General features: G+C 73.7%; 57 protein-coding genes. 21 read left to right on the forward strand and 36 right to left on the reverse strand.

Features of this window, described 5'->3' with window-relative positions:
* Positions 1–50 precede the first annotated feature (50 nt).
* From UXQ13_RS09765 to UXQ13_RS09825, 14 genes are all read right to left on the reverse strand, one after another.
* Positions 51–743, reverse strand: a complete 693-nt coding sequence (locus UXQ13_RS09765) for a response regulator (RefSeq protein ID WP_225235839.1) — start codon at positions 741–743, stop codon at positions 51–53.
* A complete protein-coding gene (locus tag UXQ13_RS09770) occupies positions 740–2,368 on the reverse strand; it encodes a sensor histidine kinase (protein WP_225235840.1) in 1,629 nt (542 codons plus the stop codon). Before UXQ13_RS09770 ends, UXQ13_RS09765 begins: the two co-directional genes overlap by 4 nt.
* 115 nt (positions 2,369–2,483) lie before the next feature.
* Positions 2,484–3,746 carry an ABC transporter substrate-binding protein gene (locus UXQ13_RS09775; RefSeq protein ID WP_225235841.1) on the reverse strand — a complete coding sequence of 421 codons (1,263 nt, stop codon included), beginning with the start codon at positions 3,744–3,746 and terminating at the stop codon, positions 2,484–2,486.
* Between the two features lie 20 nt (positions 3,747–3,766).
* Entirely contained in the window at positions 3,767–4,882 is a 1,116-nt protein-coding gene (locus UXQ13_RS09780; RefSeq protein WP_225235842.1) for a branched-chain amino acid ABC transporter permease, read from the reverse strand.
* On the reverse strand, positions 4,882–5,763 hold the full coding sequence (locus tag UXQ13_RS09785) for a branched-chain amino acid ABC transporter permease (protein ID WP_225235843.1): 882 nt from the start codon (positions 5,761–5,763) through the stop codon (positions 4,882–4,884). The genes UXQ13_RS09780 and UXQ13_RS09785 overlap by 1 nt, the downstream gene beginning before the upstream one ends.
* Complete coding sequence (locus UXQ13_RS09790; RefSeq protein WP_225235844.1) at positions 5,764–6,474, reverse strand: ABC transporter ATP-binding protein; 711 nt, start codon at positions 6,472–6,474, stop codon at positions 5,764–5,766. It abuts the gene before it with no gap.
* Entirely contained in the window at positions 6,461–7,219 is a 759-nt protein-coding gene (locus UXQ13_RS09795) for an ABC transporter ATP-binding protein (RefSeq protein ID WP_336392230.1), read from the reverse strand. The genes UXQ13_RS09790 and UXQ13_RS09795 overlap by 14 nt, the downstream gene beginning before the upstream one ends.
* 217 nt (positions 7,220–7,436) lie before the next feature.
* Positions 7,437–9,125: a CocE/NonD family hydrolase gene (locus UXQ13_RS09800; RefSeq protein WP_225235846.1), complete on the reverse strand. Its 1,689-nt coding sequence runs from the start codon at positions 9,123–9,125 to the stop codon at positions 7,437–7,439.
* 128 nt (positions 9,126–9,253) lie between these two features.
* Positions 9,254–9,856 carry a potassium-transporting ATPase subunit KdpC gene (gene kdpC, locus UXQ13_RS09805; RefSeq protein ID WP_225235847.1) on the reverse strand — a complete coding sequence of 201 codons (603 nt, stop codon included), beginning with the start codon at positions 9,854–9,856 and terminating at the stop codon, positions 9,254–9,256.
* Positions 9,856–11,886: a potassium-transporting ATPase subunit KdpB gene (gene kdpB / locus UXQ13_RS09810; protein ID WP_225235848.1), complete on the reverse strand. Its 2,031-nt coding sequence runs from the start codon at positions 11,884–11,886 to the stop codon at positions 9,856–9,858. Before kdpB ends, kdpC begins: the two co-directional genes overlap by 1 nt.
* Positions 11,883–13,544, reverse strand: a complete 1,662-nt coding sequence (kdpA, locus tag UXQ13_RS09815; RefSeq protein WP_225235849.1) for a potassium-transporting ATPase subunit KdpA — start codon at positions 13,542–13,544, stop codon at positions 11,883–11,885. The genes kdpB and kdpA overlap by 4 nt, the downstream gene beginning before the upstream one ends.
* A complete protein-coding gene (gene kdpF, locus UXQ13_RS23630; RefSeq protein ID WP_225236112.1) occupies positions 13,544–13,630 on the reverse strand; it encodes a K(+)-transporting ATPase subunit F in 87 nt (28 codons plus the stop codon). Before kdpF ends, kdpA begins: the two co-directional genes overlap by 1 nt.
* Positions 13,631–13,878: 248 nt before the next feature.
* Positions 13,879–14,487 (reverse strand): class F sortase, encoded by a 609-nt coding sequence (locus UXQ13_RS09820; protein ID WP_225235850.1) that lies wholly within the window; start codon positions 14,485–14,487, stop codon positions 13,879–13,881.
* Positions 14,484–15,527, reverse strand: a complete 1,044-nt coding sequence (locus UXQ13_RS09825) for an ice-binding family protein (RefSeq protein WP_336392231.1) — start codon at positions 15,525–15,527, stop codon at positions 14,484–14,486. The genes UXQ13_RS09820 and UXQ13_RS09825 overlap by 4 nt, the downstream gene beginning before the upstream one ends.
* Before the next feature lie 296 nt (positions 15,528–15,823).
* Between UXQ13_RS09825 and UXQ13_RS09830 the strand changes: the two genes are divergently transcribed.
* Positions 15,824–18,400, forward strand: coding sequence for a sensor histidine kinase (locus UXQ13_RS09830; RefSeq protein ID WP_336392232.1), 2,577 nt, complete (start codon positions 15,824–15,826; stop codon positions 18,398–18,400).
* Here UXQ13_RS09830 and UXQ13_RS09835 read toward each other — a convergent pair.
* The 4 genes from UXQ13_RS09835 to UXQ13_RS09850 form a co-directional block, all read right to left on the reverse strand.
* Entirely contained in the window at positions 18,379–19,209 is an 831-nt protein-coding gene (locus tag UXQ13_RS09835) for an ABC transporter permease (RefSeq protein WP_225235853.1), read from the reverse strand. The two genes, UXQ13_RS09830 and UXQ13_RS09835, sit on opposite strands and share 22 nt — an antisense overlap.
* Positions 19,209–19,970 carry an ABC transporter ATP-binding protein gene (locus UXQ13_RS09840; protein ID WP_225235854.1) on the reverse strand — a complete coding sequence of 254 codons (762 nt, stop codon included), beginning with the start codon at positions 19,968–19,970 and terminating at the stop codon, positions 19,209–19,211. Before UXQ13_RS09840 ends, UXQ13_RS09835 begins: the two co-directional genes overlap by 1 nt.
* 51 nt (positions 19,971–20,021) lie before the next feature.
* Positions 20,022–20,540: an EXLDI protein gene (locus UXQ13_RS09845; RefSeq protein ID WP_225235855.1), complete on the reverse strand. Its 519-nt coding sequence runs from the start codon at positions 20,538–20,540 to the stop codon at positions 20,022–20,024.
* 100 nt (positions 20,541–20,640) lie between these two features.
* The gene (locus UXQ13_RS09850) at positions 20,641–21,903 is read right to left on the reverse strand and encodes an inorganic phosphate transporter (RefSeq protein WP_225235856.1); all 1,263 of its coding nucleotides are present in this window, start codon (positions 21,901–21,903) and stop codon (positions 20,641–20,643) included.
* A 134-nt stretch (positions 21,904–22,037) separates the two neighbouring features.
* Here UXQ13_RS09850 and UXQ13_RS09855 point away from each other — a divergent pair, with 134 nt between their 5' ends.
* Positions 22,038–22,388, forward strand: a complete 351-nt coding sequence (locus tag UXQ13_RS09855) for a hypothetical protein (protein WP_225235857.1) — start codon at positions 22,038–22,040, stop codon at positions 22,386–22,388.
* 22 nt (positions 22,389–22,410) lie between these two features.
* Here UXQ13_RS09855 and UXQ13_RS09860 read toward each other — a convergent pair whose 3' ends face one another.
* Positions 22,411–23,127, reverse strand: coding sequence for a B3/B4 domain-containing protein (locus tag UXQ13_RS09860; protein ID WP_225235858.1), 717 nt, complete (start codon positions 23,125–23,127; stop codon positions 22,411–22,413).
* A 195-nt stretch (positions 23,128–23,322) separates the two neighbouring features.
* On the opposite strand from UXQ13_RS09860, the gene UXQ13_RS09865 reads away from it, so the two are divergent.
* On the forward strand, positions 23,323–25,041 hold the full coding sequence (locus UXQ13_RS09865; RefSeq protein ID WP_225235859.1) for a SpoIIE family protein phosphatase: 1,719 nt from the start codon (positions 23,323–23,325) through the stop codon (positions 25,039–25,041).
* Between the two features lie 175 nt (positions 25,042–25,216).
* Positions 25,217–25,630, forward strand: a complete 414-nt coding sequence (locus UXQ13_RS09870; protein WP_225235860.1) for an ATP-binding protein — start codon at positions 25,217–25,219, stop codon at positions 25,628–25,630.
* Between the two features lie 11 nt (positions 25,631–25,641).
* Here the strand turns inward: UXQ13_RS09870 and UXQ13_RS09875 are convergent, their stop codons facing one another.
* The 4 genes from UXQ13_RS09875 to UXQ13_RS09890 all read right to left on the reverse strand — a co-directional run bounded on the left by UXQ13_RS09875 (position 25,642) and on the right by UXQ13_RS09890 (position 27,987).
* Entirely contained in the window at positions 25,642–26,280 is a 639-nt protein-coding gene (locus UXQ13_RS09875; protein WP_225235861.1) for a TetR/AcrR family transcriptional regulator, read from the reverse strand.
* A 74-nt stretch (positions 26,281–26,354) separates the two neighbouring features.
* A complete protein-coding gene (locus tag UXQ13_RS09880) occupies positions 26,355–26,984 on the reverse strand; it encodes an MBL fold metallo-hydrolase (protein WP_225235862.1) in 630 nt (209 codons plus the stop codon).
* A 75-nt stretch (positions 26,985–27,059) separates the two neighbouring features.
* On the reverse strand, positions 27,060–27,668 hold the full coding sequence (locus tag UXQ13_RS09885; protein WP_225235863.1) for a hypothetical protein: 609 nt from the start codon (positions 27,666–27,668) through the stop codon (positions 27,060–27,062).
* 13 nt (positions 27,669–27,681) lie between these two features.
* Entirely contained in the window at positions 27,682–27,987 is a 306-nt protein-coding gene (locus UXQ13_RS09890) for a putative quinol monooxygenase (protein WP_225235864.1), read from the reverse strand.
* Positions 27,988–28,219: 232 nt separating this feature from the next.
* On the opposite strand from UXQ13_RS09890, the gene UXQ13_RS09895 reads away from it, so the two are divergent.
* From UXQ13_RS09895 to UXQ13_RS09915, 5 genes are all read left to right on the forward strand, one after another.
* Complete coding sequence (locus UXQ13_RS09895; protein WP_225235865.1) at positions 28,220–29,068, forward strand: DUF2382 domain-containing protein; 849 nt, start codon at positions 28,220–28,222, stop codon at positions 29,066–29,068.
* Between the two features lie 171 nt (positions 29,069–29,239).
* Positions 29,240–29,974 carry a mechanosensitive ion channel family protein gene (locus tag UXQ13_RS09900; protein ID WP_225235866.1) on the forward strand — a complete coding sequence of 245 codons (735 nt, stop codon included), beginning with the start codon at positions 29,240–29,242 and terminating at the stop codon, positions 29,972–29,974.
* Positions 29,975–30,052: 78 nt separating this feature from the next.
* A complete protein-coding gene (locus UXQ13_RS09905; protein ID WP_225235867.1) occupies positions 30,053–30,496 on the forward strand; it encodes a YsnF/AvaK domain-containing protein in 444 nt (147 codons plus the stop codon).
* Between the two features lie 85 nt (positions 30,497–30,581).
* The gene (locus UXQ13_RS09910) at positions 30,582–31,481 is read left to right on the forward strand and encodes a TetR/AcrR family transcriptional regulator (protein WP_225235868.1); all 900 of its coding nucleotides are present in this window, start codon (positions 30,582–30,584) and stop codon (positions 31,479–31,481) included.
* 217 nt (positions 31,482–31,698) lie between these two features.
* Positions 31,699–32,874, forward strand: a complete 1,176-nt coding sequence (locus UXQ13_RS09915; RefSeq protein WP_225235869.1) for an FAD-dependent monooxygenase — start codon at positions 31,699–31,701, stop codon at positions 32,872–32,874.
* Here the strand turns inward: UXQ13_RS09915 and UXQ13_RS09920 are convergent.
* Positions 32,868–34,004 carry an aminotransferase class V-fold PLP-dependent enzyme gene (locus UXQ13_RS09920; RefSeq protein WP_336392233.1) on the reverse strand — a complete coding sequence of 379 codons (1,137 nt, stop codon included), beginning with the start codon at positions 34,002–34,004 and terminating at the stop codon, positions 32,868–32,870. The two genes, UXQ13_RS09915 and UXQ13_RS09920, sit on opposite strands and share 7 nt — an antisense overlap.
* Before the next feature lie 114 nt (positions 34,005–34,118).
* Positions 34,119–34,505, reverse strand: a complete 387-nt coding sequence (locus UXQ13_RS09925; protein ID WP_225235871.1) for an ArsR/SmtB family transcription factor — start codon at positions 34,503–34,505, stop codon at positions 34,119–34,121.
* A 103-nt stretch (positions 34,506–34,608) separates the two neighbouring features.
* Here UXQ13_RS09925 and arsM point away from each other — a divergent pair, with 103 nt between their 5' ends.
* Genes arsM through UXQ13_RS09940 form a run of 3 tightly spaced genes read left to right on the forward strand, consistent with a single transcriptional unit; the run spans position 34,609 to position 36,948 of the window.
* Positions 34,609–35,364, forward strand: a complete 756-nt coding sequence (gene arsM, locus UXQ13_RS09930) for an arsenite methyltransferase (RefSeq protein ID WP_225235872.1) — start codon at positions 34,609–34,611, stop codon at positions 35,362–35,364.
* A 31-nt stretch (positions 35,365–35,395) separates the two neighbouring features.
* Complete coding sequence (gene arsB, locus UXQ13_RS09935) at positions 35,396–36,535, forward strand: ACR3 family arsenite efflux transporter (protein ID WP_318250059.1); 1,140 nt, start codon at positions 35,396–35,398, stop codon at positions 36,533–36,535.
* Positions 36,532–36,948 carry an arsenate-mycothiol transferase ArsC gene (locus UXQ13_RS09940; RefSeq protein WP_225235873.1) on the forward strand — a complete coding sequence of 139 codons (417 nt, stop codon included), beginning with the start codon at positions 36,532–36,534 and terminating at the stop codon, positions 36,946–36,948. Before arsB ends, UXQ13_RS09940 begins: the two co-directional genes overlap by 4 nt.
* 118 nt (positions 36,949–37,066) lie before the next feature.
* Here the strand turns inward: UXQ13_RS09940 and UXQ13_RS09945 are convergent, their stop codons facing one another.
* From UXQ13_RS09945 to UXQ13_RS09955, 3 genes are all read right to left on the reverse strand, one after another.
* On the reverse strand, positions 37,067–38,380 hold the full coding sequence (locus UXQ13_RS09945) for a hypothetical protein (RefSeq protein ID WP_225235874.1): 1,314 nt from the start codon (positions 38,378–38,380) through the stop codon (positions 37,067–37,069).
* The gene (locus tag UXQ13_RS09950) at positions 38,370–38,942 is read right to left on the reverse strand and encodes an RNA polymerase sigma factor (protein WP_225235875.1); all 573 of its coding nucleotides are present in this window, start codon (positions 38,940–38,942) and stop codon (positions 38,370–38,372) included. The genes UXQ13_RS09945 and UXQ13_RS09950 overlap by 11 nt, the downstream gene beginning before the upstream one ends.
* A gap of 76 nt (positions 38,943–39,018) precedes the next feature.
* On the reverse strand, positions 39,019–39,153 hold the full coding sequence (locus UXQ13_RS09955; RefSeq protein WP_263639411.1) for a hypothetical protein: 135 nt from the start codon (positions 39,151–39,153) through the stop codon (positions 39,019–39,021).
* A gap of 398 nt (positions 39,154–39,551) precedes the next feature.
* Between UXQ13_RS09955 and UXQ13_RS09960 the strand changes: the two genes are divergently transcribed.
* Positions 39,552–40,592: a GGDEF domain-containing protein gene (locus tag UXQ13_RS09960; protein ID WP_225235876.1), complete on the forward strand. Its 1,041-nt coding sequence runs from the start codon at positions 39,552–39,554 to the stop codon at positions 40,590–40,592.
* A gap of 91 nt (positions 40,593–40,683) precedes the next feature.
* Here the strand turns inward: UXQ13_RS09960 and UXQ13_RS09965 are convergent, their stop codons facing one another.
* The 3 genes from UXQ13_RS09965 to UXQ13_RS09975 form a co-directional block, all read right to left on the reverse strand.
* Positions 40,684–41,046 (reverse strand): nuclear transport factor 2 family protein, encoded by a 363-nt coding sequence (locus tag UXQ13_RS09965; protein WP_225235877.1) that lies wholly within the window; start codon positions 41,044–41,046, stop codon positions 40,684–40,686.
* Between the two features lie 109 nt (positions 41,047–41,155).
* Positions 41,156–41,944, reverse strand: a complete 789-nt coding sequence (locus UXQ13_RS09970; protein WP_225235878.1) for an MmyB family transcriptional regulator — start codon at positions 41,942–41,944, stop codon at positions 41,156–41,158.
* Positions 41,945–42,116: 172 nt separating this feature from the next.
* Positions 42,117–42,929 carry a hypothetical protein gene (locus UXQ13_RS09975; protein ID WP_225235879.1) on the reverse strand — a complete coding sequence of 271 codons (813 nt, stop codon included), beginning with the start codon at positions 42,927–42,929 and terminating at the stop codon, positions 42,117–42,119.
* Between the two features lie 179 nt (positions 42,930–43,108).
* Between UXQ13_RS09975 and UXQ13_RS09980 the strand changes: the two genes are divergently transcribed.
* Together UXQ13_RS09980 and UXQ13_RS09985 are read left to right on the forward strand one after the other, a co-directional pair.
* Positions 43,109–43,630: a SigE family RNA polymerase sigma factor gene (locus UXQ13_RS09980; protein WP_225235880.1), complete on the forward strand. Its 522-nt coding sequence runs from the start codon at positions 43,109–43,111 to the stop codon at positions 43,628–43,630.
* On the forward strand, positions 43,627–45,051 hold the full coding sequence (locus tag UXQ13_RS09985; protein WP_225235881.1) for a hypothetical protein: 1,425 nt from the start codon (positions 43,627–43,629) through the stop codon (positions 45,049–45,051). The genes UXQ13_RS09980 and UXQ13_RS09985 overlap by 4 nt, the downstream gene beginning before the upstream one ends.
* Before the next feature lie 189 nt (positions 45,052–45,240).
* Here UXQ13_RS09985 and UXQ13_RS09990 read toward each other — a convergent pair whose 3' ends face one another.
* From UXQ13_RS09990 to UXQ13_RS10000, 3 genes are all read right to left on the reverse strand, one after another.
* Entirely contained in the window at positions 45,241–45,381 is a 141-nt protein-coding gene (locus UXQ13_RS09990; protein WP_225235882.1) for a hypothetical protein, read from the reverse strand.
* Between the two features lie 41 nt (positions 45,382–45,422).
* Complete coding sequence (locus UXQ13_RS09995; RefSeq protein ID WP_225235883.1) at positions 45,423–45,983, reverse strand: hypothetical protein; 561 nt, start codon at positions 45,981–45,983, stop codon at positions 45,423–45,425.
* A 184-nt stretch (positions 45,984–46,167) separates the two neighbouring features.
* Entirely contained in the window at positions 46,168–47,952 is a 1,785-nt protein-coding gene (locus UXQ13_RS10000) for a glycoside hydrolase family 15 protein (protein WP_225235884.1), read from the reverse strand.
* A 169-nt stretch (positions 47,953–48,121) separates the two neighbouring features.
* Here UXQ13_RS10000 and UXQ13_RS10005 point away from each other — a divergent pair, with 169 nt between their 5' ends.
* The 4 genes from UXQ13_RS10005 (at position 48,122) to UXQ13_RS10015 (ending at position 52,146) form a co-directional block, all read left to right on the forward strand.
* Positions 48,122–48,892 carry a glucose 1-dehydrogenase gene (locus UXQ13_RS10005; protein ID WP_225235885.1) on the forward strand — a complete coding sequence of 257 codons (771 nt, stop codon included), beginning with the start codon at positions 48,122–48,124 and terminating at the stop codon, positions 48,890–48,892.
* 715 nt (positions 48,893–49,607) lie between these two features.
* Positions 49,608–49,928: a TraR/DksA family transcriptional regulator gene (locus tag UXQ13_RS23635; RefSeq protein ID WP_225235886.1), complete on the forward strand. Its 321-nt coding sequence runs from the start codon at positions 49,608–49,610 to the stop codon at positions 49,926–49,928.
* 177 nt (positions 49,929–50,105) lie between these two features.
* A complete protein-coding gene (locus UXQ13_RS10010) occupies positions 50,106–51,386 on the forward strand; it encodes an NAD(P)/FAD-dependent oxidoreductase (RefSeq protein ID WP_225235887.1) in 1,281 nt (426 codons plus the stop codon).
* 313 nt (positions 51,387–51,699) lie between these two features.
* A complete protein-coding gene (locus tag UXQ13_RS10015) occupies positions 51,700–52,146 on the forward strand; it encodes an STAS domain-containing protein (protein WP_225235888.1) in 447 nt (148 codons plus the stop codon).
* Positions 52,147–52,420: 274 nt separating this feature from the next.
* Here UXQ13_RS10015 and UXQ13_RS10020 read toward each other — a convergent pair whose 3' ends face one another.
* Entirely contained in the window at positions 52,421–53,701 is a 1,281-nt protein-coding gene (locus UXQ13_RS10020; RefSeq protein WP_225235889.1) for an IS256 family transposase, read from the reverse strand.
* A 289-nt stretch (positions 53,702–53,990) separates the two neighbouring features.
* Here UXQ13_RS10020 and UXQ13_RS23640 point away from each other — a divergent pair, with 289 nt between their 5' ends.
* Positions 53,991–54,392: a helix-turn-helix domain-containing protein gene (locus UXQ13_RS23640; RefSeq protein ID WP_225236114.1), complete on the forward strand. Its 402-nt coding sequence runs from the start codon at positions 53,991–53,993 to the stop codon at positions 54,390–54,392.
* Positions 54,389–55,159 (forward strand): sulfite exporter TauE/SafE family protein, encoded by a 771-nt coding sequence (locus UXQ13_RS10025; RefSeq protein ID WP_225235890.1) that lies wholly within the window; start codon positions 54,389–54,391, stop codon positions 55,157–55,159. The genes UXQ13_RS23640 and UXQ13_RS10025 overlap by 4 nt, the downstream gene beginning before the upstream one ends.
* A 45-nt stretch (positions 55,160–55,204) precedes the next feature.
* On the opposite strand, the gene UXQ13_RS10030 is transcribed toward UXQ13_RS10025, so the two are convergent.
* Positions 55,205–55,498, reverse strand: coding sequence for a hypothetical protein (locus UXQ13_RS10030; protein ID WP_225235891.1), 294 nt, complete (start codon positions 55,496–55,498; stop codon positions 55,205–55,207).
* Positions 55,499–55,693: the final 195 nt, after the last annotated feature.

Here is a 55,693-nt window from a genome sequence, read left to right on the forward strand (position 1 = left end):
CCGGGGGGGGGGGGGCCCCGGGGGGCCCCCACCGCTCACGCCTGCACCACTCACGCCTGCGGTGGGACGAGCCCCTGCCGGACGGCGACCAGCGCGGCCTGGGTCCGCGAGGTCAGCTGCAGCTTGCGCAGCACGTTGCTGACGTGGGTGCGGGCTGTCCGCTCGCTGATCACCAGATCGTCGGCGATCTCCTGGTTGGACCGGCCGTGCGCCACCAGCGCCAGCACGTCCCGCTCCCGGGCGGTCAGGGAGCCCAGGCCGGTCGGCGGGGACACCATCTCCTGGGTCAGCTGCCGGGCCACCGCGGGGTCCAGGAACACCTCGCCGCGGGCGGCCGCGCGGATGGCGGCGACCACCTCGGTCGGCTCGGCGTCCTTGAGCAGGTAGCCCGAGGCACCGGCGGCCAGCGCGGCGTGCACCCGCTCCATCTCGCCGAAGCTGGTCAGCACCACGGTGCGCAGCTCGGGGTAGAGCTCCCGGATCCGGGCCGTGGTGGCCACGCCGTCCATCTTGGGCATGAGCAGGTCGACGAGGACGACGTCGGGCAGCTCGCCGTGCGCGGACAGCGCACCGAGCTTGGACAGCGCCTCCACCCCGTTCGCGGCCTCGGCGGTCACCTCGAGGTCGTCGAGCACCTCCAGGTACGCCCGGATGCCGCGGCGGACGACGGCGTGGTCGTCGACGATGAGGACGCGGACGACCGGGTCGGCCGGTTCGCCGTCGTCGGGGGTCGGTGCGGTCACGGGGCTCCATCCGGTGCAGGGCCCGGCGCCGGCAACCCGGCCCGGGTGAGGTCCGCGGCGGCCCGCGGGTCGGGCAGGGGGACGACGGCGCGCACGGAGGTGCCGGCGGCACCCCGGGTCCGCGGGCCCACGGTCAGGCTGCCGCCCCACCGCGCGGCCCGCTCGCGCATGCTCGTCAGGCCGTAGCCCTCGCGCCGGTCCGGGGTGCCGGGTGCTCCGCCGGGCATGCCGTGGCCATCGTCGGTGACCGTGAGGCTGACCGTCGAGCCGTGCCGCAGCGCGACCCGCACGGTGACCCGGCCGGCCTCCGCGTGCTTGACCACGTTGTGCAGCGCCTCGGCGACGATCCGGTAGACGTCCTCGGCCATGTCGGTGGGCAGGGTGTCCACCCCGGCCCCGACCTGCAGGCCGACCCGCATGCCGGTCCGGTTCGTGGTGCTCTCGGCCAGCGCGCGCAGCGCTTCCTCCAGCCCGAGCGAGGTCGAGGACAGCGGCCGCAGCTCGTGCACCATCGCCCGCAGGTCGGCCAGGACGGTCTGCGAGAGCACGCCGATCTCCTGGGCGATGCTGCGCACCCGGTCGGTGGGCACCTCACCGCGGGCGGCGACGATGCCCAGCACCTTGGCCTGCATGCCGATGGAGAACGCCTGCTGCACGATGCTGTCGTGCAGGTCGCGGGCCAGCCGCTGGCGCTCCTCCCGGCGGGCGAGCTCCCGCTCGGCCTGCAGCAGCGCGGCGTGGTCCAGCGCCACGGCGGCCTGCTCGGCCATCGCGGTGAGGAACTCCAGGGTCTGGTTGCCCACCACCTGGCCCGGTGACAGGTAGGCGTTGAGCACCCCGGCCGGCCGGCCGCGGATGGTCAGCGGGACGCTGGCGAACCAGCTCCAGTCCGACTGCCCCAGGTACTCGTGCAGCGGGGCCCAGGCCGGGTCGTCGCGCAGGCTGGCCCACCGGTCGGGGACGACGACCGGCTCGAGCCGCTCGAACGCCTCGAAGATCGTGAGCCGGGCGCCCTGCCGGCCGCACTGCAGCAGCCGGTCGAAGAAGTCCGGGCAGTGCGGGAACCCCGCCTGGCCCATGATCCGCAGCCCGGAGCCGGCCTCGTCCATGCTCAGGATCTGCACGCCGGCCAGCGCGTCGGCCCGCAGCACCTCCCGGGCGAGGGCGTCCAGGGTGGCGGGCACCGAACCCTCCGCGGCCAGCCCGGCCGAGGCCCGGGCCAGGGCGGCCACGCGGCGACGGCGGTGCCGCTCGGCGGTGGCGTCCCGGAAGGACACCACCCGCTCCCCCGTGCCGGCGTCGAGCAGGTGGGTGCGGTAGGCGAACTCCCGCACCCCCGTCGTCCGGCCGCCGGTCCAGCTGCAGACCAGCTCGGCGCCGTCGTCGTCCAGCAGGCCGTGGCCCTGCCCCTGCGGGGAGACCGCCGGGGTGGGGCGGAACGGCGACGCGGTGCCGACCAGCGCCGCGGCCGGCACGTCGCACAGCTCCTCGGCGGTCGGGTTCAGCTGCAGCCACCGGCCGTCGGCGTCGACCACCGCGAGCCCGTCGGGAGCCCGGCGAGCGACCTCCGCCCAGTCGTGCGGCGCAGGCGGTGCCGGTGCGGCGCGGTCCACGGTGGGGTGCACGGACGCCTCCTCGGCACGGGCGCTGGCCCGCGGCGGTCGCCGCGGGGACCGGGTGGCGGGCCCGGGTCGGGACCAGGATGCACAGCCGTGCACCCCGGCCCCGACCACGGGTGGCTCAGAAGCCGTCGACCGGCGCGAAGCCACCGGTGCCGGCGTCGTACCGGACGAGCTCGACGGTGGAGATGGCCGCCTCGTCGTCGCTGGTGGTGTCCACCGTGATGCCGTCGAGCAGCATCGGCGCCTGGAAGTCGCTGATCGACCGCAGTGCGGTCATGAACGACTCCCGGGTGGGCTCCTCCATGCCCGCGAAGGCCTCGGCCAGCACGGCGCCCTCGGCGTAGCTCCAGGTGCAGTGCGGGGTGTAGGTGGTGGCGATCTGCGAGCCGTACTCCTCGAAGGCCGCGTTGTAGGCCTGCACGTCCTCGTCCTCGGCGAACGCCGGGGAGTTGGGGTTCTTGGAGAACGACGGGGTGAAGACCGCCGGGTAGGCCTCGGCGCCGCCGGGCTGCAGGATCGTGCCCGGCGTCGAGGTGTTCGACGGCAGGAAGATGCTCGGCAGCCACCCCAGGGACTGCGCCTTGGTCAGCACGCCGACCTGCAGCGGGGTCACCGACACCGCGCTGAGCAGGACGTCGGCGTTGCTGGCGGCCAGCTCGGTCACCTGGGAGTCCAGGGTGGTGTCGGTGGGCTCGTAGGTCGCGGAGGCGACGACCTCCACCTGGCTGCCCTCGGTGGCCTCGGTGAAGCCGTCGAGGTAGCTCTGCCCGAAGTCGTCGTTCTGGGCCAGCGTCGCCACGGTGATCGGCCGGTCGGCCGCCACCAGCAGCTCGCCGAACGCCCGGCCCTCGGTGGCGTAGGTCGGCACGAACCCGGTGGTCCAGGGGTGCGCCTCCTGGTCCTCGGAGAAGGTGCGGGCACCGGTGGTGAGCAGGACCTGGGGCACCTCCTCCTCCTCGGCGATCGGCATGACGGCCGCGTTGGTGGGCGTGCCCAGGGCACCGACGTAGGCGAAGATCCCCTGGTCGGTGAGCTGCCGGAAGTTCGACACCGCCCGGGCCGGGTCGTAGACGTCGTCCAGGTAGGTGAACTCGACCTGGCGGGTGTTGCCGTCGCCGAACTCGAACCCGCCGTCGGCGTTCTGCGCCTCGATGTAGGCGGCCAGGCCGGCCACGGTGCACGAGCCCGGGCCGGCGGTCGGGCCGCTGAGCGGGCTGCTGATGCCGATGCTGATCGAGTCGTCGGTGATGCCCGGGCTGGACCCGTCACCGCCGAGACCGCCCGAGGACTCCGCGCGGGTGCACCCGGACACGAGCAGCACGGCGATGCTCGCCGTGGCCACCAGTGCGCCGGCGCGCACGGTGTGGGGGGTTGAGGTCATGGGGTCGCCCTTCCTGGGGTTCACGGGTGCTGGTCCGTCGTGGTCGCCGCCGGGGCGGGCACCGCAGGTGCTGACCCGTCGGTGGATGTGGGGGTCGCCGCGTCGTCCGCGGTGTCGTGCGGGGCCGTGCGGGTGCCCCGGCGGGCCGACCGGCGGCGGGCCAGCCGGCGGGGCAGGGACACCAGCCCGGCCGGCAGCACGAAGAGCACGGCGAGCAGGACGGCGCCGGAGATCAGCGCGGTGCGCGAGGAGTTGACCTGGCCGGCGAGCACCGGCACCAGCACGTAGTACAGGGCGCCCAGCGCCGTGCCGACGATGCTGGCCGATCCACCGATCACCATGGCCGCGACCAGGTTGATCGAGGTGGCGAAGACCAGCGTCTCGGGCGAGGTGTACTGCACGACGGCCAGGTACATGAAGCCCGACAGCCCGCCCAGGGCCGACGCGATCGTGAACGCCAGCACCTTCGTGCGGTACGGCGAGACGCCCATGGACAGCGCGACCGCCTCGTTCTCCTTGACGATCGCGAAGGACCGGCCGATGCGTCCGCGCACCAGGTTGCGGACCAGGAGGAAGGCGACCAGCGCGATGACCGCGACGACGTAGTACCGCCACTGGTCGTTGGCCAGCCCCAGGGACTCCGGGGCGCGCAGCCAGCTGACGACCTGGCCCTGCGAGCCGCCGGTGAAGCCGTCGAAGCGCCGGGCCAGCGGGACGCCGATGATCGGCAGCGCCAGGGTGATCATCGCCAGCGCGAGCCCGCGCAGCCGGGCCGCGGCCAGCGCGACGAGCATGCCGACCGCGGCGGGGACGACGGCCGAGAGCAGGAGCGACAGCGCGATCGGCCAGTCGTTCAGCACCCCGTAGGCGGTGATGTAGGCGCCCAGGCCGAGGAACGCGCTCTGGCCGAGGGAGACCTGGCCGGTGTACCCCATGATCACGTTCAGGCCCAGCAGCGCGACCGCGAAGACCATGATCGAGGCGAGCTGGAAGTTGATGTACGGGCTGGACACCAGCGGCGCGACGACCAGCACCACGGCGACGGCGAGGCCGGCGACGGCGGCGGCCGCGCGGGTGACGACGGACCGCGGCGGCGTGGTGGTGGCCGCGGGGGCCGGACGGGTGGCGGTGGCCATCAGACGCGCACCGTGGTCTTCCGGCCGAACAGGCCCTGCGGCCGGACGACCAGGATCACCATGACCGCGACGAAGGGCACCGCGATCTTCAGGTCGTCGCCGACGACGTCCAGGTAGGCCCCGGCCAGGTTCTCCGCGACGCCGATGAAGGCCGCGGCCACGACCGCGCCGACCGGGGAGTCCAGCCCGCCGAGGATGGCCGCGGCGAGGGCGTAGACCAGGACGAAGTCGAGCATCCCGGGGCTGATGAACAGCTGCGGGGCCACGAGCACCCCGGCGACCGCGCCGAGCCCGGCGGCCAGCCCCCACCCGATCATCAGCAACCGGCTGACCGGCAGCGCCGACAGCGCGGAGGACTCCGGGTTGTCGGCCACCGCGCGCATGGCCAGGCCGAGCTTGGTGGACCGGAACAGCAGCTGCAGGCCGACCATCACCGCGATGAGCACGAGAATCGTGCCGATCGACCGGAAGCTGACGAACACCCCGAGGACCTCGAAGGTGCGGTTGGGGAACAGCGACGGGAAGGGCTGCGGCTCGTAGCCGAAGAAGAACGCCGACGCCCCGGTGAGCAGCACCAGCAGCGCGATGGTGGCGACCACCGCGGTGTCGGGGTCACCGCGCTCGAAGTGCCGCATCACGCCGCGCTCGAGCAGCGCGCCGAGGACGAAGCCGAACACCACCGCGGCCAGCAGCGCGAGCAGGACCGGCACACCGGCGCGGGTGAGGGCGAACGCGACGAAGGTGGCCGCGACCGCCATGCCGCCCTGCGCGAAGTTCACCAGCCCGGTCGCCCGGTGCACGAGCACGATGGCCAGGGCCAGGGCCGCGTAGATCGCCCCGTTGGACAACCCGTCGACCACGACTTGGACGAAGTAGGACACCTAACCTCCCAGGTACGCGCGGCGGACGGCGTCCATGCCGAGCAGTTCGGCGCTGCTGCCCTGCAGCGCGACGCGGCCGGTCTCCAGCACGGTCGCGTCGTCGACCACGGAGAAGGCCAGGTTCGCGTTCTGCTCGACCACGACCATCGCCACCTGGGCCTCCCGCCGGAGCCGGACGACGGCGTCGTACACGCGGCGGGCGGTGCTGGGGGCCAGGCCGAGCGAGGCCTCGTCCAGCAGCATCACCCGCGGCTTGGCCATGAACGCCCGGGCGACGGCGAGCATCTGCTGCTCGCCGCCGGACAGGGCCGCGGCGTTGGACCCCACCCGCTCCCGCAGGTTGGGGAACAGGTCCAGGCAGTAGTCGACGTCGACCGCGATCTGCTTGCGGTCGCGCCGCCGGTAGGCCCCGACCAGCAGGTTCTCCCGGACGCTGAGCTGGCCCAGCGTGCCGCGGCCCTCGGGGACGTGGGCGATGCCGAGGGCCGCCGTCCGGTCCGGGCCGAGCCCGGTGATGTCGCGGCCGTCGAACACGATCCGGCCGGTGGTGCGGACCATCCCGCTGATCGCCCGCAGGGTCGTGGTCTTCCCGGCGCCGTTGGCGCCCAGCAGACCGGTGGCCCCGTTGTCCGGCAGCACGAAGGAGACCCCGTGCAGCACGTCGGCGTGGCCGTAGGAGGCGCTGACGCCGTCCAGCTCAAGCAGGCTCACCGGCGCCCACCTCCTTGCCCAGGTAGGCCTCGACCACCCGGGGGTCCGACTGCGCCTGCGCGGCCGTGCCCTCCATGAGCTTGGCGCCGTGGTCCAGGACGACGACCCGGTCGGTCAGCGCGGAGATCAGGCCCATGTGGTGCTCGACGACGACGACGGTCAGGTCGAACTCCTGGCGCACCGCGCGGACGGTGCCGATGAGCTGCTCCACCTCGGCGTGCGAGAGGCCGGCCGCCGGCTCGTCGAGCAGCAGCAGCTTCGGGCGGGCCAGCAGGGCCCGGCACAGCTCCACGCCCTTGTGCAGCCCGTGCGAGAGCTCGTCGGCGCGGGTGTGCGCGGCCCAGCCCAGGCCGGTGCGCTCGACCAGCTCCAGAGCGCGGGCGCGGGCCTCGCGCTCGTGCCGGCGGGTGGTGGGCAACCGCAGCGCCCAGGCGACCGGGCCGCCGGGCAGCCAGGAGTGCGCGCCGAGCAGCACGTTCTCCAGCACGGTGGCGTCCAGCCGCAGCGCGGGGTGCTGGAAGGTGCGGGCCAGCCCCAGCCGGGCCATCCGCCAGGCCGGCGTGCGGACGGTCTCGGTGCCGTCGACCAGGATCGAGCCGGCCGCGGGCTGGTAGTGCCCGCTGATGCAGTTGAACAGCGAGGTCTTGCCGGCGCCGTTGGGTCCGACCAGGCCGAGGATGCCGCCGCGCGGTGCGTCGAAGGAGACGTCGTCGAGCACGGTGATCCCGCCGAAGCGGAGGGACACCCCCCGCACGCTCAGCATCGCGTCCGGGGCAGGTGGTGCCGTCATGCGTCGCCCTCCGACATCGTCGTCGTCCGCCGGCGTACTGGCGGTCGGGGGCGACGCTACGGTCGGGCCCGTGTGACCCGGACCACCGCAATGTCCCGACCCGACCGTCCGGTCCTGACGTGGTCGGGTGCGACATTCGTCCTGGGTGCCGGCCGTGCGCCGGCTGTGCCCGTCAGGTCCCCGCGGCCGGCACCACCGGGACCAGCAGGTGGGAGTCGTGCCGGCCGCCGGTGTGCACGGTGGTGCGGCCGACGTTCACCGTGTCGGTGTGCCGGGCGTAGGTCAGGTGCTCCGGGTAGCGCATGACATCGCTGCCCTGCACGACGAGCAGCAGCTGCTCGCCGGCCTCGAACCGGGTGCCCGAGGGCCAGACCTCGATGTCCAGGCGGGTCGGCTCCCCGGGCACCAGCGGCAGTGCCCGGCGGTGGGCCAGGACCGGGTGCAGGTCGGTGGAGCGCTCGTCGTCCAGCTCCCGGTGCGAGGCGCGCAGCCAGCCCTGGGCCACCGGGCCGTCCTCGAACTGCCCGTAGTGCGCGAACCCGACCGGGGTGCCCACGGCGTCGAGCTTGACCAGGGCGAGGAAGAGGTCGGCGTCCTCGGCCCCGTCGGTGGACACGTGCAGCACGGCGCGCACGCCACCGACCAGCTCGACCGGCTCGTCGAACGTCACCGCGAAGGTCACCCGGCGCGGCGCCAGCCCGCTGCCCAGCCCGTCGTAGGAGACCGCGCCCTCCCCCGCCGGTGCGTCCCAGCCCAGCGACCCGGCGACGGCGTCCAGGTGCAGCCGGCGGGGCTCGACGTCCAGCGGCCAGCGGTCGGACTCCCGCCAGGTCGCCTCGCCGTAGGACTCGCGGACCTCGGCGCGCACCCGCGGCCAGGACGCCGGCCCCGGCCCGCGGCCGAGCAGGAAGTGGTCGAAGAAGGCGCGCTGGCGCTCGACGTTCTCCGGCTCGTAGTAGTAGGACCACTTCTTGCGGCCGTGCACGTCCAGCCACTTCTCGGCCGACCCGAGCCGCCGGAACCCCTCCAGCGTGCCGCGCAGGTGCAGTCCCTGGTCGGCCCACCCGGCGACGACGTAGGCCGGCACCCGGACGGCCTCCAGGTCCGGTGTCTTGCTGGCCCAGAAGCCGTCGAACCAGGGATGGGCCGCCGTCTCGGCCTCGAGGTCCTCGACCTCGGTCGTGCCGGCTCCCCACCGCTCCCAGATGTAGGGCCAGAAGGAGGTCTCCGGGATGCCCCCGTGCCGGGCGACCTCGCGGTAGGTGTCGTTCCAGCCCTCCGAGGGGTTGATCGCCCCGAGGTGCGGCGGGTCCAGGGCCGCGACGAACCACTGCAGGCTGGCCAGGTAGGAGACGCCGGACAGGCCCACCTTCCCGGCGCTCCAGGGCTGGGTGCCGGCCCACTCGACGACGTCGGCGAACGCCCGCGCCTCCTCCGGCGAGTGGTAGGTGGCCCGGCCCTCGGAGTACCAGGTGCCGGGGACGTCGGCGAGCACGAGCGCGTAGCCGTGCGGCACCCAGTACTCGGGGTCCGGCGCCTCGAAGGTGGTCAGGTCCGACGTCCACTCCGGCCGCACGCCGCTGCCGGGGTAGATCTGCCCGATCGGGGCCGGGTTGTGCTTGCCGTAGGGCGACCAGCTCACCAGCGGCGCGGCCGGGACATCGGTGTCGGGCCGGTAGACGTCGACGTACAACACCTCCCCGCCGTCCCCGAACGGGACGGCGATGTCCTTCTCGATCACCATCCCCGGCCGGTTCTCGAACCGGTGCTCCGGCGGGCGCCCGCCGCGCGAGGCCGGTGTGCTGCGCGGCGGCCGGAACAGGTAGCGGCCGGGGTCGTCGGGGTGCTCGGCTGGCTGCATCGGTGCTCCGTGGGTCCGCGGGTGGTGACGGGGGCGCTGTCCCGCCCCGTCCCAGCACCGTCGGCCACCGGTCGGCGTGCCCACCAGCGTCATCCGTCGCGTCCGCCGACCGTCGGCCGACCCGGGTGTCAGCCGAGCTCGCGGTCCAGGGCCAGGTTGAGCTCCAGCACGTCGACGTACGGGGCGCCGATGAAGCCGAGGTCCCGACCCGTGGTGGCCGCGGCGACCAGCTGCTGCACCTCCGCCTCGGGCACCCCCCGCTCCCGGGAGACCCGGGCGACCTGGATGGCCGCGTACGCCGGGGAGATGCCCGGGTCCAGGCCCGAGGCCGAGGCGGTGACGGCGTCGGCCGGCACGTCGGCCTCGGGCACGCCGTTGAAGGCGGCCACCGCGGTGCGGCGCTGGGCGACGGTGTCGGCGAGCTCGGCGGAGTTCGGGCCGAGGTTGGACCCGCCGGAGGCGCGGCCGTCCCAGTCCGAGGCCGAGGGCCGGGACTGGAAGTACTGCGGCAGCGGGGCGCCGTCGGCGTCCACGAAGCCCTGGCCGAGCAGCGAGGACCCGACCACGGTGCCGTCGGCGGTGCTGACCAGCGACCCGTCGGCCGCGGAGGGGGCGATGACCTGGGCGATGCCGGTCATGGCGAGCGGGTAGCCGACGCCGAGTACGACGGTGGCCACGAGGAGGGCACGGACGGCGGCCACCAGCTGGCGGCCCGGACGAGGACTGGGCATCACGCGATCCCGGGGATGAGGGAGACGAGGAGGTCGATGAGCTTGATCCCGACGAAGGGCAGCACGACGCCGCCCAGGCCGTAGACCAGCAGGTTGCGCTGCAGCATCGCCGAGGCGGAGCCCGGCCGGTACCGCACGCCGCGCAGGGCCAGCGGCACCAGCGCGATGATGATCAACGCGTTGAACACGACGGCCGAGAGGATCGCCGACTCCGGCGAGGACAGCCGCATGACGTTGAGCGCGTCCAGCCCCGGGAACGCCGGGGCGAACATGGCCGGCAGGATCGCGAAGTACTTGGCCAGGTCGTTGGCGATGGAGAACGTGGTCAGCGAGCCGCGGGTGATGAGCAGCTGCTTGCCGATCGCGACGATCTCGATGAGCTTCGTCGGGTCGGAGTCCAGGTCGACCATGTTGCCGGCCTCCTTGGCCGCCGACGTCCCGGTGTTCATCGCCACCCCGACGTCGGCCTGCGCCAGCGCGGGGGCGTCGTTGGTGCCGTCGCCGGTCATCGCCACCAGGCGTCCGCCGGACTGCTCCTTCGCGATCAGCGCGAGCTTGTCCTCCGGCGTCGCCTCGGCCAGGACGTCGTCCACCCCGGCCTCGGCGGCGATGGCCCGGGCGGTGGCCTCGTTGTCGCCGGTGATCATCACGGTGCGGATGCCCATCCGGCGCAGCTCGTCGAAGCGCTCCCGCATGCCGGGCTTGACGACGTCCTTGAGCTCGATCACGCCCAGCACCCGCGCACCGTCCGGGCCGGCCGAGGCCAGCAGCAGCGGCGTCCCGCCGGCCTCGGCGACCTCGGCGACCAGCGGGGCGACGTCCGGGGGCACCGGGCCGTCCAGCGACCGGACCCAGGCCTGCACCGCCGCGGCGGCACCCTTGCGCAGCTGCCGGCCGCCGGGCAGGTCGACCCCGCTCATCCGGGTCTGCGCGGTGAACTCCACGAAGGTCGCGCCGTCCGGGCGGGGCACCGCTCCCCCGCCGAGGACGACGACCGACCGGCCCTCGGGCGTCTCGTCGGCCAGCGAGGCGAGCACCGCGCCCTGGGCGACCTCGGCCTCGGTGGCGTCGCCGACCGGGCGGAAGGACGCCGCCTGCCGGTTGCCCAGCGTGATCGTGCCGGTCTTGTCCAGCAGCAGGGTGCCGACGTCGCCGGCGGCCTCGACGGCCCGCCCGCTCATCGCCAGCACGTTGCGCTGCACCAGCCGGTCCATCCCGGCGATGCCGATCGCGGACAGCAGCGCCCCGATGGTGGTCGGGATCAGGCAGACGATCAGCGCGATGAGCACCGTCGTCGACTGACCGGCACCCGAGTAGACCGCGAAGGGCTGCAGGGTCACCACGGCCAGGACGAAGACGATGGTCAGCGAGGACAGCAGGATGTTCAGCGCCGTCTCGTTGGGGGTCTTCTGCCGGGAGGCGCCCTCGACCAGGGCGATCATCCGGTCGACGAAGGTCTCCCCCGGCTTGCTGGTGATCTGCACGACGACCCGGTCCGAGAGCACCGTCGTCCCGCCGGTCACCGCGCACCGGTCGCCGCCGGACTCCCGGATGACGGGGGCGGACTCCCCGGTGATCGCGGACTCGTCGACGCTGGCGATGCCCTCGACGACGTCGCCGTCCCCGGGGATGACCTGCCCGGCGACGACGACCACCCGGTCGCCGGGGACGAGGTCGGCGGCCGGCACCTCGCGGCCGTCCTCCAGGACGGCGACGGTCGTCGTCCTGGCGTTGCGCAGCGAGGCGGCCTGCGCCTTGCCGCGGCCCTCGGCGACGGCCTCGGCGACGTTGGCGAACAGCACGGTCAGCCACAGCCAGACCGCGATCGACCAGCCGAAGACCGAGGGGTGCAGCACGGCCAGCACGGTGGAGAACACCGAGCCGACCCAGACGGTGAAGACGACGGGCTGGCGGACCAGTCCGCGGGGGTCGAGCTTGGCGACGGCGCCGGTCAGCGCCGGGCGCCACTCGATCGTCGGGCGGGCCTGCGGGCGTTCCGCGGGGGCCCGGTCCAGGACGGGGGCGGTCATGAGAGTCCTTCGGCGAGCGGTCCCAGTGCCAGCACCGGGAAGTAGGTGAGACCGACGACCACGAGGACGACGGCGGTGAGCAGCCCGGCGAACAGCGGGCGGTGGGTGGGGAAGGTGCCGGCGGTGACCGGGGTGCGGCCCTGCTCGGCGAGCCGGCCGGCCAGGGCGACGACCAGCACGATCGGCACGAAGCGGCCGAGGGCCATGGCCAGGCCCAGCGCGGTGTTGTAGAACGTCGTGTCGGCGCTGAGCCCGCCGAACGCCGAGCCGTTGTTGTTGCCGGCGGAGGTGAAGGCGTAGAGCACCTCGGTGAGGCCGTGCGGTCCGTCGTTGAGCATGCCGGCCCGGCCGGCGGCGGTGCCGATGGCGACCGCGGTCCCGACCAGCACGATCGTCGGGGTGGTGAGGATGTAGAGCGACGCGAGGGTCATCTCCCGGCGGCCGAGCTTCTTGCCCAGGTACTCCGGCGTCCGGCCGACCATCAGGCCGGCCACGAAGACGGCGACGACGGCCAGCACGAGCATCCCGTAGAGGCCCGAGCCCACCCCGCCCGGCGCGACCTCGCCCAGCATCATGTTGAACAGGGCGACCATCCCGCCCAGCGGGGTGAGGCTGTCGTGCTGGGTGTTGATCGCCCCGGTCGACGTCAGCGTGGTGGCGGTGGCGAACAGCGAGGACAGCGGGCCGCCGAAGCGGACCTCCTGGCCCTCCAGCGCGCCGCCGGCGAGCTGGGTGGCCGCACCCCCGGCGCGGGCCTGGAACACCGTCATCAGGGTCAGGCTGATCGTGGCCAGGGTGGCCATGACGCCGAGGATCGCGAAGCCCTGCTTGCGGTCGCCGACCATCCGGCCGAACGTGCGCGGCAACGAGAACGGGATGACCAGCAGCAGGAAGACCTGGAACAGCGAGACCCAGGCGGTCGGCCCCTCGAAGGGGTGCGCCGAGTTGGCGTTGAAGAACCCGCCGCCGTTGGTGCCGAGCTCCTTGATCGCCTCCTGGGAGGCGACCGGCCCGCCCGGGACGAACTGGCTACCCCCGGCCAGGGTGGTCACGTCGGTGCCCGAGTGCAGGTTCTGCACCACGCCGCCGAGCACCATCACCACGGTGGCCACGACGGCCAGCGGCAGCAGCAGCCGGGTGATCGAGCGGGTGATGTCCACCCAGGCGTTGCCCAGCCGGTCGGTGCCCTGCCGGACGAACCCGCGCACGAGGGCGGCCAGCACGGCCAGCCCGACCGCGGCGGACACGAAGTTCTGCACCGCCAGGCCGGCCATCTGGACCAGGTGGCCCATCGTCGACTCGCCGGCGTAGCCCTGCCAGTTCGTGTTGGTCACGAAGCTGACGGCGGTGTTCCAGGCGCTGGAGGGCTCCACCGGCGCCATGCCGTTGTCCAGCGGCAGCAGGCCCTGCACGCGCTGCAGCAGGTAGAGCAGCAGCACGCCGACCACCGACACGGCCAGCACGCTGCGCAGGTAGACCGGCCAGCGCTGGTCCGAGCCGGGGTCGACCCCGACCGCGCGGTAGACCAGCTTCTCCGCCCGCCAGTGCGCCGGGCTGGTGAACACCCGCGCCGTCCAGTCGCCCAGGGGCTTGTGGACGACGGCCAGCGCCACCACGAGCAGCCCGACCTGCAGCCACCCGGCTGCGGCCCCGGACATCAGAACCGGTCCGGGAACAGCAGGGACGCCAGCAGGTACGCCACCAGGCCCACCGCGACGGCCAGTCCGACCCAGGTCTCGATCACAGCCGCTCCACCCCGCGCACGGCGAGCGCCAGCAGCCCGAAGACCGCCAGCGTCAGGAGCACGTAGACCACGTCGGTCACGCCAGGTCCCTCATCCCACTCCGGGGCCCGACCCGTCGCCGGTGCCCTCGCAGTCGGCGACGCTAGGAGCGCCCGGGCACGCCGCGGGGCGTCTTGACGGGTCCTTGACGCCCGACGGCGGAGGTCTTGACGCCGTCCTGACGGCGGCGGTGCCCGATCAGGTGGGGGTCAGCCGACCAGGTCGGCGTAGACGACGACGTCGTCCAGGTAGTCCCCGGTCGAGGAGTCGAACTCGCCGCCGCAGGTGATCAGCCGCAGGCCGGCGTGGCCGAGGTCGCCGTAGACCTCGGCGGTCGGGAAGTCGGCCTTGGCCACCTGGTCCACCTGGGTGACCACGAAGGTGGCCGTGCTGCCGTCGGCGCGGTCGACGAGCACGGTGTCGCCGGCGACGACGTCGAGCAGGTCGGCGAACACCCCGGGCGAGCCGGCCCAGTCGACGTGCCCGGCCAGCACCGCCGGGCCCCGCTCACCGGGGGTGGGCGAGCCGGTGAACCAGCCCGCGGGGAACCCCTCGGCCGGGACCTCGAGCGTGCCGTCGGGCTCGATGCCCAGGTCCACCAGCTCGGAGTCCACGCCGATCGCCGGCACCCGCACCCGCAGCGGCTGGGAGGCCGGCAGCACCGGCGGGGCCGCGGTGGTGGGCCCGGCGACCGGCGACGAGCTCGTGGCCGGCCCCCCGGCGGACGGGGCCGGCGCCCCGGACTCGCACCCGGCCAGCAGCACCGCGGCGACCGCGGCGAGCACCGCCGGGCGCAGGCGGTGCGACAGCCGGGTCACGCGGTGGAGCCGTCGCCGGTGTCCACGGAGCCGACCGGGACGACGGCGACCTGGGAGTAGCCGCCGGAGCCGGTGGTGCTGCTGCCGCCCCGTCCGGCCCCGCTGCCCGCTCCCCCGCCGGTGCCCCCGGTGCCACCCGTGCCGCCGGTGCTGCCGCCGGGCGCCGTGGTCGTGGGCGCGGCGCCGGTGGTCGGGGTGACCGGCGGCGTGGTCACCGGGGTCGTCGTCACCGGGGTGCTCGTCACCGGGGTGGTCGAGGTCGGCCCGGCGGTGGTCGTGGGCGTCGTGGTCGCGCAGCCGGGCCGGGTGATCGTGTTGGTGTCCATCGTGACCGCCCCGTCCAGGGCCAGCAGCCGACCCGCGAAGGTCGCACCGGTGGTCGCCGAGATGCTGGCGGCGGCCAGGATGGTGCCCTGGAACGCCGTGCGCACGCCGATCGTCGCCGAGGTCTCCACCTGCCAGAACACGTTGCACGCCTGCACGCCGCCGGTGAGCACCACGCTGCTGTCGCTGCCGGTGATCAACGTGGACCCGGCCTGGAAGACGAACACGTCGTCGCCGTCGCCGGTGAGGGTGAGCTGACCGGTCAGGGCCATGGAGGAGCTGGTGTTGTAGACGCCGCCGGTCAGTGTGCCGCCCTGGAAGGTGGCCAGGTCCTGGGTGACGGCGATGGGCGGTTGCTGTCCCCGGGCGTTCGCGTAGGCCACCCGCAGGTCGTCCTTGACCTGCAGCATCGCGGCGGTGTCGTTCGTGCGGTCGGCGCCGGTCAGCACGAACGAGCCCTGCTGGTCGATCGCCGGGGTCGGGAACGTCCCGATGTCCCCGGTGATGGTGGTGACCCCGGTGTTGGTGATGCCGCTCCCGGCCAGCACGGCGAAGGAGTCGGCGGTGCCGAGCCCGATCGCCGTGGCTGCACGGGCCGGGGTGGCGGTGCCCAGGGTGCCGACGGCCACCAGCAGCACGGCGGCGGCCAGGCCGCCGGCGCCGGTGACCCAGCGGCCGCGGGTGGTCGGGGTGGGGTGGTCGAGGACCGACGTCACGTCGGCACTCCCGTCTCCGGCCCGCAGGGGCCGGGTGCGTCGTTCGCAGAAGACGACGCCGACGTGGATGCCGGGGCTCGAGGGACCTTCGTGACCCGACAGTGCGCCGTTGCGGGACCGACCGGTCCCCGATGCCATCAGGTCGCACCGTCGGTGGCTACCTCCCACCCGTCCGGGGCCCGGCGCCGTCCCGAGGTGACGCGGAGTGACCCATCCGGGTGGTCCGGGGCGATCCTGACGCGTCCTTGACGCCGTCCCGCACCGCACCGGGCCGCGGCGGGGTGATCATGGAGCGCATGGGTCGGGGCACGCTGCGCATCTACCTGGGCGCTGCGCCGGGTGTGGGGAAGACCTTCGCCGCGCTCGGCGAGGCGCACCGCCGGGCCGCGCGCGGCACCGACGTCGTCGTCGGGCTGGTGGAGACGCACGGCCGGGACGGCACGGGCCGCCAGCTCGAGGGCCTGGAGGTGCTGCCCCGCGCCGAGGTCACCCACCGCGGCGTCACGCTGTCGGAGTTCGACGTCGACGCCGCGCTGCTGCGCGCCCCCGAGCTGCTGGTGCTCGACGAGCTGGCGCACACCAACGCCCCCGGGTCGCGCAACCGGTACCGCTGGCAGGACGTCGAGGAGCTGGTCGCCGCCGGGATCAGCGTGCTCAGCACCATCAACGTGCAGCACCTGGCCAGCCTCACCGACGTCGTCGCCCAGATCACCGGGGTCACCCAGGGCGAAACGGTGCCCGACGAGGTGGTCCGCCGGGCCGACCAGGTCGAGCTGGTCGACATGTCGCCCGAGGCGCTGCGCCGCCGGCTGGCGCACGGCAACGTGTACCCGGCCGAGCGGGTGGACGCCGCGATGGGCAACTGGTTCCGGGTCGGCAACCTGACCGCGCTGCGCGAGCTGGCCCTGCTGTGGCTGGCCGACCGGGTGGACGAGGGCCTGCGCCGCTACCGCGCCGAGCACGACATCGACCACGTGTGGGAGACCCGCGAGCGCGTCGTCGTCGCCCTGACCGGCGGTCCCGAGGGCGAGACGCTGGTCCGCCGGGCCGCCCGGGTTGCCCGCCGCGGCGGGGACGGCGTCCTGCTGGCCGTGCACGTGCTGCGCTCGGACGGGCTGACCGGTGCCTCCCCCGCCGCGCTGCGCACCCAGCGGGCGCTGGTCGAGTCCCTCGGCGGCAGCTACCACCAGGTCGTCGGGGACGACGTGCCCGCGGCGCTGCTGGAGTTCGCCCGCGGCGTCGACGCCACCCAGCTCGTGCTGGGTACGTCCCGGCGGTCCCGCTGGGCGCGGGCGGTCCGCGGCGGGATCGGCGGCGAGGTGATCGCGGCCGGCGGCGAGATCGACGTGCACATGGTCACCCACGGCGCCGCCGGGTCCCGGGGGCTGCAGCTGCCGCCGCTCACCGGCGCGCTCACCGCGCGCCGCCGCTGGGCCGGGCTGGTGCTCGCGCTGGTCGGCGTCCCGACGGTGACCGCGGTCTGCCTGCTGCTGGGGTCGGCCTTGTCGCTGGCCAGCGTGCTGCTGGTCTTCCTGCTGCTGGTCGTGGCGGTCGCGCTGGTCGGCGGGCTGTACCCGGCGCTGGTCGCCGCGGTCGTCGGCGGGCTGGCCGAGAACTGGTTCTTCACCCAGCCGACCGGGCGGCTGACGGTCAGCCAGCTGGACGACGTGATCGCCCTCGGCGGATACCTGGTGGTCGCCGTGGCCGTGGCCACCGTGGTGGACCGGTCAGCCCGCCGGGCCACCGCGGCCGCCCGCTCGCGGGCGGAGACCGCGCTGCTGGCGTCCCTGTCCCGCTCGGTGCTGGCCGGCAACCGCGGGCTGCCCAGCCTGCTGGAGCAGGTGCGGGAGGCGTTCGGCCTGCAGGCGGTGAGCCTGGTCGAGGTGGGCACGGCCGACGACCCGTCCGGCGGCGCCGGCGTCGTCGCCGCCTGCGGGGAGGAGCAGGGCCCCACCGAGGACGTGCCGGTGACCGACACGCTGCGGATGCGGCTGTGCGGGCGGCCGCTGGCCCCCAACGACCGGCGGGTGCTGGTCGCGTTCGCCGAGCAGGCCGCCGTCGCGCTCAAGCAGGGCCGGCTCGCCGTGCAGGCGGCCGAGGCCGACCGGCTGGCCGCCGGCAACAGCATGCGGACGGCGCTGCTGGCCGCGGTCAGCCACGACCTGCGCACCCCGCTGGCCGGGATCAAGGCCGCGTCGTCGGCGCTGCGCTCGACCGAGCTGCGGCTCACCGAGGCCGACCGCGTCGAGCTGGTGGAGACCGTCGACGAGTCCGCCGACCGGCTGACCGCCCTGGTGGACAACCTGCTGGACATGAGCCGGCTGCAGGCCGGGGCGCTGACCCCGGTCACCGCCCCCGCGGACCTGCTCGGCGTGGTGCACCGCGCGCTGACCTGGGTGCCCGACCCGTCGGCCATCGCGGTGCACGCCCCCGACGACCTGCCCCCGGTGCTGGCCGACCCGGGGCTGCTGGAGCGGGTGGTGGCCAACCTGGCCGACAACGCCGCCCGGCACGCCCCCGGCAGCCCGGTGGTGATCTCGGCCGGGACCATCGCGGACCGGGTCGAGGTGCGGGTGGTCGACCGCGGCCCCGGGGTGGCCGCGCAGGACCGCCAGCGGGTGTTCGCGCCCTTCCAGCGGCTCGGCGACGCCCCCGCCGGCCAGGGCGTCGGCCTCGGGCTGGCCGTGGCCCGCGGCCTGACCGAGGCGATGGGCGGCACGCTGGACGTCGAGGACACCCCCGGCGGCGGGCTGACCATGGTGCTGTCGCTGCAGGTGGCCCGGACGCCGGGCCCGCGGCCGGCCGACGAGGAGGGGGTCCCGGACCTCCTCGCCGACCGTGCCGGGGACGGTCAGGTCCGCGGCCTCCGGTAGGCGGCCCGGGCCCAGAGCCAGCCCACGACCGCCAGGCCCACGCACCAGCCGACCGCCGTCCACGCGGTGCCGGCGCCGACCGGGGTGCCGGCCAGCAGCCCCCGCACGGTCTCGATGACCGGGGTGAAGGGCTGGTGCTCGGCGAACAGCCGCACCGGCGTCGGCATGGTGTCCACCGGGACGAAGCCGCTGCCGAAGAAGGGCAGCAGGACCAGCAGCATCGGGGTGTTGGACGCCGACTCCACCGACCTGGCCGCTGCACCCATCGCGACCGACAGCCAGGTCAGCGCCAGGCCGAAGAGCACGAAGAACCCGGTCATGGCGAGGAGGCCGAGCGCGTCGACGTCCGGGCGGTAGCCCAGCGCCACGGCGATCCCGAGGACGAGGGAGGCGGCGAGCAGCGTCTGGACGACGGCGGCGACCACGTGACCGCCGAGCACCGCGACCGGGGCGACCGGCGTCGTCCGCAGCCGGGTGACGATGCCGCCGGTCATGTCCATCGCCACGTTGATCGCCGTGGACTGGGCGACGCTGGTCGCGGTCATCACCAGGATGGCCGGGACGATGTAGGCCAGGTAGACCGCGCGCCCCTCCGCGCCCGGGGTGACGCCGGCGGCCACCCCGGCCCCGAAGGCGCCGCCGAAGACGTAGACGAACAGCAGCAGGAGCACCACCGGGGTGGCCACGATGATCGCGGTCAGCGAGGGGTACCGGAGCATCCGCAGCAGGCTGCGGCGGGTCATCGTGGTGAGGTCGCGGGGAGCGTTCCGGGTGACCGGCCGCGGCACGACGGCGGTGGCGGCGGCCATCACGCGGCGTCCGCGGACGGGACCGGGGCGGTCAGGGCGAGGAAGACGTCGTCCAGGGAGCCCGCGGCGTGCGCGGCCTTGAGCCCGGCCGGGGTGTCGTGGGCGACCAGGCGGCCCCCGTGCAGCACGCCGACGGCGTCGGCGAGCCGGTCGGCCTCGTCGAGGTACTGCGTGGTGAGCAGCACGCTCACCCCGTCGGCGACCAGTACGCGGACCTGGTCCCACAGGTCGTGCCGGGCGCGTGGGTCCAGGCCGGTGGTCGGCTCGTCGAGGAACACCACCCGGGGTCCGGCGACCAGCGTCATGGCCAGGTCGAGCTTGCGGGTGGTGCCGCCGGACAGCAGCTGGCCCCGTCGTCGGGCGACCTCGCCCAGGCCGAACCGCTCGACGAGCTCGGCCACCCGGCGGCGGCCCTCGGCGCGGGGCAGGTGGAACAGGTCGGCCATCAGGCGGAGGTTCTCGGTGACGGTGAGCAGCGGGTCGACCGCCGACAGCTGGCCGGTGACGCCGATCAGCCCGCGGACGGCCTGCGGGTCGGTGGCCACGTCGTGGCCGAGCACCCGGGCGGTGCCGCCGTCGGCGGCCAGCAGGGTGGCCAGGATCGACACCGTCGTGGTCTTGCCGGCCCCGTTGGGGCCGAGCAGTGCGGTGACGGTGCCCGCGGGGACCACCAGGTCCAGGCCGTCGAGCACGGTCTGGTCGCCAAAGCGCTTGTGCAGGCCGACGACCTCGATGGCCGGCGGGAGGGGTGGGACGGGCACGACTGCTCCTCACGAGCGTTGCCGGGGGGACCCCCGACGACGCCGGGAGCCTCAGATGTCGAGGTCCTCGACCTCGGGTGCGGTGGCGTGGACCTCCACCAGTGCGGCCAGATCGGCCGGCACGGCCTGCTGCAGCGCGGCGAACGTCTCGAAGACGTCCAGGGCCGCGGTCGCGGGGAGCTGCCCCCACTGCTGCTCGGGCGAGAAGTGCTTGCGCCAACCGGTCAGCTGGCCGTCGGCCCCGGCGGAGTGGACGTACTCCTCACCGCGGGCCAGGTGCACGGCGAACTTGCCGGTGCGGGTCCGGTAGACCCGGTAGTGCTCCTCCACCCCGCGGGTGGTGCGGTTCCAGTCGGCGAGCAGCACGCCCTGGAAGCGCTGCTTGCGCGCCGCACCGGGACCCACGCCCACGGTGACCTCCGCGAACCCCTCCAGACGCCCCTCCTCCACCTCGACCAGCCGGTGCAGTGCCCGGGAGATGGCCGCCGAGAGGTTGCCGCCCACGAGCTCCTGCGCGCGCTGGTAGACGGGCAGGTCGGCATCGGAGACGTAGATCGTCTTGTTCGGCACGGGGCCATCCTAGGCACGACCGAGCGCATACGCACACATATACGTAGACCGGAAGAGACCGCTCGGCGCGTTGCTCCTCCCCGGCACGCGGGGTCCCAGTTCAGAGCGGGCGGATGCGCTCCCGGCGCACGGCCGCCTCCGCCTCGTCCAGGTCTCCGCCGCGGGCGAGCACCTCGGCGCTGGCCGGCACCCCCCGGCTGTCGATCACCGAGCCCGCCCCGGTGCGCATCGGCACCACGGTCTCCTCCTCGGGATCCGGTCGGACGTCGGCCGCCTTGGGCGCGGCCCGCAGCGCGACGACCAGGCCGGCGACCAGAACCAGCAGGACCAGGGTCACCACGACGGCGGACACCGGGTGCGGCAGCCCCGTGGTCACCCAGTAGGACACGGCCGCGACGACGCCGGCCGCCGGCATGGTCACCACCCAGGCGATGGTGAGCCGGCCGAAGACCCGCCAGTGCACGGTCGCGCCGCGGTTGGTCGCCCCCACGCCGGTGATGGCCCCGGCCACGGTGTGCGTGGTCGACACCGGCGCACCCAGCGCGGTCGAGCCGAAGATGGCGATCGCGGCCGCCGTCTCCGCGGCGAACCCGCTGACCGGCCGCAGCTGGGTGATGTTCGAGCCCATCGTCCGCACGATCCGCCAGCCGCCCGACAGGGTGCCGGCGGCGATCGCGGCGTAGGCCACCAGGACCACCCACAGCGGGATGGGCAGCGTACCGTCCTCGCCCGCGGTCAGGTACCCGCCGCTGACCAGCAGCGCGGCGATCACGCCCATCGTCTTCTGCGCGTCGTTGCCGCCGTGCGCCAGCGACACCGCCGCCGAGGACGCCAGCTGCAGCACCCGGAACCGCTTCTCGGTCGCCGGCACGTCGGCCCGGCGCAGCGCCAGCCGCAGCAGCGTCATCGCCAGCCCGCCCAGCAGCAGCCCGGCGACCGGGCTGATGACGATGAACAGGGCGGTCTTCTCCACCGACCCGCCCTTGATGGCGGCCAGCCCGCCGGCGGCCAACCCGGCGCCGACCAGACCGCCCACCAAGGCGTGCGAGCTGGACGTCGGCAGGCCCAGGTGCCAGGAGGTGAAGTTCCAGACGATCGCCCCCAGCAGCGCGGAGAACACCACGGCCGGGCCGAAGTAGCTGCTGTCGACGGTCTGCCCCACGGTGTTGGCGACCGCCGTCCCCACGAAGAAGAACGCGACCAGGTTCCAGCCCGCCGCCCACAGCACCGCCCAGCGGGGGGCGAGCACCCGGGTGGCCACGACGGTGGCGATGGAGTTCGCCGCGTCGTGGAAGCCGTTGGTGTAGTCGAACAGCAGGGCCAGGGCGATCAGCCCGACCACCGTCCAGAGCGCGAGGTCCACGAGCGAAGGGTGCGCCGCGCAACCACCTCGAGGGCGTGCGCCGGGTGAACCCGCGGTGAAGAAACGGCGCCGGACCAGGTGACCACCTGGGATGGCTGTTGACCACACCGCTGCGCGACGCCCAGGCTGGCGCCGTGCCCACCACCCGCCGCCTCCCCGTCGGTGCGGTCGCGACGCTCGTGGCGGCCTGCGCCGCGGTGGCCGTGCTCGCGGCCGGTACCGCGCTCACCGCGTCCCCGACGGCGCCCGAGGACCTCGCCGTCTTGGTGTGGGTGCTGGGCTGGGTGCTCGTCGTCTGGACGGCGGTCGCGGTGGCCGCCGGGCTGGTGGGCCTGGTCCGCGCGGGCACGGCAGGACGACGGCCGGCGCGGGGACGGGTGGTCGCCGTGCTGGCCGCGACCGCCGTCCTGGCCGGCGGGGTCCTCGCCCACCCGGTCGCGGGCAGCGGCGGCGCCACGGCCCCGGCCGGCCAGGAGTCCCGCTGACGGGTCCGGCTGGCCGGAGCTGTCAGCCCGTCGGCCCGATGAGTCGGCGGGCGGTCACTACTCCGGGGTGCAGGGCGTGCAGGTCGGCCTCCAGCGCTTCGGCCGCGGCGGTCAGTCCGTCGGCGCCCAGCGGGTCGAGACCGTCGAGGACGAACACTGCGCGGGTCGTGGCGGGGGTGATTCGGGTGCGGACGCCCTGGCGCCAGTTCCACCGCCGGCAGGTGACCCCGGTGTCGTCCCGCCAGACCACCTCGCCGACCTCCGGGTGCTCGACCACGCTCTCCCCGCCGGCGGTGGTGTCGAACTCCTCGCTGCCGTCGGCGCGGACCAGGGCGGCGGGGCCCGCGTAGCGGTCCAGGTCCTCCCCGCCGATCGGCAGCAGGTGGCCGATCGAGATGGCGTTGTAGACGTCGGTGACCCGGTCGACCCGGGGCAGCCCGCCGTCCAGCCGGCGCAGCAGGGCCTCGACGCTGGGTCGCGTGCGCTGCGGCTTGGCACCGAAGGCGCGGTAGGCCTCCCGCCAGGCGGCCGGGTGCGGCAGCGCCTCGGGCGTCCCCTCCCCCACGACCTGCCGGGCGCGCTCCTCGGCAGCGGTCAGCAACCGGTCGCTGCCGTCGTCGGGCGGGCCGCCTCGCAGGCCCTCCGCGGTGAGCAGCAGGGCCCGGTAGTCCGGGCGCAGAGCGTGCACCGCGGGGTCGACCGACGCCGCGGCCAGCCAGTCAGCTGCGCTCTGCCCCACCCGGAGCACGCTAGTGCACCGCGACGCGTCGACGACGCGGAGAGGGACGAGGTCGGGCCTGGCCGACGCCGACCCGGTGCCCACCACGCAGGCGGGCTCGTGACCCCCCGCACGCAGGGACGACGGCGCGCGCTCTGCGATCATCGCCTCGGCCGCGCGGGATCCGGGCGACCGGGCTGAGGGGCGACGGGAGCCATGGACCGCGACGACACCGGCGACGGGCACGAGGCCCAGGCCCGCACCGAGGGCGTGCTCGAGGCGATGCCGTCGGGGTTCTTCTCCCTCGACGACCGGTGGCGGTTCACCTTCCTCAACAGCGCCGCCGAGCGCCTGCTCGGCCAGCCGCGGACGGCGTTGATCGGCCGCTCCATCTGGGCGTCGTTCCCGGACGCGGTCGGCTCACCGTTCGAGGAGGTCTACCGCTCGACGGTGGCCACCGGGGAACCGCAGACCTTCGAGGCGTACTACCCAGCTCCGCTGGACGCCTGGTACGACGTGCTGGCCTGGCCGACCCCCGAGGGCCTGGCGGTCTACTTCTCCGACATCACCGACCGGCGGCGGGCCCTGGCCGCCACCCAGCGGGCGGCCGCCCGGGCGGCCCTGACCGCGCAGGTCACCGACCGGTTGTCGGCCACCACCGACACCGCCGGCGCGGTCGCGGACCTCGCGCACCTGCTGGTGCCCACCCTGGCCGAGGGCGCCATCGTCACGCTGCTGGCCCCGGATGGCCGACCGCGGGACGTGAGCAGCTGGCACGTCGACCCCGGCCAGCGCTCGGCGCTGGCCGCCTACACCCGCACCCGGGTCGAGTCGATGCCGCTGACCTCCCCGCTGGCCCGGGTGCTGACCACCGGCACCGCGGTGCGCAGCACGGCCGACGAGGTCTCCGGCCTGCTGCCCGACGGCGCGGCGCGCGACCTGCTCCAGGTCATCGAAGCCAGCCACGCCGTCGTCCTGCCGATCCGCGGGCACGACCGGGTGCTCGGTGCACTCTCGCTGTTCTCCGGCGCAGGCCACCCCCTCGACGCCGAGGCCGAGGAGACCGCCCGGGACCTGGCCGGCCGGATGGGCCTGGCCCTGGACAACGCTCGCCTGGCGGCCGCGCAGAACCAGATCGCCGAGAGCCTCCAGCGCAGCCTGCTCACCGATCCCCCGGAGCCCGACCACGCCCACATCGTGGTGCGCTACGTGCCGGCGGCGGAGTCCGCCCGGGTGGGCGGGGACTGGTACGACGCGTTCCTGCAGTCCCGCGGGGCGACGATGCTGGTGATCGGCGACGTGGTGGGGCACGACGTCGCCGCCGCGGCCGCGATGGGCCAGCTGCGCGGTCTGCTGCGCGGGATCGCCACCTACTCCGACGCCGGGCCGGCGGAGGTCCTCCGCGGCCTGGACACCTCCATGCGGTTGCTGCAGCTCAGCACGCTGGCCACCGCCGTCGTCGCCCGGCTCGAGCAGACCGCCGAGGAGCACGACCGCGGGGTGACCCGCCTGGTGTGGTCCAACGCCGGCCACCCGCCGCCCCTGGTCATCCACCCCGACGGCACCCAGGCCGTGCTCGCCGGCTGGCGCGGGGAGCTGCTGCTGGGCGTGGACGAGCACACCCGGCGCACCGAGCAGACCATCACCCTCGACCGGGACAGCACGGTGCTCCTCTACAGCGACGGGCTGGTCGAGCGCCGGGACTCCACCCTGGACGGCGGCCTGGAGCGCCTGCAGCGCGCCGTCGCCGAGCTCGGCGACGTGACCCTGGACGAGCTGTGCGACGGGCTCGTCGACCGGCTGGTCGACGGGTACCCCGACGACGACGTCGCCCTGGTCGCCGTCCGCCTGTTCCGCCAGGACCAGCCCAGGCCGCCGGAGGCCGGGCCCAACGACGTCCCCGAGGGCGTGCCGCCCGACGTCGCCGGGACGTGAGCCGCGGCGGCTGGCATCCTGCTCCGGATGCGTCGGTCGGCGACCGACCACGAGACCGTGATCACCGGGCCCCGCACCGCGGTGGGCCCAGAGGGAGGACGAGGGTGCTGACCAGGAGAACGACCGGGTCCTCGGCACCCCCGCGGCCGGTCCCGGCGTCCGACGGCGCGGCGGCATGAAGAGCGCTCAGCCCTCGGTGTCCACCACCGGACTCCTCGGCGTCTGGACCCTGGCGACGGTCGCCGAGCTGCCGCAGGTGCGCGCCGAGCTCCGCCGGCAGCTGGCGGCCGGCACCGCGGACCCCGATGCCGCCGGCGAGCTCGTGATGCTCGCCGACGAGCTGGCCTCCAACGGGCTCCGGCACGGCAGCCCGCCGGTCCAGATGACCGTGTCCACCACGGCGACGGGCTGGCTGGTGATGGTCACCGACGGGGCCGGCACCCGCGCACCGGCCGAGGCCGTGGGCCGGGACCCCGCGCTGGGCGGCCTGGGTCTGCACATGGTCGCCGCGATGGGCGAGGACGGCGGGTGGTTCCCCGACCGCGGCCGCAAGACGGTCTGGGCGACCGTGTCGGCCTCGGCCGCCTGACCGGGCACGGGTCAGCGGTCGGCGACCTGCACCAGCACCATCCGGCGCAGGTCGGTCAGCCTCGCCTGCAGGAGTGCCGAGACGTCGGCGGCGGCGACCGGCGCGGCGGCTGACCCCGAGGCGAGGACCGCCCGCCGGTGCTCCGCGACGATCGTGCTCGCCTCGGCGATGGTCAGTGCGGCGCACCGGTCGGCCGCGGGGACCACCGCCGGGGAACCGTGCCGGGCGATGTGGGCGCTGATGGCCCGTTCGGCCTCGCGCTGCAGACCGCTCTCCCAGAGCAGCAACCCGGGCTCGCCCACCAGGTCCTCCAGCGACCGGCGCCGGCAGGCGTCCCCCAGACCGGCCAGGTGGCCGGCGACGACGTCGCTGACCGCCGCGATCAGCTCGGGCGCGGTCGTGTGCGCCTCCGGGTGGTCGGCCAGGTGCTGCGAGATCTCGGCCCAGGGGCAGCGCCCGTGGAAGAAGAGCTCCTCCTTGTGCGGGAAGTGGTTGAACACCGTCGTCGATGCGACGCCGGCCTCCCGGGCGATGACCAGCACCGGGGTCCGGGCGAAACCGCGCTGGGCGAACAGGCGCTGGGCGGCGTCGACGATCCGAGCGCGGTTGCGCAGCTGCACGTCGGAACGTCGGTCGCCGGGCCTGTGCACAGGCAGATGCTGACCCGAGCCCCCCGCCGTCGCCAAGTCGTCGCCTGCCACCACCCCGTGGCCGGGGCCCACGCCTACGGCGTGCGGCGCGGGTCCGCGCGGGGGCGCCACGGGTCCTCCTCGTGCGCCAGCCAGACCTCCCCGGGGTCCAGCGACCGGATGAGCCGCTGCCCCTCGGTGCGCGGTTCGTCGAGCTCCCCGGCGAACACCGCGGTGTCCCCGGCGATGACGCTCGGCCGCCCGCCGGTCTCGACCACGACCACCTGGGACCCGGCGGTGTGCCCCGGCGCCGGCACCAGCCGGATCCCCGGCAGCAGCTCGAGCTCACCGTCGACCGGTCGGTACTGCACGCCGGGGGCGTCGACCCACTCCCGGATCGTGTAGTCCTCCTGGTTCCGGGCGTCGTCGAGCTCCCGGCGCTGGACGTGGATCGGCCTGCCCCGGAACAGCCGGTTGCCGCCGCAGTGGTCGAAGTGCAGGTGCGTGTTCACGACGAGGTCGATGCCGGCGAGGTCGAACCCGGCCCGGCCGGACAGCGGGAACACCCGGGGATCCATGTCGGCAACCGCCGGGTGCAGCTCGGTCATGCCGGTGTCGACGAGCACGCGGCCCACGGGGTGGTGCACGACGTGGACGTACACCGGCATCCGCTCCCCCTCGACGAGGAGCTCGGCCACCAGCACGGGTTCGACGGTCACGGTCATGCAGCGCAGACCGGACCGCCGCCCCGAACTCATCGCCCCGGGGGGCGACCACGCCGTCGAGGTCCGCCGCGCCGCTCAGCTGATCTGCTCCACCAGCACCGCGTCGGCCGGGCTCACCCCGGCCGGCGGGGTGATGCCCAGGTCGGCGAGGTAGCGCAGCAGGAGCGGTCGGTCGAACCGGTCCTGGATGCGTCTGGCCCGGTACCGGTCCAGGTCCTCGAACGGCAGCGGTGCACCGGAGGCGTGCCAGGCCCAGCGGCCGTCCGTGGCCGTCGCCGAGAGGGTGCGCTGCAGCATCAGCGGTGGGGCGCCGTCCGGGCCGGACACCCACAGCTGGGTCGCGGCGTGGCCGGGCCCGTAGGACGGCAGGTGCTGGGCCACGACGTGCGGCACGCCCAGGCGCCGGGCGACCACCACCGCCGACGCGGTCGGATCACCGCCCCGCAGTCCGTCGTTCAGGTAGGCGGTCCACCGACCACCGGCCACCAGCAGCTCCCGACGCCACGGCGACCGGCCCGGCAGCACCTCGTCGAGCTCGCCCTCGGGCCCGTCGACGACCCGGGTCCGCTGCCCGAGGCCGCTCCGCCACCGCAGCAGGTCCTCGAGGACGACGTCCCGGGGCGCGGCGACGAACTGGACCGTGCAGCCGGCCGGGTACGCCGGACCGCCGAGCAACGAGGTCATCGGCCCAGCGGGCTCAGACGCCCTCCACCGGGGTGGACCGGGTGAGCCGCGGGGGTCCGTCCAGCAGCTGCCCGAGCTGCGAGGCGCCCTCGGGCGTCCGGCGCCAGGCCCGGTAGGCGTCGTCGTGCTCGAGGGACTCCCAGCGCTCGACCACCACCACGTGCGCCGGCTCGTCGACGTCGACCAGCACCTCGACGCCGAGGCAGCCGGGGAAGGCGCGGGTGGCCTCCAGCGTCGAGGAGATCAGACGGTGGGTCCCGTCGGCGTCGGCCACGGCGGCGGCGGACAGCGACAGCTCCAGCAGCGAGGTGACGGTCACCCGCCCAGCATCCCCCACCACGTCGTCACCGTGCCCGGTGCGGCGGATACACCGTAAACAATCTTGGTGAGAACTGTTTACGACCTAAAGCGTCGGGCACCGTCCACTTGTCCGCCCCGGGTTCAGTCACCAGCCCGCCACCGTCATCCGGTGGTTGCGGAAACCCCCCACCCGCTCGCGCACACCGGCCTCGTGACCGGTGCCTGTGGCGTACCCATGTTCAGGAGCACACGTGATCACCGAGCAGGACATCAACACCGTCATCGGCAGCACCGCGATCGACAACGACGGCGACAAGATCGGCTCCGTCTCCGAGGTCTACCTGGACGACCAGTCCGGGCGCCCGGAGTGGGCCACCGTGAAGACCGGCATGTTCGGCACCAAGGAGACCTTCATCCCGCTGGCCGACGCCCAGCTGGACGGGGAGTCCCTGCGCTTCCCCTACGACAAGGCCAAGGTCAAGGACGCCCCCACCATCGAGGCCGAGGGCCACCTGTCCCCCGCCGAGGAGACCGAGCTCTACCGCTACTACGGCATCGGCGAGGGCACCGCGGTCGACCGCGGCACCGAGACCACCACGACCGGCACCGCCGGCATCACCGCCCCCCGCACCGACCAGCGCGAGGACCAGCGCGAGGACCGTCGCGACGCCGTCGGCACCGTCGGCCACGACACCTCCGGCCCCACCACCGACGACGCCATGACCCGGTCGGAGGAGCGCCTGACCGTGGGCACCGAGGCCGTGGAGACCGGCCGGGCGCGGCTGCGCAAGCACGTGGTGACCGAGAACGTGACCCGCACCGTGCCGGTCTCCCACGAGGAGGTCCGGGTCGAGCGCGAGCCGATCACCGACGCCAACCGCGGCGACGCCCTCGACGGCCCGGCGCTGTCGGAGGAGGAGCACGAGGTGACGCTGCACGCCGAGCGCCCGGTGGTGGAGAAGGAGACCGTGCCGGTCGAGCGGGTGCGCCTGAGCACCGAGACCGTGACCGACCAGCAGACGGTGAACGAGCAGGTCGCGCACGAGGAGATCGAGCAGGTCGAGGGCGACGTCCGCCAGACCGGCCGCGACGCTCGCTGACCTCCCGGCGCCACGGGTGCCGCCGCGCAGCCGCGGCACCCGCATGACCACCTGGGGCCGGCCTCCCGGCCGGCCCCAGGTCGCACCACCCCGGACAGATGATCACCCCGTGCTCCCGAGCGCGCGGTCGAGCTACCGGCCCGCACACCCCACCCCACGCTCAGGAGAGCCATGTCTTCCATCGGTCAGTCGTTCAGGGATCTCCTGGACACCGTCATCCAGTTCGTCCCCAAGCTCGTCGGCTTCCTGCTGATCCTCGTGATCGGCTACTTCATCGCCAAGGCCCTGCAGAAGGTCATCGGCAAGGTGCTCGAGAAGGTCGGCTTCGACAACGCCGTCGAGCGCGGCGGCATCAAGAAGGCCCTGGCGAGGTCCCAGTACGACGCCTCCGACATCCTCGCCAAGATCGTGTTCTACGCCGTCATGCTCTTCGTGCTCTCCACGGCCTTCGGCGTCTTCGGCCAGAACCCGATCAGCGACTACCTGTCGGCGATCATCGGCTACCTGCCCAAGGTCTTCGTCGCCATCCTGATCCTGGTGATCGCCTCCGCGGTCGCCGCCGGCGTCAAGCTGCTCGTGCAGTCCGCCCTGGGTGGCCTGTCCTACGGCAAGGTGCTCGCCAACGTCGCCTCCACGGTCATCCTGGCCCTGGGCGTCATCGCCGCGCTGGACCAGCTGCAGATCGCCCAGAACGTCGTCAACGCCGTCCTGTACGCGTCCCTGGCCGCAGTCGTCGGCATCGCCGTGGTCGCCATCGGTGGTGGCGGCATCGCCCCGATGCGCCAGCGCTGGGAGACCGCGCTGGCCAAGGTCGAGGCCGAGGCCCCGGCCGCGAAGCGCGAGGCCCAGAACACCGGGTCGCCCGTGGACGCCGTCCGCGACGAGGCCCAGCGCTACACCAACTGATCCACCCGGTGGGGTGCGCCGGCGACGACCGCGGCGCACCCCACCGGCACCTCCCCCCACTCCCGGACCGGAGCAGACATGACCAGCGCATCCCCGGACCCGCACCGCCTGGACCCTGCCGACCCCGTCGAGCTGACCCGCTCCGAGGAACGGCTGGTCGTCACCACCGAGGCGGTGCCGGTGCGCCGGGCGGTGCTGCGCGTGGAGACCACCACCGAGGAGGTGATGGTCCCCGTCACCCTCACCCGGCAGCACGTCCGTCTCGAGTACGTCGACGTCGACCCGATCGATGCCGTCCCCGTGCCGACCGAGCAGCTGCTCGACGGCGCCGTCGGCGACTGGCTGGTCCTCACCGCCGACGAACCCGTGGTCGGCACCCGGCCGGTCCCGACCGAGCGCGTCCGCCTGGTCACCTCCTGGGTGAGCGCCGAGCAGCAGATCCAGGTCGAGCTGGCCCACGAGGACGTCTCCGTCGACACCACCGACCTCCCCCCGCAGACCACCGGTACCTCGACGGGGTGACCCGGCACGGTCTCGGCCGGTCGGCACAGCCGCTGCTGGGAGAGTGGTGCCCGGACCAGCAGACGAGGTCAGGGAGCACCAGGGCATGGGCGCAGGGCACGAGGACGGCACGACCGAGGGCGCCGGGGCCGAACCGGCCACCGACGTGCCGGTCGTGGACGCCGCCGTGGGGGCCCGCGACGTGGGGGCCACGGTCAGCGGGGGCATCACGCCCCCCGACCACCCCGACGACCCCGACCTACCGGAGAACCGCGGACGACGGCCCGCCGAGCGGTCACCGGGCGTGCAGTCGCTGGACGCGCGGGAGCCGCTGACCCGGGAGCGGATCGTCACCGCCGCGATCGACTTCATCGACACCCACGGCCTCCCCGCGCTGACCATGCGCCGCCTGGGGCAGCGGCTGGGCGTGGAGGCGATGGCCTTCTACCGGCACATCCCCAGCCGCGAGGACCTCCTGGACGCCGTCGTCGAGCACGTCGTCGACGAGCTCTACGCCGACGAGGACGTCTACCTCGAGCCGCGGCACGGGTGGCAGGACTACCTCAACCGGTTGGCGCACGGGGTGCGGCGGATCGCCCTGGCCCATCCCGCGCTCTTCCCACTGGTGGTCACCCGGCCGCCGGACGCGCCCTGGGTCCGCCCGCCGCTGCGCAGCCTGAAATGGGTGGCCTCCTTCCTGGAGGCGTTGCTGACCCACGGGTTCACGCGGGAGCAGGCGGTCGTCGCCTACCGGGCCTACACCAGCTTCCTGCTCGGCCACCTGCTGCTGGAGGTCGCCCAGCGCGGAGTGGCCATCAACGCCGTCGACGACCCCGACGGCGCACCCGACGGCGACCAGGCCGACGTGGGCACCGAGTTCCCGGTGCTCGTGGACCTGCAGGACCTGCTGTCCCTGGACGAGACGGTGACCGAGTTCGAGGAGTCCCTCGAGAGCCTCATCGCCCGCCTCGGCACGATGCTCACCACCCACGCTGGTCACCTCTAGCCGCTCTGCGGTCCCCCGGGGCGGGCGGTGCTGCCCGACGACGACGCCCATCGACGGCACGGATACCGGTCATGGCCGATCGTGTGTTCCGGACCACATCGCGACTCCCTAGCCTGGCGGCCACAGCACCGGCCGGCGCCACGGCCGGTCCGGTTCCCCGAGGAGGCCTCGTGGTCGGTCCCGAGCACGGCACCGCAGTCCCCGACGGGACCCGCTGATGCCCGCGGTCGACTCGGTGCTGATCCAGGGCGGCGGGGTCGGGGGGCTGACCCTGGCCGCAGCGCTGGCCCAGCGCGGCGTCCAGGTCGACGTCGTGGAGGCGGTCGGGTCCGACGCCGTCCTCGGCGTGGGTCTGAACCAACCGAGCAACGTGCTGGCCGCCCTGGACGAGATCGGTGTGCGCCAGGCCTGCATCGACGCCGGCTTCCCCTTCGAGGAGCTGCTGCTCTGGAGCCCGGCCAGCGAACAGGTGGCCGCTATCCCGCCGCCCGCAGGGCTGTACGGCACGCCGTCCAACAACGCGATCAGCCGTCCGCTCTACAACGGCATCCTGCGCGAGGCCGCGGAGCGGGCCGGCGCCCGGATCCGCACCGGCGCCACGGTCTGGGAGCTGACCGAGGACGACGCCGGCGTGGAGGTGGAGCTGGCCACCTGGACCGGGAAGCGGACGGCGCCCCGGCGGGACGGCGGTGCCGACCGCCGTCGGTACGACCTGGTGGTCGGCTTCGACGGGGTCCGGTCGAGGATCCGCGAGCACCTCTTCGGCGACCGGTACGTCCCGGTGCCGACCGGGTTCGCGGTGTGGCGGGTCGTCATGCCGCGCCCGGCCGACGTCACGCACATCGTCATGGCGTTGAGCGGCGACGTGAAGGCCGTGCTGACCCCGACCAGCCGGACCGAGATGTACATCGCGCTGGTCAGCCCGGAGCCGGGCAACCCGCGGTACGAGCGCGCGGACTTCGCGCGGCTGGTCCGGGAGCGGATGACGTCGTTCTCCGGGCTGATCGGGCAGCTCCGCGACGGCATCACCGACGAGCAGTACGTCAGCTACGCGCCGCTGGAGTCGCTGATGGTCCGCGAGCCGTGGTTCCGCGGCCGCGTCGCGATCGCCGGCGACGCCGCGCACACCAGCCCTCCGCACCTGGCCCAGGGGGCGGCGATGGCCGTGGAGGACGCGGTGGTCCTCGCCGCCTCGCTGGATGAGCACACCTCGCTGCCCGACGCCCTGGACGCCTGGTACCTGCGCCGCCGCGACCGCGCCGCGTTCGTGGCCGACATGTCGCTGGCCCTGCTCAGGCAGGAGACCGGGAGCGAGCTGACGCCCGCGGACCTCGAGCTGCTGCAGATGGGCATCCCCGGCGCCCAGGCGAGGCTGGCGGCCCAGAGCTACTGAGCCGGCGCCCGTCCGGCGACGTCGGCGGCGAGCTCGAGGTCGGCGTCGCTGGTGAAGTAGTGGGGGGCGAAGCGGATGCCCGCCCCGCGCAGCGAGCAGCGGACCCCGCCGTCCAGCAGCGCCCGGTGCAGTACCGCCGGGTCGGTGCCGGGGCGGCCGGCGACCACGATCCCGGAGTGGGTGGCGGGGTCGGCGGCCCGGTGCACCTCCAGGCCGGCCGTCGCCAGCAGCTCCACGAGCCGGGCGGCGTTGGCCAGCACGGTCTCCTGGACGACGTCGCGGCCGAGCTCGTGCAGCAGCCCCACTGTGGCGCCCAGGCCGGCGATCCCGGCGGCGTTCTCGGTGCCCGACTCGAAGCGCCGGCCGTCGGTGGCCAGCTCGGGTTCCACCGTGAAGGCGAAGGGGTCGGCCACCGCCAACCAGCCGACGGTGGTGGGCCGCAGCCGGTCGCGGGCCCGCTCCGACAGGTGGACGAAGCCGATCCCGAAGGGCCCCAGCAGCCACTTGTGGGCGCTGACCGCGAGCACGTCGATCCCCTCGACGTCGACGGCCAGGGCCCCGACCGCCTGGGTGCCGTCCACCACGAGCAACGCGTCCCGGCCGCGGGCGATCTGGCTGAGCCTCGCCAGGTCGTGCCGGTGCCCGGAGGAGTACTGCACCGCGCTGATCGTCACCACCCGCGTGCGGTCGTCGACGAGTCCGGCCAGGGCGTCCAGGTCGGCCGCGCCCCCGCGCACCGGGGCCTCCCGCACCTCGACCCCGAGAGCCCGCAGCCCACGCCAGAGGTAGGAGTTGCTGGGGAACTCCTGGGCCGGCAGCACGACGTTGTCCCCCGGCCCCCACGGCAGACCGTTGGCGACCAGGGCCAACCCGGTCGTCGTGTTCTGGGTGAAGGAGATGCCGTCGGGACGGCCACCGACGAGGTCGGCCACCGCCGCCCGGACGACCTCCTGGTGGTCGCGCCACGCGGGCGCCGCAGCGATGCCGCCGTCCTGGTGGCCGGTGAGGAGGTCGACCACGGCCGCCCGGACCCGGGTCGAGACCAGGCCGACGGCAGCCGAGTCCAGGTAGGCCGTCGAGCATGCGCCCGGGTACAGCCTGCGGACGGAGTCGAGGACCTCGGGTCGCATCGACCCAGCATCTCGTGCGTCTCCCGGACAGGGAAGGTCGTCCTCGGGTGACACCAGCGCGGGCGCCGCGCAGGAGCGGCCGGGCGGCACGCCGGAGTGCGCGTCGACCCGGCCTCAGCCGCCCAGCCGGGTGGCGAGCCGACCCGCGAGCGCGTCGAGGGCGCCGGGGACCAGGGCGTAGTAGGCCCAGACACCCCGCTTGTCGCGGGTCAGCAGCCCGGCGTCGACGAGCACCTTGAGGTGGTGGGACACGGTCGGCTGGGACAGCCCGACCGGGTCGGTGAGGTCGCAGACGCACGCCTCCCCGCCCTCGTGCGCGGCGACCAGGGACAGCAGTCGCAGCCGCGTGGGGTCCGCCAGGGCCTTCATCGACCGGGCCAGCGCGGTGGCGTCCTCGACGCCGAGCGGTGCGGTGACGGGAGGGGCGCAGCACGCCGCGCCCGTCGCCCCGACCGGGGCATCGGCCGGGGCATCGGCCGACTGCAGGACGGTCGTGGCCATGCGGGACAGCATGCCGCAGCCATCGACGGGTGTCGATGTTGACGAGCCCTCCCGAGGGTGCCAGTCTCCCGACATCGACATCCGTCAATGCCTGGAGCGCGCTGTGCACACGACGAACGACGCCCTGCGGGACGAGGTCCGGTCCCGGTACGCGGCCGCGGCCAGGTCGGTCAGCGGGGGCGGCGACGCCGGCTGCTGCGCCCCGGCGACCGAGGCCGTCGAGGTCGACGACCGGTTCGGCGCCGCGCTCTACGACACCGCGACCACCGAGGGCCTGCCGACCGAGGCGGTGCTCGCCTCCCTGGGCTGCGGCAACCCGCTGGCCGTGGCCGACCTCCGCCCCGGTGAGCGGGTCCTGGACCTGGGCTCCGGCGGCGGCATCGACGTGCTGCTGTCCGCGCAGCGCGTCGGCCCCACCGGCTTCGCCTACGGCGTGGACATGACCACCGAGATGCTGGAACTGGCCCGCACCAACGCCGACCGTGCCGGAGCCACCAACGTGGAGTTCCGCCAGGGCACCATCGAGAACCTACCGCTGCCCGACGCCTCGGTCGACGTGGTCATCTCCAACTGCGTGGTCAACCTGTCCACCGACAAGCCCGCCGTCCTCGCCGAGGCCTTCCGGGTCCTGGCGCCCGGCGGTCGGGTCGGGATCTCCGACGTCGTCGCCGAGGACGACGTGTCCCCCGCCCAGCGTGCCGAGCGCGGCTCCTACATCGGGTGCGTCGCCGGCGCTCTGTCCCGCACCGAGTACCTGGACGGCCTGGCCGCGGCCGGCTTCGTCGACGCATCCGTGGACTTCACCCACGAAATCGCCCCCGGCCTGCACGGCGCCGTCGTGCGCGCCGCCAAGCCCTGACCCCGACACCCGAGAGGCACCCGCACCCCCGATGAGCGCCCCCCTGCACGAGGCCGCACCCCCGACCGGGACCACCACCGACGGACCTGTCCTGGCGCAGCTGTCCCGGCTGGACCGGTTCCTGCCGGTGTGGATCATCGCCGCGATGGCCGCCGGGCTGCTGCTCGGCCGCGCGGTCCCAGGGGTGGACGACGCCCTGGACGCCGTCCGCGTCGGGGACGTCAGCCTGCCCATCGCCGTGGGGCTGCTGCTCATGATGTACCCGGTGCTGGCGAAGGTCCGGTACACCGAGCTCGACCGGGTCACCGGCGACCGCAGGCTCCTGCTCGCGTCGCTGGCCCTGAACTGGCTGGTGGGCCCGGCGCTGATGTTCGCCCTGGCGTGGGCGCTGCTGCCCGACCAGCCCGAGTACCGCACCGGCCTGGTCATCGTCGGGCTGGCCCGCTGCATCGCCATGGTGCTCATCTGGAACGACCTGTCCTGCGGGGACCGCGAGGCCGCCGCCGTCCTGGTGGCGATCAACTCGGTCTTCCAGGTCGTCGCGTTCGCCGCCCTGGGGTGGTTCTACCTGCAGGTGCTCCCCGGGTGGCTGGGTCTGCCGACCACCTCGGCGGACGTCAGCGTCTGGACCATCGTCGTCTCCGTTCTGGTGTTCCTCGGCATCCCGCTCGTCGCCGGCTACCTCACCCGCACCGTCGGCGAGCGGGCGAAGGGCCGCGACTGGTACGAGGCCCGCTTCCTGCCCAGGATCGGCCCGGTCGCCCTGTACGGGCTGCTGTTCACGATCGTCGTGCTCTTCGCCCTGCAGGGCGACGCGATCACGAGCAACCCCTGGGACGTCGCCCGGATCGCCCTGCCGCTGCTGGCCTACTTCGCGCTGATGTTCGGCGGGTCGTTCCTGCTCGGCATGCGCCTGCGGATGGGCTACGCGAAGACCGCCACGCTAGCGTTCACGGCCGCGGGCAACAACTTCGAGCTGGCCATCGCCGTGGCGATCGGCACCTTCGGCGTCACCTCCGGGCAGGCCCTGGCCGGGGTCGTCGGCCCGCTGATCGAGGTCCCGGTGCTCGTCGCGCTGGTCCACGTGTCGCTGTGGGCGGCACGGCGGTTCTTCCCGGGTGACCCGACCGCGCCCGCCGCACGGACCGCGACCACGGCGTCGACCCGATGACCGCCGTCCTCTTCGTCTGCGCACGCAACGGCGGGAAGTCGCAGATGGCCGCGGGCCTGCTGCATGCCACCGCCCCGGACTGGGCGGTGGAGTCCGCCGGCACCGATCCCGGGAGCAGGCTCAACGCGGAATCCGTGGCGTCCCTCGCCGAGGTCGGCGTCGACATCAGCGGCGGTCGGCCCCAGCCGGTCACGGCGCAGTTGCTGGCCGCCGCCGACGTCGTGGTCACGCTGGGCACCGAGGCCCGCATCCCGGCCGACCTGGTCGCCGGCGCACCCGGCACCGCGTTCGAGACCTGGGTGACCGACGAGCCGTCCGCCCGCGGCATCGAGGGCCTGGACCGCATGCGGCTGGTGCGCGACGACATCTCCGCGCGGGTGGCCGACCTGCACCGGCGACTCCGGCAGCGCTAGCGCCTCGGCGGGGTCAGGTCGCCGCAGCCAGCGGGCGCGCCCCGGTGTCGGCTGCACCCAGGTCGGCCGGCGGTGCGGGGCGGCCGAAGATCCAGCCCTGGCCGGCCCCGCCGAGTGGTCACGGGGTGTAGGTCACCTGCGCGGCGATCTGGAGGACCTGGTCATGGGTGAGGACGCCCGGGGCCTGGAAGAACAGGACGAGCCCACCGGGCAACTCGGCCTCGAGGATCCACATCCGTGGTCCGTCGGGGTCGGCCGACGACCCGTCCGGCACGGAGACGAGCTCGCCCGGCCGCCCGTCGACGACGACCTGCTCGATCGGCTCCCCCTCGCTGTAGCCGCGGAGGTCGGGCTCCGTGCTGCCGCGCCACCGCTCCAGGATGCTGGCGCCGATGCGGTTCTCGAACGAGGGTGCGGTGTCGCTGATGAGCGTCAGGGACGTGTTGTCCTCGTAGCTGGACACCGACCACCCCGCCGGCGCCAGACGCACCTGCAGCGGCACCGGCTGGGGTCGGTCCACGATGGACTCCCCCACCGACACCACCGCCTCGGCGGTCGCCCAGTCGTCCTCCCCGTAGACCTGGACCCACATGCCGTCGGGTCGCTGCCAGGTGAGCTGGGCGAAGGACTCCGCGCAGAGTTCGTCGGGGGTCCGGGACTGCCCGGGCGTGGACGGTGCGTAGCCGCACAGCGGGCTGTCGTAGTCACCGGAGAGCAGATCGCCCTGCACCCCGCCGACCGCCACCTGCGACTCGGTGGTCTGCGCACCGGTGCCCTCCTGCGCCCCGGGCGGCAGGATCCGCGGGTCGCCGGGGCTGACCCGGTAGATGAACCCCGGGTCGTCGGCTGCCTGGTAGGTGGCGACCCACACGACGGGCTCTGGGTAGCCGAACAGGGTCAGTCCCCCGGACATGCTCAGAACCCGGGTGAGACCGGCCGGCTCCGGGTCGAGCGAGTACGGGAAGGACACCTCACCGGTCGTGGCCAACGCCAACCCCCCGGGCGGGGCCTCCAGCGGACCGAGGTCGGCCGGGGGCCCCGTCGGAGCTGCCGGTGTGGTGACGGCGGGGTCGGTCGGGGTGGGGGCCGCCGTGCCGCCGGGCCCGGTCGGACCCCGCCCACTGGTGGCGACGACCAGCGCGACGACGCCGACGGCCGCGGTGGCCAGCAACGGGACACCGCGACGGAGCAGCCGCCGGGCGCCCGACCGCCGCACCGGGTGGAGCCGGGCCTCGTGCGCGTCGGCGACCAGTTGCCTCGCTGCCAGCACCGACGCGGGTTCGGACGCCGTCCGCCCGGCGTCGTCCCCGGTGGTCGTCCCCGCCTGGATCTCGCGCAGCAGGACGTCCGGGAGGGCGGGCAGGTCCTCGTCGCGGAAGCCGGCCGCAGCCGCCAGGCGGGCGTCGAGCTCGCGGTCGCTGTCACCGGTCATGGTCGGCCTCCTCGAGGTCGGTTGCGGGGTGGACGACGGTGATGGACAGCGCCTGCTTGAGGCGGGCGCGGGCCCGGTGCAGCCGGACGCGGGTGGCCGCCGGGCTCAGGCCCAGCGCGACCGCTGCCTGGGAGGGGGTGAGTCCTTCCCAGGCGACGAGCGACACCAGTTCCCGGTCGGCGTCCGGCAGACCGGCCATCGCCGCCCGCACCGGCGCGTAGTCCTCCCCGACGGCCGGGTCGGGGATGGTCCCGACGACGAACGCGTCGGCGAGCTTGGCCCCCAGCCGGGTGGCCCGGGCGGCGCTGCGGTCGATGTCGGCCAGGCAGCGTCGGGCGATGCCGAACAACCAGGGCCGCACCTCGTCGGGGTCCACCGGGGTGTCGGCCCGGCGCCGCCAGGCCACCGTGTAGGTCTCGGCGACCGCGTCGTGCGCGTCGTCGGGCGACGCGGCCCGGCGCAGGGCATAGCCCAGCACCGCCGAGCCCGTCGACCGGTACAGCGCCTCGAAGGCAGCCCGGTCGGGTCGGTCACTCGACGGCCGCGGCACGGGCTCCCTCATGGCGGTCACACATCTACATGGCCGGCAGGGCCCCCAGCGTTACAGCCGGTGCGACCAGGGACCGCCCCGGGTGGGGTCAGTGGTCGTCGGTGGCGCGGGAGTCGGTGAGGGTGAGGGCGCCGTAGGTGGCGACGACGCCGGCGGCCAGCAGGCGGCGAGGTCCGCCTCGTCCGCGAGGACGGGTCGCTGCTCGGCGTACGCCGTCGGGCACGGTCCCTCCCCCGCGGTGTACTGCAGCCGCTCCGCCCGACCGGCCGCCTCGGCGCAGGCCGCAGCCAACCGCTGCGGCACGAGCTCCGTAGCCGGCGACCCCTCTGCGGACGCCGCCATCGCAGCACCGAACACGTCGAGCACGTCGCTCTCACCTCACCGATGTGCACGGACGGCGCGCCACCACCCTGGACGCCCCGACCGCATCTGCCTTCCGAGAAGTCGGGTTCCCCGTGCGGTCGTCCGGCCGACACCGGGTGAGGTGGCCGCCGACCCCCGGCGCCCGAGACTGCGGACGGCGGAGGACGCCACGACCCGACGTCCGACCGGACACACCCCACGGGGTGAGCCGGGCTGCCTGGGCGTCAGTGCGGTGCCCTGCCTGCCGACACCGTGGGGGTGCTCGTCCACCCCAGCCTGCGCGCCCGCCATCCCCGTCGCGCAGCCCGCACCGCCGCCGGCGTCCTCGGCGTCGGCGCCTCCGTCCTGGCCGGGTTCGCCTGGTTCGACCCCGCCACCCCCACCGTGGACCAGCGGTGGGCGAGCTGGGCGGTCGCCCTGCTGGCCGCAGCGCTGGCGGCGTGCTGCCTGCGCATCGATCCCCACCGCAGCGACCGGCTGGGGCTGCTGACCGCGGCCCCCGCACTGGGCGCGGTGCTCGTGTGCGTCCAGGCCTGGCACACCGGCGACGTGTCCGCCTCGGTCCAGGTCTTCCTGGCCCTCCCCGTGGTCGCAGCGGCCACCCAGCTGCGCGCCGGCGGCGCCGGCGTCGCCGTCGCCACCGCCGTCGTCGGGGACCTCGTGCTGACGCTGCACCTGATGCCCACCGGCGCCGCGCTGACCGACGTGGTCTTCGTCGGCACGACCCTGGCCGTTGTGGCCGCCGTCCTCGTCCGGCTGGAGGACGCCCAGGCCGCCGACAAGGCCGAGCTCGCCCGGCTCGCCGCGGTCGACACCCTCACCGGCCTGGTCACCCGCCGGGTGCTGGACGACGCCCTCGCCACCGCGTTGAGCTCTGCCGCCTCCGCCCAGGGCACCGCGCTGATCCTGGTCGACGTCGACGAGTTCAAGGCGATCAACGACGGCCACGGCCACCCCGTCGGCGACGACGCCCTGCGGCACCTGGCCGCGGTGCTGGCCCGGTCCGTCCGCGAGGACGACGCCGTGGTGAGCCGGATGGGCGGCGACGAGCTCGCCGTCCTGCTCCCCGGCTGCTCCGCCGACGTCGCCGCCACCCGGGCCGACGACCTGGTGAACGCCGTACGGGCAGCCCCGCTGCCGCTGGCCGACGGCACCGTCCTGCCGATCACCATCAGCGTCGGCGTCGCCCAGGTGCCGCGCCACGCGGTGGGCCTGCGCGAGCTGTACGCCGCCGCCGACGCCGCCCTCTACACCGCCAAGCGCGCCGGACGGGACCGCTGGGCCACCGCGGCCGCCTAGTCGACGTGTCCCGCCCCGCTCCGCCAGCCGGGGACGGAGCCCTGACGCCCGACGAGCAGCGCCGCCACCGACGGCGCCGCTCGTCGGCCGGTCAGACCGGCACCCTGTCGAGGAAGCCGTGCACGGCCACGATGCGCCCGGACGCGTCCAGCACGGCGACGTCGAAGCCGGCGACCGGAGCCTCCGCAGTGCCCTCCGGTCCGAGCTCCCAACCGAACCGGACCTGGTCGTGGTGCCCGTCGGCCGGCCCGGCCGGGCGGAACGTGAAGCCCGGGAACTGGCCGTGCACCGCGCCGATGGCCTCGACGAGGGCCTCGCGGCCGGTGACCGCCATGAGCGGGTCGACGTAGGACACGTCGTCGGCGAAGACCGCCGTGGCGACGGTGGCCCGGGCTTCGGGGTCGGTGGTGTTCCAGACCTGCAGGTACTGGTCGGCGACGTGCGTGGGGTCCACGGCGTTCTCCTCGGGTTCGGTCGGCGGGCGGTCCCGCCGAGCGCCCGACCAGCGTCGCGCTCCCGGCGCTGCACGGCGATGACGCGCGGGGTAACGGCGCCTGGTGAGCTCAGCGGGCGTCGTCGAGAGCCCGCACCGCCGCCGCGGTCGCGGCATCGGCGGGCAGGAACGCCTCGATGCTGAGCTCCGCGGCCGTGATGTCGACGGCGGTGCCGAACACGGTGACGGTGCTGAGGAAGGTGAGCAGACCGTCCCCGTGCCGGATCTTCAGCGGCACCGCGACCGCGCCGGGCGGAGCAGGCTCCACCCCGCCGGGCAGCGCGGTCAGCTCGGCGTGCAGGGCCACGAGATGGGGGTCGGCGGTCAGCCGCGCCTCGCGGGCCAGGCGGTGCAGGACGTGGCCGCGCCACTGCGCGAGGTTGCGGATGCGGGGTGCGACGCCCTCGGGGTGGAGGCTCAGGCGCAGCACGTTGACCGGCGGCTCCAGCAGCTCCGGGGCCGCCCCCGCCGTGAGCAGGGCGACGGCCGCGTTCCCGGCGACGAGCTCCCAGCGACGGTCGACGGCCAGCGCAGGGTGCGGGCGGTAGCCGTCCAGGACCAGCTGCACGGCGTCCCGCACCGGCGTCATCCGTGTGTCCTGCAACGGCCGCTCGCCGTAGGCGGGGGCGTACCCGGCGGCGAGCAGCAGCTCGTTGCGGGCGCGGAGCGGCACCTCGAGCCGGTCGGCCAGGTGCAGCACCATCTGGCGGCTGGGCCGGGACCGTCCCGTCTCGAGGAAGCTCAGGTGCCGGGTCGACACCTCCGCCTCGTTGGACAGCTCGAGCTGGCTGAGCCGTCGTCGCTGCCGCCACTGCCGCAGCAGTGCGCCGACGTCCGCCCGCTCCCCCAGCTCCGTCACGGTGCCAACGCTAGCCAGATCGGTGCGGCGACGGCATGACCTCAGTGGTCATCGACCGGGCGCCCGCTCCAGCGCGCCCGGGCCGGTGGGTGGCCGGCGGTCCTCGGTCCGGTCGTGCCGTGGAAGACCTCGCACACCACCACTGATGAGTTCCACCGCGCGGCCGCGCTCGTCAGGGGTGCTCAGCGGGGAAGGTCGTCAGCCGCTGCTCGAGGTGCTCCACCAGGCCGTCCCACATGATGTGGGCGATCCAGAGATCCCAGCGGCCGTCGTCACCGGGCCGCGGGGGGACGTGGCCGCACCTGACCATCCCCACCTCGGCCCAGCCGGGGTCCCGCTTCCTGAGCCGGAACGGGATGCAGGCCGCGGGTCGACGACCGAGGGCGGCGGGATCGTCGGGCTCCCAGCCGTGCCAGCCCGACGCCGCCGGCAGACCGGCCACGACGTCGGGCGGCGGGACCTCGCGGCCCACCCAGGCCAGCCGTTCCAGCACCGGTGACACGGTGCGCGCGAACGGGTCCTCGAGCAGCTGCACGACCCGGAGCACGGCGACCAGCCCGTTGCCGGCCGTCCAGGCGAGTGCTGCCCCGGCCTCGAGGTCGGTCACGTCGCGCCAGGGCCGGCGGATCGCTTTCCGCCCCGGCTGCGGCCCGGTCAGCTGCTCCCGCAGGGAAGCCAGCGCGGCTGCACGAGCGGCCACTGCCGCTGGGCCGGACCCGCGCCAGCGGTCCACGTCGACCCCGGAGTCGATGACCTCCAGGGCCCGCGACCGCACCTCGACCGCTAGCCGGCCGCAGCTGGACTGGGTGGCGGCCAACGCCAGCCAGAAGACCGGTTCCTCCTCCGGCGGGAGTCCCGCCCACTCGGTGGTGCAGCGCGCGGTGGCCTCGTCGTCGGGGACCCGGTCCTCGAGCATCCGGCGGTAGACGTCCCGCACGTCGCAGGCCAGGTCGTCGTCGAACAGGGCCGGCCCACCCGCGCTCACGGTCGTCCACCCCGATCGCGATCCGCCACGGGTCGAGGATCTCAGTCAGGGCGGCGGGGCGGTCGCGGTGGTCGCCGGACCGGGCTGTCGAGACTTTCTCCACCGTCGCTCAACCTGTGCGGTCGGGAGCGCGTCTTGATGGGTGGGAGCGCATCAGCGCTGCGACTGGATGGGGTGGGATGCGCGCCGACGATCGCGATGACTTCACGGCGTTCGTCCGTGAGCGGTCACCGAACCTCATGCGGGTTGCGTTCCTACTCACCGGGGACCGTGGCCTGGCCGAGGACCTCCTGCAGACCTCGCTGGAGAAGACCTCGAGGCACTGGCACAAGATCCGGGAGCCCGACGCCGCCTACGCCTACGTGCGGCGGGCGATGGTCAACACCCACATCTCCTGGCGACGCCGCCGCACCGTCCCCGAGGTGTTGCTCGAGGACCTGCCCGACCGCGCGCCCGACCCCGGACCTCACCCACCGGCCCGGTCCGGTGCGGCACTGGCTGCACTGGCCGGCCTGCCGCCCCGCATGCGCACCGTGATCGTCCTGCGCTTCTACGAAGGACTCAGCGAAGCCGACACCGCGGCCGCCATGGGCAGCTCCCTGGGCTCGGTGAAGAGCCAGGCATCGCGCGGGCTCGCTCGCCTGCGCGTCGAACTCGACGAACCCACCCACTCCTTCGCCTCCGGGAAGACACAGCCATGAACACCTCGGACCTGCAGCGCGCCCTGCACGCCGACGCCGAACTCGCCGGTCCCCCGCCGATCGACCTGATGGACCGCATCGAGGACGTCGGTCGCAGCCGTCGCCGTCGCCGCACCGGGGTGGTCGCGACCGTCCTGGCCGCCGCGCTCATCGCGGTCGCCGTCCCGACCACGGTGGCGTTGGTCGACGGCACCGACCGCAGCAGCGTCGCCGGACCCGACGCCGTCCAGCTCCACGACGGCCCCACCCGGGGATCCCTCGCCCAGGACACCGCGCTGGTGGCTGCGGTGGCCGACCTGTCCTGGCCGGCCGCCGCACCGGATGACTCGACGGGGGTCGAGGTCGACCCACCAGCCGGCGCCCGCCACGTCGTGTTCCTGGGCGACGTCGCCGGCACCCGCTACGCGCTGGTCACCGGCGAGGTCGACGGCGGCCTCTGGGCCTCCTGGTTCACCGCACCCGTGGGCGGCGACGCCGCCACGTTCGGTCTCGCCGGCCAGCCGAAGTTCGTCACGGGGACCGACCCGCTGGCCTTCACCGACACCACCGTCACGACACCCGTCGTCCTGGTCGTCGCTGCACCCGGGGACCGCGTCGACTTCTCCGACCGGGCCGTGCTCACAGCAGGCGGCTCCATCACCCGCACCTACACCCCGGGCGAGCAGCTCGGGGACGGGATGGCAGCCATGACCACGAGCCCGGGCGAGATCACCGCGGTGAGCGTCCGGGTCACCCGGGACAGCGTCGTCGTCTACCGATCGCGACCCGACGTCGACGGTGACCTGCGCGTGTTCGGCACGGCCGACCCCGTCTCCCCCGACGAGACAGCCCAGGTCGCCGACCCCCGCGGTCTGGCCGGCACCGTCGACCCGGCCCTCGTCAGCGGCGCCCTGGCCGACATCGCCAGCCCCCTGCAGGTGCCGCTGGGAGAGCTGCAGCCCACCTTGCTCTGGGCCGGGGCCATCCCCGGGCCGGCCGGCTACACCAGCACCGCGGTGGTCGTCGGCATCACCGCACCCAGCGGGGCGTCCATCGCCTACGGCATCGCCTTCAGCGGTCCCGGCGACGGGTCCTACGGCATCTACCTCGCCGGCTGGGAGACCTACGACAGGGACCACCCGCTCCTGGACCAGGCCCAGTTGCTGCGCGCCACCGTCAGCGACGGCACAGCCACCGGCCAGCCGGTCACATCGCTCCTGCTGCTCAGCCCGGTCAACGCCACCGGCACCATGGAGGCGGCACTGGGCTCCCCCGACGGCGAGGTCACCGAAGCCACCGACGGCGCACTGCTGCTGCCCGGCGACACCGACACCTCCAGCGCTGTCCTCCTGGACGTGACCACCGGCCAGACCATGGCCGAGGCCCAGCTCATGCGGTCCGACTACGTCGACCACTACGACTACGGCACCGGGCCGAGGTGACCGGGGCACCCGTTGCTGCCGTCGGGTGGGAGGACCCGAGCAGCTCGGCGGCAGAAGAGGTCGACGCCCTCCACGAGCTCAGCGCTTCGCTGTCCCACGACGCCTGAGCCCACTCCGCACCGTTGGACGATGATCGTCAGTGCGCAATCGGGTCCACAGTCACGAATCCTTCGGTCCAGGCCATCGCATCTACGGTGTCTCGTCCGCCAGGGAGCAGTCCGCTGCGGCCGACGTCGAGTTGACCCCGCACAGCTCGCCCTCGACGGGATTCGGGTGCTCCTGGCCCTCGACCGGCCGCATGTGCCACAGCAGGGACACCGAGTCATCCACCCGACGAGGTCCGCACGGGTCGATCCACCGGAGGCGACCGTCTACCGGGACGAGCCCCAGCCGGCCGGGGGTGCCGGCTGCTCGAGCAGCACCCGTTCCCCGGCGTCCCGCACCCGGACCGTGGACGGTCGCCGTGCGGAGGTCGACACGACCACCCAGCCCAGCGGGGCCACGACCGGACGCCGGACGACGTGACCGTCCTGCTCCACCTCGACGGAGGCGGCCGCGGTGCCGACCTCGCCCCACAGCGCGATCAGGCCCGTCCCGCCGACCGCGCCCGACAGGTCGGCGTGGTCGGCGGGGACGTAGACCCTGGTCAACGCCGCCTCCTCCCAGCCGCCGGCTCCGCCGCCCGGCCCGGTGTCCCAGAGCTCGCCTCTGCGCTCGAACAGCTCCACGTCGACCTCCGTGCGCGCCGGTTCGTCGTCCTCGGCCGGCCGGCGGCGCAGGTGCAGCACGGCGGCGGTGTCCGGGCCCGACCACCACGACACCGGCACGGACTCCCCGTCACCCAGCTGGTCGGGGATCGCGGGCAGCCCGTGCTCGAGCACCCACGAGCTCCACGCGCCGGAGAACCGGTCGTCGAAGGAAGGAGGCTGCACGGTCGCAGGGTGCCAGTGCGCGGGCGTGCACCGGGGCGACAGCAGCACCCCGCAGGGGTCCGGCGAAGCCTCGGTCACCGTGCTCGGACGCCCGCCGGCCTGGCCAGGTCGGTCGCTCAGCCGCAGACGGCGAGGAGGGTGAGCCCGTCTGCAACGGCGCGGAGGAGACGGGAGGACTCCACGGTCAGGCCAGCGGCCGGTCGCTGCGCCCGGGTGCCCCGGCGGCGAGCTGGACGGCGCTGACCACCAGGGCGAAGTGGCTGAACGCCTGCGGGACGTTGCCGAGCTGCCGCCCGGTGGCAGGGTCCCACTCCTCCGACAGCAGCCCCAGGTCGTTGCGGCAGCCGAGGAGCCGCTCGAACAACGCCTCGGCCTCGTCCCGCCGGCCGGCCCCGTGCAGGGCGTCGACCAGCCAGAACGAGCAGGCCAGGAAGACCCCCTCGCCGCCGGGCAGGCCGTCGTCGGCCGAGGCGTTGCGGTAGCGCAGCACCAGTCCGTCCGACGTGAGCTCTCGCAGGACGGCGTCGACGGTCGCGACGACCCGGGGGTCGTCACCGGGCAGGAAGCCGACCCGCGGGATCAGCAGCAGGGCGGCGTCGAGGTCGGTCGAGCCGTAGGACTGCACGAACCGGCCGTCGACCACCCCCTTCTCCAGCACCTCGGCGTGGATGGTGTCCCGCAGCTCCTCCCACCGGTCGACCGGGCCGGGCAGGTCGTACGCGCGGGCGCCGCGGACCATGCGGTCGGCGGCCACCCAGCACATGACCTTGGAGTGCACGAAGTGCCGCCGGGCGCCGCGCATCTCCCACAACCCGTTGTCCGGTTCGCGCCAGCGGTCCGCCAGGTGCTCCATCAGTGCGGTCTGCAGGTCCCAGGCCGCCTCGGTGGGGGCCAGAGAAGCCTCCCGGGCCAGGTGCAGGCCGTCGAGGACCTCCCCCCAGACGTCGAGCTGCAGCTGGTCGGCCGCTGCGTTGCCGGTGCGCACCGGGGTCGAGCCCTCGTAGCCGCTCAACCAGGGCAGCTCCAGCTCCGGCAACCGCCGGGTGCCGTCGATGCCGTACATGATCTGCAGGTCCGCCGGCTTGCCGGCCACCGCCCGGAGCAACCAGTCCCGCCACGCCCCCGCCTCCGCCGTGTGACCGGCGGCCAGCAGCGCCTGCAGCGTGTAGGTCGAGTCCCGCAACCAGCTGTACCGGTAGTCCCAGTTGCGCGGGCCGCCCAGCTGCTCGGGCAGCGACGTCGTCGGGGCGGCGACGATGCCCCCGGTCGGTGCGTAGGTCAGCGCCTTGAGGGTGATCAGCGAGCGGGTGACCGCCGGGGCGTACCGGCCACCCACCCGGTCGCCGCCGGCCACCCAGTCCTCCCAGAAGTCGACGGTGCCCCTGAGCGCCTCCTCCGCGTCGACCGGGGTGGGGGCCGGTTCGTGCCCGGGGGTCCAGGTGAGCACGAACGGCACCCGCTCACCGGCGCGCACGGTGAACTCCGAGACCGACGCCCACTCGTGGCCGACGACCGGCGCTGAGGTACGCAACCAGAGCGCGTCCGGACCGGCCAGCGCCTGGACCTGGCCCTCGCGGTGCCGCACCCAGGGCACCACCCGGCCGTAGTCGAACCGGATCCTCAGCTCCCCCCGCATGTCCACGGTCCCGGACACGCCCTCCACCATCCGGACGACGTCGGGTGCGGTCCCCCGTGGTGGCATGAAGTCGACGACGCGGACCTCGCCGTCGGGCGTCGTCCAGGTCGTCTCGAGCACGAGGGTGTCGCCGCGGTACCGGCGGCTGGTGCACACCCCGCCGCCGGCCGGGGCGAGCAGCCAGCGGCCCGCGTCCGGGGTGTCCAGCAGCGCGGCGAAGCAGGCGGGCGAGTCGAACCGCGGGAAGCACAGCCAGTCGATCGACCCCTCAGTGCTCACCAGCGCGGCGGTCTGCAGGTCGCCGAGCAGGGCGTAGTCCTCGATGCGGGGCATGGGTGCAGGGTCGGCTCGCGACGGGCGGGGGAAACCACCCGGCGGCTGGACGTTGCCTGGCAGTCCGCCCGGGACCGGCATGGCGCCCCGCACACCGGGTAGCTGGGCGCCGGGCGTCGTCCGCGCGCCCGGCCAGCGGTCGCCCCGACCGTCGTGAACGGAGTCCCTCGTGCCCATCCTCGACGGCAAGACCCTGATCGTCACCGGCGGCAACAGCGGGATCGGGGCGGCGATCGTCGTCGCCGCGGCCGCGGAGGGCGCCGACATCGTGATCGACTACGTGGCCCACGAGGACGCCACCGAGAAGATGATCTCCACCATCGAGGCGGCCGGGGGCAGGGCCGTCGGGGTGGAGGCCGACGTCAGCAAGCCGGCCGACCTGCGCAGGATGGTGCAGACCGCGGTGGACACCTTCGGCCGGCTGGACGTGCTGGTCAACAACGCCGGGATCGAGACCAGGACGTCGATCCTGGACACCACCGAGGAGGACTACCAGAAGGTGCTGGACGTGAACCTGAAGAGCGCCTTCTTCGGCACCCAGGTCGCGGCCAAGCAGTTCATCGCCCAGGGCACTCCCGGGCTGGTCCTCAACATCTCCTCCGTGCACGAGGAGTGGCCGATGCCCGGCAACGTGGCCTACTGCGTGAGCAAGGGCGGCACCCGGATGCCCACCCGCACCGCCGGGGTGGAGCTGGGCGAGCACGGCATCCGGGTGGTCAACATCGCCCCGGGCGCGGTGCAGACGCCGATCAACGCCGGCACGATGGCCGACCCGGACAAGATGCACGCCCTGCAGCAGGCCATCCCCGTCGGCCGGATGGCCGCCCCGGAGGAGATCGCCGACATGGTCGTCTTCCTCGCCTCCGGCAAGGCCTCCTACATGACCGCCACCACCGTGTTCATCGACGGCGGAATCATGCAAGGCAGCGTCGGCCTCTAGAGGTCAGACCGTCACCTGTTGTCCGCGGTGGCGAAGAAGCGCCGGTGCTGACGTTCTACGTCGAGCCTTCGGCCAATTTGCAACTTCTTGAGCGACAGTCTCGCTGGATTATCACAGATGTCACGGTAGCGCAGGAATCGGTTGCCTCGCCGCAGCCGGGTGGACGCGCACGGGGGGCCGCTCACCCGCGATGTGAGCGGCCAGCGGAAGTCGGTACCCAGCCATCGGCCGCGGAGCGGTCCCCCACGTTCTCCAAAGATGTCAAAGCATCCGTATGCCCCGGGTCCGGGGGATGGAAGCACTCACCCATGACGGTCCACCGTCAAGCCGCCTCGCTGCACCCGGCTTTTTGACCTGGGCCGAGGACGCGAGGTACAGTTCCGTTTCTCCGTAGCAACGATGACGAACCAGGAGGTGCATATGCTCCAGAATGAGACTGATTTGAGCGCACCTCCCGGCGGTTTCCCAGCTCGAATTGTCCGCCCTGCTTCGCTCGCGACGTCGGATGTCGCGGTCAGCGTCATCTCCGGCTGCGGCCAGGAGGCGCTCGCAGCGAGCCTTGAGGCTCGCGGTCTGCGCGGTTTGGACATTCTTCGTCGCAGCGTAGACAGGGCCCCGCCGCGTATCTCCTGACTCCCGTACGGGAGTCGCGACAGTCCTTGACGCATCGCCGGACCGGCAGTGCGTCTGTTTCTGCTTGCACCGGGAGTTTGCTATGTCCGCAATCGATGATGTCACTGCGCCCGTAGGCCCGCCCGATACCGGGTGGGAGCCGTATCGGACGGTGCTGGAGAAGCAGCGGGCACGATGCCTGGAGGAGGCCCGTTCCACGGCTGAGGCTTTGGGACAGGCACCGTTGGACACCGTGCTGAGGGCTCGGCGCGCCTCTGTCGGGAGCACCCTGGAGCAGATCTCTCAAGCTTTGGAGCGGCTCACTGCAGGCACGTTCGGGGCGTGCCTGCGATGCGGGCGGGCTATTCCTGGTGAGCGGCTGGAAATTCGGCCTTACACCCCTACGTGCGTGGCCTGCAGCTAGCCGCATCACTTTATCTCGTGCGGACCACTGAGTGTCCCGCACCATTCTAGAGCGCTGGCCGCACCGGTCGCTGAATTCACGTGCGTCGGTTGATCGGGCCTGTCCTCATGCACTTGTTATGGCCTGGCCGGTGTCGTGGCCGACGGTGCTCCTTTTTCGTGTCAGAAAGGGCGTCTCATGAAAGACGTTTCTGTTGTGGGAGATGCCGGGCAGTCGATCCGCCCTGACCATGTGGCGGTCATCGGTGCGGGCGTGGTGGGCTTGTCCACGGCTTGGTTCTTGCAGGACAACGGCGTGCAGGTCACTGTCTATGACAAGGCCGGTGCTGGTGGGGGCGCCTCGTGGGGCAACGCGGGGTGGCTGACGCCGAGCCTGGTGGCCCCGCTGCCTGAGCCGGCGATGCTGCGGTACGGCATCCGGGCAGTGCTGGATCGCCGGTCTCCGGTGTTCGTGCCGTTGCGTGCCGATTGGGGTCTGGCCCGGTTCATGGCCGGCTTCCTGCGCGCCAGCACGTCCGCGCAGTGGCGAGCCGGGATGGCTGGTTTGGTGTCGCTGAACCGCTGGGCGCTGGATGCCTTCGATGTGCTCGCCGACGGCGGTGTTCAGGCCCCGACCCACGAGGCCGAGCCGTTCCTGGCCGCTTACCGCACCACAGCCGGCAGGGACGCACTACTCCGAGAGGTCAAGCACCTGGCTAGCGCCGGTCAACCCGATGTGCAGGCAACGGCATTGACCGGAGACCAGGCCCGCGCGATGCAGCCCATGCTGTCCCGGGAGATCGGCGCAGCGGTGCAGCTGCACGGGCAGCGGTATATCCATCCCCCGGAGTTCTTGCGGTCATTGGCGCAGTCGGTGGTCCATCGCGGCGGCCATCTCGTCGAGGGCGTCCCCGTCACCGACCTGGTAGCGCAGCCGGGCGGGGTGGTGGTGCAGACCCCGTCGGGCGAGCAGCGCTTTGATGCCTGCGTGGTGGCTACTGGCGCGGAGTTGCCGCGACTGGTCCGGCGCTTCGGCGTCCGCCAGCCGTTGCAGGCCGGCCGCGGGTACAGCTTCAGTGTCCCGGTCGAGCAGGTACCGGCTGGGCCGCTGTACTTCCCTGAGCAGCGGGTGGCCTGTACGCCGCTGGGCGGTCGGCTGCGGGTGGCCGGGATGATGGAGTTCCGCCAACCCGACGCAGCACTGGACCCCCGCCGGATCCGTGCCATCGTCGACGCGGTGCAACCGCTGCTCACCGGTGCCGACCTGGACGACCGGCGTAGTGAATGGGTGGGGTCCCGGCCGTGCACGGCCGACGGCCTTCCGTTGATCGGTGCCACTAGCTGCCCCCGCATCCATGTCGCCGGAGGGCACGGCATGTGGGGGATCACCTTGGGTCCGGTCACCGGGCTGGTCATGGCCGAATCCCTAGTCAAAGGTCAACCAGCGGCGGGCCTGGAGGCGTTCGACCCGTTGCGCTGAGCCCTGCGCGCACACGTCACCCAGTCCTGGCCCGGCTCGACCGCAGCTGGCACCCCGCACAGGTGTCCACACGTCCCACACCGGTTCCCGTCGTCGGGCGGTTCACCACGCCGAGCACAACCCGGCGGGACCGACCCCGCCGGCGCCAGGACATGCGGGCTGCCGCACGCGAACCGCAACGGTCTCCTCGAACGTTGGCGCTAGGCCAGCGGCGACCCACTTGTCTCGTCCTCGTCCTGCGTCTCATGGCGCGGGTCTTCACTGCGCGCTGCGCTGGAGGCATCTCATGCGTACGTCCTCACTGCTTGGTCCCTTGCCCTCCCCCGACCTGCTGTTGGAGGTGGTCGTCCTGCCGATGGACGACAGCGGGCGGGTGGTGGTCAAGGCCGTCGGCGAAGTCGACGCCTACTCCGCGCCGCTGCTACGGGCCGCGATCATGATCGCCTTGCGACGCCGCGGCTTGCAGACACTGATCGTGAACCTGTGCGGGATCAACTTCATGGGCGCCGCAGGCGCGACCTGCCTGGCCATGGCCGACCGTCGGAGCCGGGCCCGGGGTGTGCGCATGGTGGTCAGCCACCGCGGCCAGCGAGCGTTGATGCGGCCACTGCAGCTGACCGGGTTGCTGAGGTTGCTAGCCCCGGAGTCGAGGGCCGAGCCAGGCATGTGGCCTCGGCCGAAAGTGCCCGGGCAGGCGCGGCCCATGACGGCCGTCGCCGCCGCCCCAAGGCTGCGGCTCACCCAGCTCGGTGCCCGATGACGCGCGCCCGAGCAGTCCGCGGCACCGATCGACACGACCCCGACACCGCCCAAGATGCTCCAACATTAAGCGGAAGGGCCAGGACTGCTGCCTCTGGCGCAGCTCACCACCTTGCCTTCCCCGCAGTCACCACCGCAGTCGAGCAGGCTCAGCTGCACGTCCTGGCATCGGCGTTGACAGACCAGGCCGGCTGCCGGCCCGATGGGTGCGGCCGAGGTCACGCCCCGTGGAGTGGTGTAAATCGTTGGCACCGTGCTGGGTCAGCTTCGGTTGATCATGCTGGGATGGCGGCTCCGGTGTCGATTCCCTGGATGGGTGATGTGGCGGGGTCGGCGACGGGTGCGCCGATGGCCGCCGGAGGCGGCGTGGGGCGGTCGACGAGTGCGGTCATGGAGGCCTCAGCGAGGTAGCGGCGGTCGCCGGCGGCCCATTCGTCGTGGGCCTCGATGAGCACGCAGGTGGTCAGGCGCAGCAGGGCTGCGTCGTTGGGGAAGACCCCGACGACGTCGGTGCGGCGCTTGATCTCCTTGTTCAGCCGCTCCAAGGGGTTGGTGGACCAGATCTTGCGCCAGTGCGCGGTCGGGAAGCCAGCGAAGGCCAGGACGTCTTCGCGGGCTGCGTCCATGACGGCGGACACCTTGGGGTGGCTGGCGGCCAGGGTGGCGGCGACGGAGTCCCACTGGGCGGCCACCCCGTGCGCGGTGGGTTGGGCGAAAACGGTGCGGTAGGCGGCGGTGATGACCTCCCCGTCGGTCTTGGGGACGTGGGCGAGCAGGTTGCGGGCGAAGTGCACCCGGCAGCGCTGCCACGACGCTCCCGACATGGCAGCCGCGATTGCCTTCTTCAGGCCTTCATGGGCGTCGGAGATGACCAGCTGCACCCCACCCAGCCCGCGGCGCTTGAGGCCGGTGAGGAACGCCTTCCAGAACGCCTCGTCCTCGGAGTCCCCGACGTCGACGCCGAGGACCTCGCGGTGACCGGATGCGGTGACGCCGGTAGCGATGACCACCGCCCGGGACACCACCCGGTGCCCGACGCGGGCCTTGCAGTAGGTGGCGTCCAGGAACACGTACGGGTAGGGCTGCTCGCCCAGCGGCCGGTCCCGGAACGCGGCGACTTCGATGTCGAGGTCGGCGCAGATCCGCGACACCTGGGACTTGCTGATGCCCGATGCCGCACCCAGGGCCTGGATCAGGTCGTCGACCTTGCGGGTCGACACCCCGTGCACGTAGGCCTCGGCGATCACGGCGTAGAGGGCCACGTCGACCCGGCGGCGACGCTCGAGCAGGCTGGGGTAGAACGATCCCGCCCGCAGCTTGGGGATCTGCAGCTGCAGGTCCCCCGCGGTGGTGGCCAGCGTCTTGGGCCGGGTCCCGTTGCGCACCGCGACCCGGTCGTGGGTGCGCTCGTAGCGGTCGGCGCCGATGGTGTGGGCTGCCTCGGCGTCGATGAGCTGCTGGTAGGCGTGTTCGGCGATCCGCCAAACCCGGTCGGACTCGGTCGTGTCGTGCAGTTCCGCGAGCAGGGTGAGCAGGGCAGACTGGTCGGAGGTCATCGCGCGTTGTGTCCTTCTGGTGAGTTCCTTGAAGCGGGTCTCACTGACCATCGCGCGATGGCCGCCACAACTTGATCATCTTCCCGTCATCGGTCACGACGACGAGCGAGACGATCACCGGGGCGGCTCCGGGATCTACACCACTCCGTGGGACGTAACTTGCGGCCGATGGATGATCGAGGTGCACGGTCGGCGGGTGCCCCTACCCCCGGCGGCGGTCACGGCGCTGGCCGCTGTGTGCGAGCTGCTCGCGACGGGTTCCGCGGTCACCGCGATCGCCACCGCGCCCATGGTGACCACCGAGGTCGCAGCGCGTCTGCTGGGCGTCAGCCGCCCGACAGTGGTGCGGATGCTGGACGCTGGATGCCTGCCCTACCAGCGGCTCGCCAGCCACCGCCGCCTGCACCTCAGCGACGTCCTGGCCTTCCGGGACTCCCGCCGCTGCCTTGCCGCCGACCGGCCTGGGCACGCCTATCCCCTGCATGGGCACCTGGCCCGGTTCCTGGAGCCCGCTACAGGACACCAGCCGCCTCCCGACAGCCCGCGCACTCCCGGCCCGCGCCCAGAACGCGACGGCTCAGGCCCACGACGACGCACCACTGCGGTCGCCCGGTCCCCCCAGCACCCCCCATCGCCTGCGGCCACCGCACCAGCGGGCACAACCCTGGGCGCCAGGAAGGTGCAGGGATGATCGTCGACATCGCCTCCGGGGCGAACCTCGCCGCGGCGGCTGCCGTCGCCGTCTGCGCCGGTGCGTTGAACTCCGTCGCAGGTGGAGGTTCGCTCATCCTGTTCCCCACCTTGGTAGGCCTGGGATTGCCCACGGTGGCCGCGAACGTAACCAACAGCGTGGCGCAGTGGCCGGGCTACGCCGGGGGCGTGGTGGGGTTCCGGGGATCGTTCACCGGGCAGCGCAGACGGCTGATCCACCTGTCGATGGTGGCTCTGTGGGGCGGCACCGTGGGCGCCGGCCTGCTGCTGACCACGCCCTCGAGTGCCTTCGACGTGCTGGTGCCCGCGCTGGTCCTGCTGGCCAGCCTGCTGCTGGCAGCACAACCCTGGCTCGGCCGCCGGCTGGCTTCGGCCCGGACCGGCGGCGATGACCGCGACCCCCGGTGGTTGTACGTGACGGTCTTCGCTGGCACCGTCTACGGCGGCTACTTCGGCGGTGCGCTGGGCGTCATCTTGTTGGGCCTGCTCGGCTTGGGCTTGGGGAACCTCAAGGTGGCCAACGCCGTCAAGACCGTCCTGTCGCTGGTCACCGCAACAGTGACCGCGCTGGTGTTCGGCCTCTTCGGACCGGTCTCGTGGGTGTTCATCGCCGTATGCGCGCCGGCGGGACTACTGGGTGGTTTCCTGGGCGCCAAGGTGGCGACCCGGCTGCCGGTGACTCCCTTGCGGTGGTTCATCGCAAGTTTCGGTGTCTTGGCCGCGGTATACCTGGCCCTCTTCGCGTGAGCGGTCGGTGCGTCGGTCAGCGTTAAAGAGAGGCTCACCATCTGGTCAGCCGATGGGGCCCTCGGCGGCTGCATCTCCCAAGATGGCGGCGGACTCGGGGTAGGCGGCGAGCACGTCCTCCAAGTCCACCAGGGACGGGAAGTCAGCGGGCGCTTGGTGGAGCAGGAGAAAGCGGACCGTTCGCTCGACCAGCGCGTGACGGCTTGCTTCCGTGGCGCCCAGCTGCGCGCACACCTGATCGGTCACCTGGATCCAGGACTGCACTGGATCCTCGTCATCCTGCAGAGTTACCAGGAGCGAGGCGTCTGGCTGCGTTTCGATTGAGAACGGAACGGTCATTTCAGGCATCTTCCGGTGAGCGTGCCCGCTACGCGGCGCACGCTTCTCCCCCGCCACCGGCGGGCTAGTTGACGACTAGGTCCGCAGACGGGTGACCCAGGAGGGCCAGGAGGCCCGTCAGAGCGTCGACGGTGCCTGCCTGGATGTCGGCGGCGCCACTCAGGGTCACGGTGACCACCCCGCACCCGTTGTTGT

It is taken from the genome of Klenkia terrae (assembly GCF_037083865.1).
In the GTDB taxonomy this organism is placed as follows: domain Bacteria; phylum Actinomycetota; class Actinomycetes; order Mycobacteriales; family Geodermatophilaceae; genus Klenkia; species Klenkia terrae.

What these genes read in the sequence shown, in the direction of transcription:
- UXQ13_RS09775 (WP_225235841.1), bottom strand. Translation starts at nt 3,746, where the DNA reads ATGACCTCAACCCCCCACACCGTGCGCGCCGGCGCACTGGTGGCCACG.
- UXQ13_RS09780 (WP_225235842.1), bottom strand. Translation starts at nt 4,882, where the DNA reads ATGGCCACCGCCACCCGTCCGGCCCCCGCGGCCACCACCACGCCGCCG.
- UXQ13_RS09800 (WP_225235846.1), bottom strand. Translation starts at nt 9,125, where the DNA reads ATGCAGCCAGCCGAGCACCCCGACGACCCCGGCCGCTACCTGTTCCGG.
- kdpC (WP_225235847.1), bottom strand. Translation starts at nt 9,856, where the DNA reads ATGCCCAGTCCTCGTCCGGGCCGCCAGCTGGTGGCCGCCGTCCGTGCC.
- kdpB (WP_225235848.1), bottom strand. Translation starts at nt 11,886, where the DNA reads ATGACCGCCCCCGTCCTGGACCGGGCCCCCGCGGAACGCCCGCAGGCC.
- kdpA (WP_225235849.1), bottom strand. Translation starts at nt 13,544, where the DNA reads ATGTCCGGGGCCGCAGCCGGGTGGCTGCAGGTCGGGCTGCTCGTGGTG.
- UXQ13_RS09830 (WP_336392232.1), top strand. Translation starts at nt 15,824, where the DNA reads ATGGGTCGGGGCACGCTGCGCATCTACCTGGGCGCTGCGCCGGGTGTG.
- UXQ13_RS09835 (WP_225235853.1), bottom strand. Translation starts at nt 19,209, where the DNA reads ATGGCCGCCGCCACCGCCGTCGTGCCGCGGCCGGTCACCCGGAACGCT.
- UXQ13_RS09865 (WP_225235859.1), top strand. Translation starts at nt 23,323, where the DNA reads ATGGACCGCGACGACACCGGCGACGGGCACGAGGCCCAGGCCCGCACC.
- UXQ13_RS09870 (WP_225235860.1), top strand. Translation starts at nt 25,217, where the DNA reads ATGAAGAGCGCTCAGCCCTCGGTGTCCACCACCGGACTCCTCGGCGTC.
- UXQ13_RS09880 (WP_225235862.1), bottom strand. Translation starts at nt 26,984, where the DNA reads ATGACCGTGACCGTCGAACCCGTGCTGGTGGCCGAGCTCCTCGTCGAG.
- UXQ13_RS09885 (WP_225235863.1), bottom strand. Translation starts at nt 27,668, where the DNA reads ATGACCTCGTTGCTCGGCGGTCCGGCGTACCCGGCCGGCTGCACGGTC.
- UXQ13_RS09900 (WP_225235866.1), top strand. Translation starts at nt 29,240, where the DNA reads ATGTCTTCCATCGGTCAGTCGTTCAGGGATCTCCTGGACACCGTCATC.
- UXQ13_RS09905 (WP_225235867.1), top strand. Translation starts at nt 30,053, where the DNA reads ATGACCAGCGCATCCCCGGACCCGCACCGCCTGGACCCTGCCGACCCC.
- UXQ13_RS09910 (WP_225235868.1), top strand. Translation starts at nt 30,582, where the DNA reads ATGGGCGCAGGGCACGAGGACGGCACGACCGAGGGCGCCGGGGCCGAA.
- UXQ13_RS09915 (WP_225235869.1), top strand. Translation starts at nt 31,699, where the DNA reads ATGCCCGCGGTCGACTCGGTGCTGATCCAGGGCGGCGGGGTCGGGGGG.
- UXQ13_RS09920 (WP_336392233.1), bottom strand. Translation starts at nt 34,004, where the DNA reads ATGCGACCCGAGGTCCTCGACTCCGTCCGCAGGCTGTACCCGGGCGCA.
- UXQ13_RS09925 (WP_225235871.1), bottom strand. Translation starts at nt 34,505, where the DNA reads ATGGCCACGACCGTCCTGCAGTCGGCCGATGCCCCGGCCGATGCCCCG.
- arsB (WP_318250059.1), top strand. Translation starts at nt 35,396, where the DNA reads ATGAGCGCCCCCCTGCACGAGGCCGCACCCCCGACCGGGACCACCACC.
- UXQ13_RS09940 (WP_225235873.1), top strand. Translation starts at nt 36,532, where the DNA reads ATGACCGCCGTCCTCTTCGTCTGCGCACGCAACGGCGGGAAGTCGCAG.
- UXQ13_RS09945 (WP_225235874.1), bottom strand. Translation starts at nt 38,380, where the DNA reads ATGACCGGTGACAGCGACCGCGAGCTCGACGCCCGCCTGGCGGCTGCG.
- UXQ13_RS09950 (WP_225235875.1), bottom strand. Translation starts at nt 38,942, where the DNA reads ATGAGGGAGCCCGTGCCGCGGCCGTCGAGTGACCGACCCGACCGGGCT.
- UXQ13_RS09980 (WP_225235880.1), top strand. Translation starts at nt 43,109, where the DNA reads ATGCGCGCCGACGATCGCGATGACTTCACGGCGTTCGTCCGTGAGCGG.
- UXQ13_RS09985 (WP_225235881.1), top strand. Translation starts at nt 43,627, where the DNA reads ATGAACACCTCGGACCTGCAGCGCGCCCTGCACGCCGACGCCGAACTC.
- UXQ13_RS10000 (WP_225235884.1), bottom strand. Translation starts at nt 47,952, where the DNA reads ATGCCCCGCATCGAGGACTACGCCCTGCTCGGCGACCTGCAGACCGCC.
- UXQ13_RS23635 (WP_225235886.1), top strand. Translation starts at nt 49,608, where the DNA reads ATGTCCGCAATCGATGATGTCACTGCGCCCGTAGGCCCGCCCGATACC.
- UXQ13_RS10010 (WP_225235887.1), top strand. Translation starts at nt 50,106, where the DNA reads ATGAAAGACGTTTCTGTTGTGGGAGATGCCGGGCAGTCGATCCGCCCT.
- UXQ13_RS10020 (WP_225235889.1), bottom strand. Translation starts at nt 53,701, where the DNA reads ATGACCTCCGACCAGTCTGCCCTGCTCACCCTGCTCGCGGAACTGCAC.
- UXQ13_RS23640 (WP_225236114.1), top strand. Translation starts at nt 53,991, where the DNA reads ATGGTGACCACCGAGGTCGCAGCGCGTCTGCTGGGCGTCAGCCGCCCG.
- UXQ13_RS10025 (WP_225235890.1), top strand. Translation starts at nt 54,389, where the DNA reads ATGATCGTCGACATCGCCTCCGGGGCGAACCTCGCCGCGGCGGCTGCC.
- UXQ13_RS10030 (WP_225235891.1), bottom strand. Translation starts at nt 55,498, where the DNA reads ATGACCGTTCCGTTCTCAATCGAAACGCAGCCAGACGCCTCGCTCCTG.